Below are 55770 nucleotides of genomic sequence, written 5' to 3'. Positions count from 1 at the left end.
TCGAACACATCAACAGCGCAAGTGTGAAAAGTCCGCGAAGCATCATGGGTCACTCGTGGCGGGAAGGCAAAACACGCACGGAGCCGCCCGCAGGCGGCTCCGGCTACGGTGCTGGGTTACTCGGCGTCGAGGCCGAAGGCGTTCATGCTGGCACGGAACACGTCGGTGTTGTCGACCCAGTAGTGGCTCTCCTCATCTCCTTCGTAGATCGCCAGGCCTTCCTCGTGCTCGGCGATGTCGAGGAAGTAGTCGGCACCCGCGCCTTTGGCGTAGAGCGGGACCAGCTCGCGGGTGTGGGTGTCGGAGTGCCAGCGCACCAGCGGAAGCGCCCCGGCGCCCTGGTTGACGATCGGGCTGTAGGCGCGGGTGTCGGAATCCGGGCCCTGCAGCAGACCGTTGCCGTGGTCGGTGGTGACGATAATCAGGGTGTCGTCCCAGGAGCTTTCGTTTTCCACCCACTCGACGACGGCCTCGACGGCTTCGTTGAAGTCGATCTGCTCCTCGATGATCCGCGGCAGGTTGTTGGCGTGGGCGGCCCAGTCGACGGCGCCGCCTTCGACCATCAGGAAGAAGCCGTTGTCGCGGCCATCATTACTGGCACTCAGCACGTTGAGCGCGGCGCCGGTCAGGGTGGCCAGGCTCGGCGAAGTGTCGAGGAAGTTACCCGCGCCGACGCCCGGGCGGCTGTACTGTAAGGTCTGAATGTTCTGCACCAGACCCAGCACCTTCTCCTTGGGCAGGTCGAGTTCGCCGGCCGCCAGGGCCTCGAAGTCTTCCTTGCTCTCGATGAAGGCGTAGTCCGTCTCGCCGTCTACCAGGCGCTGGTAGGTCTCTTCTCCTCCGATGAAGCGGAAGTCGCTCTCGCGAGGCTCGTCGACGCGCTCGCCGGCGGCGTCGTAATAGGGGTGGCCCGTGCCGATGGCGATGGTGGCAAGCCCTGACTCGACGATTTCGCGACCGATGGCGCTGTAGTCGTTGCGGCTGACGTTGTGGGCCAGAAAGCCCGCCGGCGTCGCGTGGGAGATCTGCACCGAGGAGACCACGCCGAGCGCCCGGCCGCTCTCGACGGTGTACTCGCCGATGTGCTTGAGCGGCTGATCGTCGTTGGACCAGTTGATGGCGTTGTTGTAGCTCTTCTGACCGGAGGCCAGAGCCGTGGCGGCGGCGGCGCTGTCGGTGTAGTCGGCGCGCGCGTAATCGTAGCCGGCGAAGTAGCCTTTGTAGTTGCCAAGGCTTCCTTCGAAGACGCTCTCCACGCTTTCGTCATTCCAGAGCTCTACGGGGTCGAAAGTGACCTGATCGGCATCGCTGCGGGTCGGCGTGTTGGAGGTGTTGAGCGGATGGGTCGCCATGAACAGCTGCGTGTCGAAGTCATCGTAAACTTCGTGGCCCAGTGCCCCGTGGCGGTAGTAGCTCGCCGCGCGGAAGGTTTCGATACCCGTCCCGTCGGTGATCAGCAGAATGACGTTCTTGGCCGGCCCCTGCTGTGCCGCAGCGCTGCCCATAGTGATGCCGGTGACGGCGGCGGTGACGGAAAGTGCCACCATGGAGCGTTTGAATAGTCCCTTCATCGTATCCCCCTCTTGGTTAAACCAGGCTTGGTTGGCGCAAGGAAGCGTAGCGATGAAAAATGACAATATGGTGATTTACTTGATTAAAAGTCTCTAAACAAAAAACGGCGAGGCGCCAGGCGCCTCGCCGCAGGATCACGCGCTTACAGCATGCGCGGAATCTGGGAAGAGTGGTGGTGCAGGATGGGCGCATCCTTGGAGAGGTCGACGAGGTAGCTGAAACGCGCCTCGAAGTTGAGAAGCTCGCCGTCGACCTCGAAGCGCCAGTTGTAGAGGCCGGTGAGCGCGGCGATGGTCTCGGACACCTCTTGAACGATCACGGTCTTCTCGTGGAGAGTGATGCTCAGCCCCGGACGCGCGCCGAGGCGCTCGAAGTAATCGCGATGCTTTTCGCGGGTATCGGAAATACGGTTGGAAAAGGTGGGAATCAGTACGGCGTTCTCATCGTAAAGCGAAAGCAGTGCTTCGACGTCGGCACTGTTGATCGCCTGCATCCACTCGTTGAGTACGTCTTGGGGGGTTCTCATCGTAATGACCTCTTCGAACAGGGGTGACTTTAATGGGCCGCGGGCTCCGGCGGCACTGACGATAGCCTTTGTAACGCTTAGCTTTTCTAAATCAAGCCCGGCATTCTCATAAGCAAAGACTATCTTACCCAAATAGACCCGACCTCGCATGTCAAGTTCACTTTGGTCGATGACCTCCCCGTGGCGTGGCGTCCTGACCGCTCTTTTCTTGCATTGGTTCACTGCGCCAACTACTGTATATAAAAACATGCCATGGAGTGCAAAAGTGACATCGATCCGCCCATCACAGAGCCCCGTCATGAAGGGCAGAGGCGCCACCTTCGATCCGCCCAACCGCTTCGCCCCCACCTGTAGCGTTGCCGAACCCGACGGCTGGTGGCAGGCCGAAACGCCCTCGTCGCTTGCCACCGAAGTGCGCGAGGAGCCGACCAAAAGCGCGCTCTCCTGGAACGCATCGCCGGATCTCTCTTTTGATCGCTCATTGAACCCCTACCGTGGCTGCGAGCACGGCTGCATCTACTGTTTCGCCCGCCCGTCCCACGCCTATTGGGACTTGTCGCCGGGGCTGGATTTCGAGACACGGCTCATCGCTCGCACCGGCATGGTCGAGCGTCTGGAAGAGGAACTCGCCCACCCGCGCTACGTCTGCCGGCCTATCAACCTCTCGGGCAATACCGACTGCTACCAGCCGATCGAGGCGCATTACCGGACCACCCGGCGCCTGCTGGAGCTGCTGCACGCGTGCCGCCACCCGGTCACGCTGGTAACCAAGGGCACGCTGGTGCTGCGCGACATCGAGCTTCTGGCCAGCATGGCCGAACACCGCCTGGTCCGGGTATTCGTCAGCCTCACGAGCCTGGATGCGAACCTGAAACGCACGCTGGAGCCGCGCGCAGCGTCGCCCCAGGCGCGCTTGAAGGTGATTCGCGAGCTGAATACCGCGGGCATCCCTGTGGGCGTGCTGTTCTCGCCGGTGATCCCGGGGCTCACGGATCACGAGATCGAACGGCTACTGGAGGCAGCGAGCCGTGCCGGAGCGCGCACCGCCACCTGGATGCTGCTGCGCCTGCCCCGGGAAGTCGCGCCGCTGTTCGAGGCGTGGCTTCACACCCATCATCCCGCACGCGCCGCCAAGGTGATGAGCCTCCTTCGCCAGTGCCGGGGCGGCAAGACCAACGAGCCCGCCTTCGGTCGGCGCTTTCGCGGTGAAGGCGTGTTCGCCGACCTGATCGACCAGCGCTTTCGTCGCGCCAGCCGCCAGTGGGGTTTGCAGCCGCGTGCCGAACAGGGGCTCGATACCCGCTATTTCCGGCCGCCTCGTGCCCAGCAGGACCTGTTCGATTGAACAGGGCTCAGCGATGGCGCTTTTTCAGCTCATCGAGCACCAGAAACACGACCAGTTCTCAGCTGGTCGCCAGGGCGACGATCACCGAGATGACGGTGGAGGAGGACTGGATCAGGGCGGTGGCAACGATGCCCACCATCAGCGCGACGAAGGGGTTGGTGGCGAACTCGAACAGCCGCTCGGAGTGATCGCCGATGGCGAGCTTGAAGCCGTCGCCGACGATGGCTACCGCGCATATCAGAAAGTAGACTAGCAGCAGAAGTGTCACCCACTGGCGCAGCCGGCTCTGCCTGGCCTGCTGGCCCTGGTCGAGGTAGCTCTCTTGCGTGGCGTGGCTGGTCGTGTCGATCATGGCGCTACCCTCCCGTGGTGTGCAACGCCCAAGGTGCCTGCCGCCTCAGGGTGAACGCGGGAGGTGACACCCTGGTGACACTTCGACGACACCCGCGAATCGCGCGGCTTTCCCCTCACCACGCTGCCGGAGACCACCATGACCGACGCCCTGAGTAAGACCCGTTCGAGTTTTTACCGCCGCCTCTACGTCGCCTATCTCATCGACCAAGGCATCCAAAGCGTGCCCGCCTTGATGGAGGCGACCGGCATGCCCCGGCGCACCGCCCAGGACACCATCACGTCCTTGGGCGAGCTCGATATCGAGTGCGCCTTCGAACCCATCCAGGGCGAGCGTCACAACAGCGGCCGCTACGTTATCAAGGCGTGGGGCGCGATCGACCCCGCCTGGGTGGCGGCTCACGCCGAGCGTCTGGGCGCGGCCCTGGGCTATCGCTAACGCCTGACCAACAAGCGCGCCGCCAAAGGCGAGGTGATCATCTGGATGACCGCGAAGAACGCCGCGGGAATGGCGACCTCCGCCGGAAGGCCTGACGCGGCCACGAATGCCGCGGCGATGCTGAACTCCTTCTTGCTGGTGGTGAACAGGAAAGCGATCACCTCCTGGCGGTCGCGGGTGACGAATCGCGACACCAGGCCGACGGCGTAGCCGGCCAGGTTCAGGCACAGGGCCGCGGCGGCGATCACCAGCGCGTAGGCGCCGTACCCCAGGATGGTCGCCGCATTCGGCCCCACCACGGCGAGCAGGATCAGCAGGTACACCAAGGAGCCCAGGCCCGCGTACAAGTCGTCGAAGCGAGCGAAGAAGCCGCCAAACCCGGTGCGCAGCGTCACGCCCAGAAGCGTCGGCAGCAGCACGATCATCACCAGTTGCCCCACGATCGCCCCCAGCGGGCTCGCGAGCTCGATCCCGGTCAGCCAGACGAACAGAAACGGCACGATGAGCGGTGAAAGCGCCGTGCTGAACGCATTGAACACCGCCGCCATGGCCACGTTGCCGCGCGCCATCAGCACCAGAAGCGGCGATGACACGTCGGTGGGCAGTGCCCCCACGAGGGTCTGGCCGGCGGCCAGCGCCCCGCCGGCGAAGAATGCCCGGCCGGTCAGCCAACCCAGAAGCGACATGGGAACGTAGACCAGTACCGCCGCCAGCAGCGGCTTTTCAGGACGCGCGAGCACCCGCCGGATGGCGTGGACATCGAAGGTCAGGCTGATCAGCAGCATCAACAGCGCCAGCAGCGGGCCAATGGCCGGCGCCATCATCTGGCCGGTGGCGGGCAGTCCAAGCCCCAGCAGGGTCGCGCCGATCACCCACCACAGCAGGTGAGCTTCGACGAACAGGATACATCGGCGCATGGCGCAAGCTCGCTTGCATGGAGATGAAGACATGGGCAGCGGGACGCTAGCTTTCCGGAGGCTCGGCCCAGGCCAGGCGGGCGGCGTTCAAGGTGACGCTCAAGGAGCTGGCGGCCATGGCCAGCACCGCCGCCAGCGGCGGAATCGCCATGGCCACCACCAGCCCTAGTGCCAGCGTGTTGTAGAGCGCCGAGAACGCCAGATTCTGGATCATTACCCGCCGGGTGCGCCGGGCAATGCCCAGTAGCCGCACCACGCCGCCGATGCCCGGCGCGAGCAGCTGGGCGGCGGCGCCTTCGCGTGCGGCCTCGCTGGCGTTCATGGGTGCCACGCCGACTCCCGCCGCTGCGAGACAAAGCGTATCGTTGACACCGTCGCCCACGTAGAGCGTGGGCGCGGGGAGCCCCGCCAGCAGCCTCGCCTTGGCCTCCGGCGTGCGCTGGGCGTAGCAGGCGCTGGCTGCCAGGCCCACTTCGCCGCCGAGCCAGCTCACCGCCCCCTGGCGGTCGCCGCTGATCAGGGCCGTCACGTAGCCAAGGCGCGCGAGCTCGGCGAGGCTCGCCCGGGCATCTGCCACGGGTGGGTCGGCGAGGTGGAAGGTGGCAAGCCAGCCGTCGTCGTCGGCCAGTACCACCTGGGAGGCGAAGGCGTAGTCAGCGTCCTCGACACTCTCGGGCAGCGCCACGCCCTGCTCTTCGAGCCAGGCGGCCCTGCCCAGGCGCCAGCACTGGCCATCCGCGAAGCTCACGCGGTGGCCTGCGCCGGCCACCTCTTCCCGCTGGGCGACGGCCGGCTTTTCACCCGGATGCGCGGTTTCGCTCGCCCAGCGCAGCAGACCCAGGGTCAGGGGGTGCTCGCTTTCGCCGGCGGCGGCGGCGGCGGCAAGCCGCGCGGCGAACCCTTCGGGCAGCGCCTCGCGGTGGACGAGATGCACCACGCGGTGTCTGCCGGCGGTGAGGGTGTTGGTCTTGTCGAAGGCCACGGCGCGCACTCCGGCGAGCAGTTCGAAGGCGGCCGGGTCGCGGATCGCCACGCCAGCCTGCATTGCCTGGCCGCTACCGGCCAGGGCGGCCAGCGGCACCGCCAGCCCCACCGCGCAAGGGCAGGCCACTACCAGCACCGAGAGCGCTCGCACCACTGCCTCCTCCGTGCCTGCGCCGAGAATCCAGACGGCGGGCAGCGTGATCAGCGCCAGCAGCAGCGCCGCCGGGCTCAGCCAGGCGGCGAAGCGGTCGGCGAGCTTGGTAAGCTCCCCCTTGCGGGTTTGCAGCAGGCGCATCTGTTCGCACAATCGGTCCACGCGGCGCTCACCCGGCGTTGCATCGATGGTGAGCCGCACCGGCCCTTGGCCGCTACCCAGGTAGCGATAGCCGGCGAAGACCTTCTGCCCTGCCGCCAGGTAGCGCGGAACGCTTTCGCCGGAGAGCGTGGCGGTATCGAACCAGCCTGGGGTGGCAAGCGTGGCATCGAGCAGCAGGGTTTCGTCATGCGAGAGCAGCAGCGTGTCGCCTCGTACGGCCTCCTCGGGCGGCCGCGTCTGACGCTTGCCGCCGCGCTCCAGGGTAACGTCGGCCTGGGGCAGGGCCAGCGCGTCGAACGCCTTCAGCCCGCGCTGGCGGCAAAGCGTTTCGGCCAGCCGGCCGACCAGCAATAGTGTGACCAGCATCACGGCGGTATCGAAGTAGACCTCCGCCGAGCCGCGCGCCAGCAGCCAGACCGATACCGCGACCGCCCCCAGTACGCCAAGGCTCACCAGCACGTCCATGCCCGGGCGGCCTGCGCGCAGCGTGCGCCACCCCGCGCGGTAGAACGGCACGCCGGCGTAGAGCACCACGGGCAGTGCAAAGCCGCCGGAGAGCCAGGCCATGACCAGCTCGATGCGCCCGGCGGGCACGGCACCAGCATAGATGAGCAGCGAAGCGAGCATCGTCCACATGCCGAACACCGCGGCGACCATCAGGCGCAGGCTCAGGTAGCGGCTCTCCTTCTCGAGCCGCGCGGCGGCATCAACGACGGCCTCGAGTGGGCCGAGCCGGTAGCCGATGCGCGCCACGCGCGCGGCCAGCGCCTCGAACCCGATCGCATCGGACTCGCCCTGCACCCAGACGGTGGCCGTCGGGTAGTGGACGCTCGCCGATTCGATGCCGGCGGCGCGCTGGAGCACGCCTTCGACGGCAAGCGCGCAGCTGGTGCACCACATGCCGTGCAGGCTGTAGAGCGCGGTGTGCCCGGCGGCCGGCTCACCTTCGGCCTGGGCGAGCGTCACCGCCACGAACTCACAGGCAGGGCGGCACGCCGATGATCGGCATGCCGGTAAAGACGACCCCGAGCGCGGAGAAGAGATAGAGCCCGGCGGACACCAGCGCGTTGAAGCGCGGCCGACCGGTGAGCTCGCGCCCCGCCTTCCAGCCGGCCCAGGTCAGCCAGGCCAGCAAGGCGGTGATCAGCAGGCTGAAAAGCCCGAGCCCCAGGTTGAGGCCGGTCCAGGCCCCCTGCGCCGGCGCCGGGGGCGCCACGGCGCAGGCCACCGATAGCCCCCCGTACACCGCCACGAACCAGATGCTCCAGAGCGTGAGCCCCACGACCAGATGCGCCGGATGTCCCAGGTACAGTCGCTTGAATGCGGTTTCCATCGTCTAGCCTCCAATGACCCGAGGCAGCACGCCGAGCGCGCCGACCAGCACCCAGAACGTCACCACGTTGTAGCGCCACAGGATGACCACGACCGCCGGCTCGAACGGCGCGTGCAGTCCCACGTAGCCGTGACGCACGCGAAGCCCCTGCATGGCGGAGAGAATCATGGCAAGCGCCCCATGGAACAGCGCATAGACGAGCCCTACCAGCAGCACCGCGTCGTGGCTTGTGCGGGTCGGTTCGAGCCCTGCCGTCAACAGCGACCAGAGCACCAGCCCCACCTGAGCCGCCCCCAGCAGCGCGCTCATGTAGAAGCCGCGGGCCAGGCCGCGATCCTGGTTGACGCGTAGTCCACGCACCAGGCGCTCCATCACCCCGGCGCCCAGGGTCATCGCCACGCCGGCCGCGACGAGCACGACCAGCGACAGCGGCGAGACCTCCGGCATGCGCCACTGCGGTGATACTGTCCACAGGTAGAACCAGCCGAACAGGTACGAGAGGAAGAATGAGCCATTGGCGATCGAGAACGTGGCCATCGCCCAGACGCCGGGACCGCTCATGGTGCGTGAGTGCAGGGGCGGGTCGCCTTTGCGCACCTCGGCGTCCGGCGCCGCCTTCGGATGTGCGCCGTTCTCCCAGGACCAGCGCAGCAAGAACACCCCGGCGATGATCACGAACACGCCGGCCAGCGCGTAAACCCGGGTGAGCAGGCTCACGCACACCACGGCCAGGGCGAGGGCTGCGAAGAACGGCCACCAGGAGTTGCCCGGCAGGTGGATGATTTCGCGCACCTTGCCAGTGATCGAATCGGTGCCCCACATTTCGCGACGCCCGTGGGAGGTGACGGCCAGCCCGTGCTTGCCTTCGGCCATAGTGCGCGGCAGGTCCGGATTGTCCCACAGCGGGTGGCGGGTATCGATCTTCGGCAGGCTGACGAAGTTGTAGGCGCTCGGCGGCATGGCGTTGGCCCACTCGAGGGTGTCCGCCTTCCACGGATTGTGCTGGGCGGGCTTGCCGAACTTGAAGTGCAACGCGATGTCGATCAGCACCATGGCGATGCCTGCCGACATCACGAAGCCGCTGATCGACGAGAGCAGGTTGAAGATCTCCCAGCCGTTGCCCGCTTCGTAGGTGTAGATACGCCGCGGCATGCCCAGAAGCCCCGTCCAATGCATGATCAGGAAGGTGCCGTTGAAGCCCAGGAAAGTCAGCCAGAAGCCCCAGCGGCCGATGGTTTCCGACGGCATGCGCCCGGAGAACAGCGGCAGCCAGTAGTAGAGCCCAGCCATCAGCGGGAAGAACATGCCGCCCACCAGCACGTAGTGCATGTGCGCCACCACGAAGTGGGTGTCGTGGACCTGCCAGTTGAACGGCACCAGCGCCAGCATCACCCCGGTCAAGCCGCCGCAGACGAAGATGATCAGAAAGCCCAGGATCCACAGCATCGGCAGCTTGAAGCGCGGCTTGCCGAGCCACAGCGTTGCCAGCCACACGAACACCTGGATGGCGGTGGGGATCGCCACCAGCATGCTCGCCGCCGAGAAGAACGCCTGGGCGAGCTGGGGAATGCCCACGGTGAACATGTGGTGCACCCAGAGCCCGAAGCTGATGAAGCCGGTGACGACGATGGCGAACACCACCCAGCCGTAGCCGACCAGGGGCCGCCCGGCGAACACAGGAATCAGGGTCGAGACGATGCCCGCGGCGGGCAGGAAGATGATGTACACCTCCGGGTGGCCGAACAGCCAGAAGAGGTGCTGCCACAACAGCGGATCGCCGCCGCCGGCCACTTCGAAGAACGGCATGCCCACGGCGCGCTCGAGCTCGAGCAGCACGCTGCCGAGGATCAGCGGGGGAAAACCGACCACGATCATCAGCGCCATGGCGAGGATGTACCAGGCGAAGATCGGCATCTTGTGCAGCGCCATGCCCTGGGTGCGGGTACGCAGGATCGAGACGACGATCTCCACCCCGGCGGAGAGCGCCGAGATCTCGACGAAGGTGATGCCCAGAAGCCAGAAGTCCGACCCCAGCCCCGGCGAGTATTCGCTGCTCGAAAGCGGCGTGTACATGAACCAGCCGGCGTCGGGCGCCATCTCGAGCACCATGCTGAAGCTCAGGATGATGCCGCCGAACAGATAGCAGAAGTAGCCAAGCGACGTCAGCCGCGGACACACCAGATCGCGGGCGCCGATCATCTTGGGAATCAGGTAGATCGCCAGCCCCTCGAGGATCGGGATGGCGAACAGGAACATCATCACCGTGCCGTGCATGGTGGTGACCTGACTGTAGATGTCCGGCGTCATGAAGTTCTGGTCGGGCGTGGCGAGCTGCGTGCGGATCAGCATCGACAGCACGCCGCCGATCACGAAGAAGACCATCCCCGTGACCATGAAGCGCAGGCCAAGTGTGGTGTGGTTGACGATGGTCAGCGCCTTGATGCCCCGGGGATTGCCCCAGATTTCGTGCAGGTCGTCGTGCAGCGTCTGTGCGCCCTCGGGCTGCTGAGGATCCTGTGGAGTCGCTTCGCGATTGATGCTCGTCATGGGGTCAGGGTCTCCAGCCAGTCACCCAGACCACTCAGGGTGTCGGTATCCAAATCATCGTGTTGCGGCATTCTGTTCCCGGGTTTCAACGTTTGATGGTGTCTCAGCCACTGGTAGACGGCGCCCTCCTCCATGGCCAGCGTGCCGGCCCCCAGCATCGTGCGCCCGCCCAGGTCGGAAAGATCGGGACCGATCGTGCCGGCGCTCACACCGGCGACCCGGTGGCAGCTGGCGCAGAAGGTGGTGAAGTTCTCGCGCGCCGACGCGAAGGCGGGGTCGCTCGTGGCGAGTTCCGCCAGCGCTTCTTCGCTTCGCGCCGCAAGCCAGGCATCGAACTCTTCGCGCGGCAGCGCCTCCACGTAGAGGTGCATGTGGGCGTGGCCCACGCCGCAAAGCTCGGCGCACTGGGCGCCGAACACGCCAGGCTCGTCCGCTTCCAGGCGAATGCGGTTGATGCGCCCGGGCAGCATGTCGATCTTGCCCCCCAGGCGCGGAATCCAGAAGCCGTGGATGACGTCGGCGGCGGTAACGTGAAAGTCTACCGGCTCGCCGGCGGGCATGATCAGCTGGTTGGAGGTGACCACGACGCCGTTCGGGGCGCCGGGGTAGCGTACCTCCCACCACCACTGGTGGCCGGTCACCTCGATCACCTCCGGCGGCTCGTCCAGCGGCAGGGTCAGCATGCGCTTGCCCGTCGGCACGCCGAAGGCCAGCAGCGCGATGACCGTTACCACCGGGAGCACGATGCCGCCGCCGACGATCCAGCGCCGCGCGACCCGCCGCTCCTGGGCCGGGGTCCGGCTGACGTCGCGCGTCTTGAAGGTGTAGAGCCACAGCGCCGTGACCGCCACGAGCACTACCGTGGCGAAGCTCAGCATCACCCACCAGATCATCCGGACGTCCCGCGCAGCGGGGCCGGCAGGGTCGAGAATGGAGTGATCGCCGCTGCATCCCGAAAGCGCGAGCAGCACGCCCGAGCAAAGCGTTAACGCCCCCCGGTTGACCCATGGTCGCGTTACGCGTTGAATACGGGCTGGGGGCGGTGCGCCGTTACGTTCCCTCATATACTCTTTCCCTTATTGTCTGCCCACAGGAAGTGATCATGGCAACCTCTCCGCAACGCTCCATCAAGAGCCGGGCCTCCCTGGCCGGTCATCCGCTCCACCCGGTCATGATTCACTTTCCCGTCGCGGCGCTGATGGCGCTGGTGGCAAGCGATCTGGCCTACTGGTACACCGGCGACCCGTTCTGGGTACGAAGCGGCCTGTGGCTTGCCGGCGTGGGCGCCTTCGGCGGCTGGTTCGCCTCGATCGCCGGTATCATCGACCTGGTGACGGTATCGCGCATTCGCCGCTTGATCACCGGCTGGAGCCACGCCATCGTCGCGGTGGTGATGCTCTCCTTGGCCTCGCTCAACTGGCTGTTGCGCCTCAATTCGCCCGAAGCGATCCTGCCCTGGGGCCTGGCGGTGTCGCTGGTGACCGGTGCCTTGATTGCCCTGGCCGGGTGGCTCGGCGGCCAGCTCGTCTATGAGCACGCCGTCGGGGTCGACGTCGACGACTGATCGAGAATCATCAAACGAATCATCAAGAAGCGCCCGCATGGCTAGCCCCATTCCAGGGGCTTGGCCAGCACGACGCCCAGCACACCGAGAATTCCCAGCAGCGCGACGATCAGCCCCGCCAGCGTCGCCAGCTTCACGCCGCTGAAGATGCCCATTTCCAGGCGCAGGATCAGCCAGCCGAACAGGCCGTGAGCGGCCACCATCGCCACGACCGCGCCGAGCTTGAGAATCAGCCAACCGCCCATCAGGCCATGCAGCAGAAACAGCAAGGTACCCGAGCCGATCGCAAGCAACGCAGCGGGCGTGGCAACGGTGTTGTAGAAGTAGCGCGGCATGGGCGGGGTGCCCTGGGCGAAGCCGGCGTCCTTGCGCAGGACCAGCGCATGGTTCAGCAGTGCAGGAAGGTAGAGAAGCGAGCCGCACCAGACGACCAGTGCGGCGATATGCAGAAGTTTCAACCAGGGCATCACGGCGTCCTTGCAATGCAAAAAGGGTAATGGGCAGCTCGAAAGCAGGAATCGGCCAGCCGAACAGGCCATCCAGTCGATGAACGTTTTGCCAAGGAGTGTACCGATGCCCGCCCCTTGTACCTGAGCGTGGCGACATGCGTCCGAGCACCCCTCTACCTTAGCCAACTCCTCCCGAGCTTGCTAGGCCGCTCAGTCAACGCTGACCTGGTAGCCGGTGAATTTACGCAGATTGATCACGCCGGTATCGAGCATCAGGTACTGCCCCTTCACGCCCTGCAGCACGCCTTCGACCACCGGGCTCTTGTCGAGATTGTGCGAGACGATCTTGGCGGGAAAGGTCTCGACCGGATAGCGGATATCCAGCGGCGTTTCGTCCAGGATGCGAAGGGCTTCGTCGCCATGCGCCTGGCGCAGCTCGTCGAGCCCGGGCTCGACCAGCGCCAGGAGCCGGTCACGCTCGTGACGCAGGTCGAGCGGCGCGACCTCGCCCTTGAGCATGGCGCGCCAGTTGGTGCGATCCGCAACGTGCTGCTTGAACAACGTCTCGACGAGCCCCGACTGCTGACGGGTGGCCACCTCGAGAATCGGCAGCGCCTGGATCGCGCCCTGGTCGATCCAGCGCGTGGGCATGTTGGTCTTGCGGGTGATGCCGACCTTGAGCCCGGAGGAGTTGGCAAGATAGACGATGTGCGGCGTGAAGCAGTGCGCCTCGCCCCACGCGGGTTCCCGGCAGGTGCCTTGAAAATAGTGACAAAGCTCCGGCTTGACGATGCAGGTGTCGCACTGGGCCAGGCGCTTGAAGCACGGGTAGCAGTAGCCCTGGGCGAAGCTCTTGTTGGTCTTGCGCGCGCAGTGGATGCAGTTGATCTGCCCCTCCCAGGTCAGGCGCAGCGGCTGGCCCAGGCGCTCGTTGAGCGCCACCCGGGCAGTGCCGGCACGCAGCTGGTAGTCGACCGGTGCGCTCCCCGCGCCGAGCTCGACCGCCATCCTTGAAAGCTGACCGCGAACGGCGGATTCCCGAGCGAGCAGATCAGTCACTCGACGCGTCCCGGCCAAGCCCGGCCATTTCCGGCGAGACGCCGGCGCCGGTGGCGCCGGCCCCGCAGGTACGCCGCTCGAGATAACCCACGCGGTTCTCCTCGGGGACGTTGTTCTCGATCTCGAAGCGAATCACCGCCTCGAGGCACAGCTCGGTCTGCTCGGCGCTCAGAAAGCGTCCGTCCGGCCACTTGCGCAGCGCCACTGCCTGCTTGAGGCTTTCGTAGATGCTCGGGGTCATCTGGCTGATCATGCGCTCGAAGCTCATATCACTCATGTAACACTCCACTCTGGTTCAGGTCGGCGGTTGAAGGTCAGCGCGCCGGATCGCGGTGTCTGGCGCAATGATACCAGCCCGTCGCCAGTCCCACGAGCAGACCGCCGAGGTGCGCCTCGTTGGCCACGTTGCCAAAGCCCACGCTGTCGGCCAGTCCGGTCATGGTGAACACCATCCAGCCGAGCATGAACACCACCAGCATCGGCGGCACGAAGAAGCCGCTTTGCGGGCGCCGGCGGGAAACGAGCCAGACGTGGCCGAGCAGCGCGTACACCACGCCGGACATGCCGCCGAACAGCACCGTACCGGTCGCGTACTGGGCGAGGTTGGCACCAATACCCGCCACCAGGAGCAGCAAAAGCATCGCCTTGCTGCCCTGCAGCGCCTCGACCTGACGGCCGAAGTACCATACCCACATCAGGTTGAAGATCAGGTGCATCAGGCCGAAGTGCAGAAAGGCCGGGCTCAGGAGTCGCCACACCTGGCCGGAGGCGAGGGTCTCGCCAAGACCCGTGGCCACCAACTGGTTATCGGCGATCCACACCGGCACGATGGTGAGCGAAAGCAGCACGCCGTCGCCCAGAGTGTTCATCAGCGCGAACACCACAAGGCACAGGCCGATGGTCACGACGGTCACCGGCAGGCGGCGCACCAGGCGCGCCCCCTGCCCTGCCTGACGCCCCTTGGGCCGGGGACCGTCGACCAGCACCTCGCCGCGCTGCCAGCGCTCCACCAGCGCCTCGAGCTCACCCTGCTGACGAGGGTCGGCGACCCACAGCAGCAGGCCATCGCGCTCTTCGGTGAATCGGTGGCCGATACGGTAGTGCCAGAGTGCCTGGCGCAGCTCGCCGGTGTCGGTCTCGGCGGGCAGGAGCATCACAGGATGCATAACACCTCCCTTGGGCGTCTTGGGCGTCGAGGCCTGGCCTCGAAACGGAGTCTGTGCACGGCACGCCTTTCGGGCATAAAAAAACCGGCGGAGGGGGCCGCCGGTTTAAAGCAAGGGATCATTCAAGGGAACACTTACTCTGATAGCCGACGACAGGGTTAGTTCAGCGATTTTCAAAAAAAGATGTTTCTCTGTGTATCCCCTTATAACGTGGATCAATAATCGTATTCTAACCAACGGAAGTGCGGCGATTTTCCTCGCGGGGAACGTCGACCCAGACGAAACGGTCGGCGTCGAGCCTGCGCTCCCCGTCATGGCGATAGGCCACCAGCCGGCCATACTTGACTGCGCTGTAGTCGAGACAGGCGATGTTGTCCGTCGGCAGCGCCGGAATGCCTTCGCACCAGTAGTGGCCGATGAACAGCACCGGCTCCTCGGGGCCGTAGTGGCCCAGTCGAGCGCGCTCGTCCTCGCTCAGCGCCCGGCTGTCCAGATGTCCGGGCAGGTTGTCCGGCTGGAACACCACGTCGCCCCACTGGCGTGGATTCGTTGCCCAGAAATGGGCGCGAAAGCTCTGCCGGGTAAAGCCGTCGCCGGAGTGAATGGCCACCCCGTCCGGCAGCGCGATGCTGGGCCCGCGGGTGAGGCGGTCGATGATCCGATACGCTTCGCTGCCGGGCTCGGTGGACTCGACCAGAAAGCGGTCGTCGATGCACCCGTTGGCGGTACGCGCCTTGAGGGCCGCGATCAGCGCTGCATCCCAACATGCGTGGACCACGCGAAAATCGTCGATCTCGAGATACAGCGGCAGAGTCTTGAACCAGGCCAGGGTATCCTCCCACTCGCCGGGGTGGTCGCGATACTGATGGAGGGTGTCGGCGATGATGCGGTTGTGGCGCGGGGTGTGCTCCCTGAGCCAGCGCTTGTCGCTGCCCGCGGGGGCCGGATGGGTGTAGGCCAGCGCGTGGTGCTCGTGATTGCCCATCACGATGTACGCCTCCCCCTCCTCCACCATTCGCCTTGCGATCTGCACCGCCAGGCGAATGCGCGGGCCGCGGTCGATCAGGTCGCCCAGATAGATCGCCTTACGCGTGGGGTGACGATAGACGCCGCCGCGCGGGCGGTAGTCCATCTTCTCGAGCAGCGCGGCCAGGGTCGCCCCGCAGCCGTGAACGTCACCGATCAGATCGAACCCTTGACTCATCAATCCCCCAGCCGATGGCTCCAGCCCAGCTTGCTGCGCAGGACGTCGAAGAAGTTGTGCCCCAGCGGATGCACCAGCTGGACGCGCGCGGGCTTGCGGGTGATGACCAGCACGTCGTCGGGCTTGGCGACCGCACGGGTCTGGCCGTCGCAGCTGATGTGCGGGTACGCGTGGTTGGTGTCGCCGATATGGATGCGGATCTCGCTCGCCGCATCGATCACGATCGGCCGGCTCGACAGCGTATGCGGGAACATCGGCACCAGCGTGATCACGTCGAGCTTGGGATGCATGATCGGCCCGCCGCCGGAGAGCGCGTAGGCGGTCGATCCGGTGGGAGTCGCCACGATCAGTCCGTCGCTGCGCTGGCTGTAGACGAACCGGCCATCGACGAACAGCTCGAACTCGATCATGCGCACCGCCTTGCCCGGGTGCACCACCACCTCGTTGAGCGCGTCGCCGCTGCCCACCGCCACGCCGTTGCGGTAGAGCACGGCGTCGAGCAGAAAGCGCTCCTCCACCTCGAAATCGCCGGCCAGCACCTCTCCGACCCGGGTTTCGAGCTCGTCCGGCGAGATATCGGTCAGAAAGCCGAGCCGGCCGCGATTGACGCCGAGAATCAGGGTGCCGCTGCGACACAGTGCCCGCGCCGCGCCCAGAAGACTGCCGTCGCCGCCTACCACGATGACCAGGTCACACAGCTCGCCGAGCACGCGTCGGGTGGTCTCGGGCTGGCCGTGATCGGGAATCATGGTGGCGGTGCGATCCTCGACCAGGACCTTGTAGTCGTGGTGGCGCAGGTACGTCACCAGTCGCCTGAGCGAATCGGCCACCTTGTCGCTGCCCAGCCGGCCGATCAGGCCGATCGTCTTGAACGGTCTCGCGCTTTCGGCGGCAATCATGTCTGGCGCTTGCGTGGTGGGCATGGGCGGCTCTCACTGTCGTTAGCCTCCATTATGAAGACCCCGCCGCGTGCGGGCAAATCCGCCCGCGACAAAGCACGCTCGATCAAGGCCTTGGAGCACTGTCTCAGGCCGGAGCGATTCGCCTGCGGCCAAGCCACCAATGATTGAGCGCAAGTGACGCGAGCATGATCGCGCCCCCCAGGGAGAGCCGGGCGAGATCCACGTCGCGATTCCAGATCAAGAGGTTGACCAGCAGTCCCGCCGGCACCAGCAGGTTGTTCATCACCGCGAGCGTGCCGGCATCGACCTTGGCCGCTCCCTGGTTCCAGGCGAAGTAGCCCACCCCCGAGGCGATCAGCCCGAGCCAGGCGAGCACACCCCACTGCACGGGCGTGGAAGGCAGCGCCTGGGGATCGCCGAATAGCAGAAACGCGGGGAGCGCAACCGCCAGCGCCCCGAGAAAGAACCAGCCGAACACGTTGTGCCAGGGCAGCGCCGCCGCGCGCACGGTGACCAGGCGACGATAGCCGACCTGCCCGAGGGCGAAGCACAGGTTCGCCCCCTGCACCACCAGAAAACCCAGCCAGAAGCCGCTATCCACCCCGTCAAAGCGGATCACCCCCGCGCCGATCACCGCCAGAAGTGCCGTGATCAGGTAGATCGGCGTGAAGCGCTTGAACAGCAGATCGTCGAGCAGAGCGATGTAGACCGGCGTGAAGATGGTGAACAGCAGTACCTCCGGTACCGAGAGCAGCAGAAAGGAGTGGTAGAAGAAGGTATACATCAAACCGAGCTGGAGCGCGCCAAGGCCCATCAGCGCCAGACGCTCGCGGCCACTAAGAAGCGATGGGCGCAGAAAGGGCAGAAATATCAGCAGTGCCAGCGCCACGCGCAGGAGCACAGCGAAATGGTTGTCTACCTGGCCGGAGAGATAGACCCCGATCAACGAAAACGAAAACGCCCACAGGGCGGTGACCCCGACCAGATAGCTCATAGTCAACCTTCATATAAAAAAGAGTTGACGGAGATTATCAGCGAAGCAGGTCAAGGTAAACACAAAACCAGCACTTGGTTAACGGCGCATTATCCACACCAGTGCATAGAGCGCCCCGGGCAGCCAGCCGAGCAGCGTCAACACCAGCGCGATGGCAATGCGCCTTGAACCTGCGCCGGCGAGCCCTACACCGAGCGGCGGCAGCAATACCGCAAGCGCGGCATAGGCGGCTTTCAGCCCGGCCGAGTCCTGCCCCACAGGTGAAGCCGCCGGCGTTTCCACCTGGGGCGCGGCGGATCTGGCCGGCGGTGTAAAGTGGCCGACCGCCCCCTGCTTGGAAGTGGCGGGCGCGGCGGGTGCAGCGCGCTCGCCACGCTCGCGCGCCTTGCGGTGGGCCTGCTTGTCGATCTTCTGCTCGAGGGTGTCGGCCGCATCGGCAAGCTCGCCGTGATAACGCTCCCAGTCCTCCCAGTCGTGGGGAGTGCCGGACTTCGGCCGATCGCCGCCGGCGCCACGGGCACGGGCCCAGGCTTTCTCTTCGAGGGTATTGGGCCGGTCGGGGTCACGCTCGACGCCAACGCCCTTGCGGGTCATGTATTCGCGGGCATCCATATATTGCTCCTTGGTGAAGGCGTTGCTCGTACCATTGGGGTCTGCCGCAGGCAGCGCTGATCATCACCGCGTACTATAGCGCTTACCGAGCGACGCGGCAGAACGCCCCGGTCGTGCAGCGCGCAGGAAATGGACGTACTATATACGAACCAAAAAAAACCGCTGCCGGGAGGCAGCGGAAGCAAGGGATCGAAAAAGAAGCCAGTGCAACACTTCTAGCGACTGCTATCGCGCGTTGCCTGTACACTATCTGACAGTGAATTGGAAAAAAGTTCTCGACGGGGCCAAGTTTTCGTCTTTTTTTGTTTGTGATGCCCCCGAACCGGGCCTGCAAAACGGTTGAGGAGCCTTCCATGGCGCTGTATCTACTGGTGCTGGGCGTCTGCGTCGTGGTGATCGGCTCGGTGCTGGTCATCCTGATGACGGCCAGCACGCCACGCTATCGAACCGAGCCGAAGGATCTGCTCGCCCTTTTCGACAAGGCGTTGGAGAGCCGGGTCGGCGAGACGGAGTGGAACGCCTTGATCGGCTACCCGATCCGCCACGACGAATACCTCGACGGCGTTCGCCGCCGCGCAGCGCACCTGATGGACCAGCACGGGCGCCGCTGGCAGATCGCCCGGGGCAAGCCACTTCTGAACACCACCGGCCAGCAAGAGCTAAAGGCATTGCGCGATCATCTCGCCGCCCACACCGCGCTGCGCCGCTCGTAAGGCGTTGCGCTTTCGTAGAGGGAGCCGTCCATGTTCAGCACCATTCGCCAGATTCCTCTGGAAAGTGCGGTCAAGCACCACGCCCACGACTTCCACCAGATCGTGATCACCCTGTGCGGCTCCTCGGAGTTCGAGATCGAGGGGCTCGGCGGGCGGGTCAACGCCTTCTCCGGCTGCATCGTGCCGGCGAACCACGAGCACTACTACTCGGGTCAGGGCTACAATCGCCAGTTGATATTCGATCTTCCGGAGCTCGCCCCGGCGCTGACCGGCGAGCACCGCGAGCTGATCGCGCTGTTCGACGCCCCGCGCTTCTTCGCCCTCGATGGCTCGCTTCGCCACTATCTGGCGTTCGTCGAAAGCGAACTGCTCCAAGGGCGCGACGGCAATGACACGCACCAGCCCGACCGGCTGGCCGCCACGCTGCTCGGCGCCCTGAAGGCGCGCCTCACCGCGCCGCTCGCCGACAGCCGGCGCCGGCTGGATCTCGCTCCCATCGACCGCTTCATCGCCACCCACCTGGCCGACGAGCTGCGGGTGGCGGATCTTGCCCGCATCGCCTGCCTCTCCGAGGCCCATTTTTCCGAACGTTTTCGCAGCCAGACGGGGCTTTCACCCTGGCAGTACGTGCGTCGCAAGCGCTTGAACGCCGCGCGCGAGCTGATCACCCGAAGCCGGATGCCGCTGACCGACATCGCCATCCAGACGGGCTTCGCCAACCAGAGTGCGCTTTCCCACGCGTTTCGACGCAGCTACGGGCTTTCGCCGCGCTCGCTGCGTCAGGAAGACGCGACCGCGCTCGATGTCGAAGGCGCCGCCCGGACGTCTCGCCGGGCGCTGGGCAAGCGCCGCTCTACCGGTTCGGCGCATGATCCCTGATCGGGAGAGAATGTGACGATACGCCGCGCTTGCCGTGAAATTGACACGTTTTGCCATGAAACAGACATACAACCGTGCGCCTGGCGCTCTACATTCGTTCGTCATCGGGTAGACCACCAGTTTTTTCCTCTCTCAGATACCGGGGGCCACAATGCTCAACGCCAAGAAAATGCGTGATCCTGCCGTCTGGCAAACCGACCTCGACACGCTGCTCGCCACCGTCAGCGACCACTACATCGTCGACGAGGACAGCTACGTCCATGAGCTGATCAAGGTGCTCGACGTGGGTCGCGAGGACTTCGAGCGCATCGGCAGCAGTACCGCCGAACTCGTGCGCGACGTGCGCAAGATGGATACCGCCGTGGATACCATCGACGAGCTCCTGCAGCAGTACAGCCTCGATACCCACGAGGGATTGATGCTGATGTGCCTGGCCGAGGCGATGCTGCGCATCCCCGACAAGGTCACGGCGGACGCGCTGATCGAGGACAAGCTCGGTCCGGCGGACTGGCAGTCCCACGTCGGCAAGAGCGATTCGTGGATGGTCAACGCCTCGACCTGGGGACTTCTGATGACCGGTCGGGTACTCAAGCTCGACCATCCGCGGGAAGGCCAGCCCGCCACCTTCATCAACCGCATGGTCAACCGCCTGGGCGAGCCGGTGATTCGCCGCGCCACGGTCGAGGCGATGAAGATAATGGGCAAGCAGTTCGTGCTCGGGCGCAACATCGACGAGGCGCTCAAGCGCTCGAAGCCGTTGTTCAACAAGGGCTACACCTACTCCTACGACATGCTCGGCGAAGCCGCGCGCACCCGTGATGATGCCAAGCGCTACTTCGACGACTACGCTCGGGCCATCGAGGCCGTCGGCAAGACCTCTCAGCGGCTGAGCGACAAGACGCCCAAGCCCTCGGTCTCGATCAAGCTCTCGGCGCTGCACCCGCGCTACGAATTCGGCCGCCGCGAGCAGGTGCTCGCCGAACTCGTCGACACCGTGGTGAAACTGGTGCGCCGCGCCCGCGAGCTCGACGTGGCGCTGACCGTCGACGCCGAGGAGGTCGATCGCCTGGAGCTTTCGCTCGAGGTGTTCCGCGCCATCTACGAAAGTGACGCGGCCCGCGGCTGGGGGCATTTCGGTCTGGTGGTGCAGGCTTACTCCAAGCGCGCCCTGCCGGTGCTGCACTACCTGAATCGCTTGGCGGACCTCCAGGGCGACGAGATTCCGCTGCGCCTGGTGAAAGGCGCCTACTGGGACAGCGAGATCAAGGAGTCCCAGCAGCTCGGCGTCGACGGCTACCCGGTCTACACCCGCAAGGCGTGCACCGACGTGGCGTATCTCGCCTGCGCCCAGTTCCTGCTCTCGGAAGACACCCGCGGGCGCATCTTTCCGCAGTTCGCCACCCACAACGCGCATACCGTCACCGCCATCGTCGAGCTCGCCAATCGCCATCGTCGGCCATTCGAGTTCCAGCGTCTGCACGGCATGGGCGAAGCGCTCTACGACGCCGCCCTGACGCGCGCACCGGACGGTACCTACTGCCGTATCTACGCCCCGGTCGGCGCCCACAAGGACCTGCTCCCCTACCTGGTACGAAGACTGCTCGAAAACGGCGCCAACTCCTCCTTCGTCCACCAGCTGGTCGACCCGGACGTGCCGGTCGAGTGGCTCTGTCAACACCCGGTCGAGACGCTCAAGCAGTACAAGACCTTCGCCAATGCGCGCATTCCGCAGCCCCGAGACATCTACGGGCCCAAGCGCAAGAACTCGCGCGGGGTGAACCTGAACATCCGAAGCCACTATGAGCCGCTGATGGAGAAGATGGCCTCATTCATGGACAAGCAGTACCCGGTCAAGCCGCTGCTCGCCGTCGAGGTCAAGGAAGATGCCGCCAACACCCACCGGGTGACGTCGCCGTTTGACCGTGGCCAGAGCGTGGGCACGGTACAGTGGACGAACCAGGAGCAGGCAAGGCAAGCCGTCGATGCCGCCTGGGAAGCCTTCCCGCGCTGGGACGCCACGCCGGTTGCCGAGCGCGCCGCGATTCTGCGCCGCATGGCAGATCTGATGGAAGAGCACATGGCGGAGCTGATGACGCTGTGCTGCCGCGAAGGTGGCAAGCTTCTGACCGACGGCGTCGACGAGATAAAGGAAGCGGTGGATTTCTGCCGCTACTACGCCATGCGTGCCGAGGAGTCGTTCGGTGAGGTGATCGAGCTGCCCGGCCCGACCGGCGAGTCCAACCGCCTGACCATGGGCGGCAAGGGCGTGTTCGCCGCCATCAGCCCGTGGAACTTCCCTGTCGCGATCTTCTGCGGCCAGATCGTCGCCGCGGCGGTGGCCGGCAACACCGTGCTCGCCAAGCCCGCGGAGCAGACCTCGATCATCGCTCACCGGGTCATCGAGCTTCTCCATGAAGCCGGCATGCCGCGCGACGTGGTGCAGCTTCTGCCCGGCGACGGCCCGACCGTGGGCAGCGTGCTGAGTTCGGATCCGCGCATCACCGGCGTGGTATTCACCGGCGGCACCGATACCGCGCAGATCATCAACCGCGCGCTCGCCGCCCGCGAGAACGCGCCACTGCCGACCCTGATCGCCGAGACCGGCGGCATGAACGCGATGATCGTGGACTCCACCGCCCTGCCGGAGCAGGTGGTGGTCGACGTGATCCAGTCGGCGTTCCAGAGCGCCGGCCAGCGCTGCTCGGCGCTCAGAGTACTCTACCTTCAGGACGACGTGGCGGATCGGGTGATCGAGATCCTCAAGGGGGCGATGAACGAGCTGCACATCGGCGACCCGCGCGATCTGGGCACCGACGTTGGCCCGGTGATCGACGAGGACGCGCGCAAGGGGCTTCTGGCGCACATCCAGACGCTCAAGGACGAAGGCCGGCTGGTCGCCGAGGCCTCGATGGCCGCCGAGCATACGCAAAACGGCACCTTCGTGGCGCCGGTGGCGTTCGTCATCGACGGCATCGAGGCGCTGGAGCGCGAGCAGTTCGGACCAATACTGCACATCGTGCGCTACAAATCCCGCGACATCGATCGGGTGATCGATGCCATCAACGGGCGCGGCTACGGACTGACCTTCGGCGTGCATAGCCGCAACGAATCCTTGGCCGCCGAGATCGCCCGGCGCATTCGGGTGGGCAACGTCTACATCAACCGTAATATCATCGGTGCCGTGGTGGGCGTGCAGCCCTTCGGCGGCCAGGGCCTTTCCGGCACCGGGCCCAAGGCGGGCGGGCCGCACTACCTGCAGCGCTTCGTCACCGAGAAGACCGTCACCAACAACACGGCAGCGCTGGGCGGCAATGCGTCGCTGCTGGCACTGGGCGACGAATAGCCGCGCCGAACGCGCTACCTTGACACTCACCCCCTGCGGGGGTGAAGTAAATCGGTGCCAGGCAGCGACCTGCGTGCCAACAACAACATGTCGTGTCGAACTTTGAATTCGATCAACAGGGGAAATTCTATGGATATCGGCGTCTGGATCAGTCTTTTCGCATACTTCGCGCTCATGATCGGCATTGGCGTCTATGCCATGCGCACCTCCACTTCGACCTCGGAAGACTACGTGCTGGGCGGACGCACCTTGAGTCCCAAGGTGGCCGCGCTCTCCGCCGGTGCTTCGGACATGAGCGGCTGGCTGCTGCTGGGGCTTCCCGGGACGATGTTCGTCTCCGGGCTCGGTTCGGCCTGGATCGGCATCGGGCTGTTCATCGGGGCGTTCTTCAACTGGCTTCTCGTGGCGCCGCGCCTGCGCGAGCAGACGGTGCACTACGGCAACGCCATCACCATCCCGGCGTTTCTGGCCAATCGCTTCCCGACCCGGGCACTGTCGCTGCGCACGGTGTCGGCAATCGTCATCGTGGTCTTCTTCGCCGTCTACACCGCCTCGGGCCTGGTCGCCGGCGGGCGGCTGTTCGAGAGCGCCTTTGCCGGGGTGATCGACATCGGCGGGCTGAGTGACTACGCCACCGGCATTATCATCACCCTCGGCGTGGTCTTGATCTACACCGTGGTGGGCGGTTTCCTGGCGGTCAGCCTGACCGACTTCGTGCAGGGCTGCATCATGATGCTGGCGCTGATCATCATGCCAGCGGTGGTGCTGTTCGGCGAAGGCGGCGGCGGCTTCACCCAGGCGTCTGAAACCTTGAACAGCGTCGATCCCACGCTGCTTTCCTGGACGGCGGGGCTGACCTTCATCGGCTGGCTCTCGGCGGTGACCTGGGGGCTTGGCTACTTCGGCCAGCCGCACATCATCGTGCGCTTCATGGCGATCAGAAGCCTCAAGGACGTGCCGACGGCGCGCAACATCGGCATGAGCTGGATGGCGATCTCGCTGATCGGCGCGGTGTCACTGGGCCTTTTCGGGCGCGCCTACGCCGTGCGTAACGGCATGACCGTGGACAACCCCGAGACGATCTTCATCATCCTGGCGGACCTGCTGTTCCACCCCTTGATCACCGGTTTCCTCTACGCGGCACTGCTCGCGGCGGTGATGAGCACCATCTCGAGCCAGCTGCTGGTCGCCTCCTCCTCGCTCACCGAGGACTTCTACCGGCTCTTCTTGAACAAGAACGCTTCCGAGAAGCAGACCGTGACCGTGGGCCGAATCAGCGTGGCGCTGGTGGGCATCGTCGCAGCGATCATCGCCTCGGACCCGGAGTCTCAGGTACTGGGGCTGGTCAGCAACGCCTGGGCCGGCTTCGGCGCGGCCTTCGGTCCGCTGATTCTGCTGTCATTGATGTGGAAGCGCACCAACGGCTCCGGCGCCATCGCCGGGATGGTGGTAGGCGCGGCGACCGTCATGATTTGGATCGCGCTGGGCTACAACGCCGAGTTCCTGGGGGGGGCCGGCGTCTACGAGATCATTCCCGGCTTCATCGCCTCGTTGATCGCCATCGTGGTGGTCAGCCGCGCCACCGCCGATGCCAAAGAGTATCGCCACATCGAGCGCTGAGCGCTCTCGCAGCTCCAAGGCCGCCTTCGGGCGGCCTTTTTGATGCCCAGTTGGCACGCGACTAGTTCTCGGTGACCAGCGTGTCGACGCGCTCGACGGCCTGGACGACCAGCAGTTGGTCGCTGGCGCGTTTTTTCTCCTGCTGGAGATAGGCCGCCATGGCGGGGGCCACCTCGCACTTGGCGGGCATCGGCGCGCCAGCATCGACCAGGGCGTTGAGCCTTGCGATGAACACGAAGCGTATCCACTGGGGCAGCGACATGGTATCGACGCAGAACGGCTCGCGGCTTTCGAAGGCCTGAGGCTCGGGGGTGGGCATGCGCCAGAGGTCGGCAGCCTTCATGGCGGCCTCGAGCTCGAGCAGCGCCTTGGCAAGCGATTGATGAACGCTCATAAGCTCCTTGGGAAAGTAAGTGCATGAAGCGCTCATTATCGCCTTTCTGGCTCTGGGTTGCCATGCGTGCAGGTCCTCCTTCGGTTACTCACAGATTCACAGAAAACCTGCAAGAGGCTGTGGATAAACTCTGGAAAGGTGGCGTAGCGCCAGCCGAGACGGGCGCTCTCGCGACTTGTTCATTTTTTGATCGCCCAACGAGGCTGACAGTATGCGCCGCTCAAGGTAGAGTGCAGGCCTGCGAAAGGGAAGGTAGCTATGCAAGCACTCAACACGCTCGGTGAATTCTTCGAGCGAAGCGGCGCCGAAGTGGCGCTTTATCACATGGGCCGGCGCGTGGCGCCCTGCCCCCCCGAGACGCTGGCGGGCTTCGAGCGCGGCGAGCAGCCGTGGCCGGAGCCCTGGCAGGGCCAGGCGCGCATCGCCGCGCTGTTTCGTATCGGCGACATGGCGGAGCCGGCGGTCTGGTTTCTGGCCCTGCCGCTGGACGAGCTGGGCCTGCTCTCCCCCGCTTCGCGCGACGGCTTCTTGAATCGCCTGGTGGAGACGCTGGGGCGCAACGTCGCGACGCTGGGCCAGGACGAGACCGCCCAGGTCGAGCATTTCATGCAGGACAACCCGCTGGCCTTCACGCCGAGCCTGTCCTTCCAGGCGATGCTCAACGCTCGCGCCACCGCCGACCAGAGTCTTCCCGCCAGCCAGCACTTCGAGCCGGTAGAGGCCTACCTGAGCGGCCAGCAGAGCATCGACTGGCAAGCGCTGGGGCTTCAGGGCGTGGCGGACTTCGCCGTGCGCAGCGACGCCGCCGCGCAAGACGCCCTGGCGCGCCTGATAGATGAAGAGCGCTTCGACGCCGAAGTGATTCGCGCGCTCTGTCTGTGTTTCGAGCACTGCGCGCCGAGCGACGCCCTGGTCACTGCGCTGATCGACCGGGGCGAGCGCGCCGCGCGCACCGGCGACGTCGAAACCCTGTGCGCCTGCGTGCGCGGCGTGGGTGCAAGCCTGCAGGACGCCGTCGGCGCCTGGTACCAGAGTCTGCTCGAGGATACCGCCGCCTGCGGGCCGGATCTGCTGGCTGCCATTGCCGGGCGCGGCTGGACGCTTCTGGAAGATGCCACGCGCCTGCCGCTCTTCTTGATGCGACTCGCCGAGCGCCCCGAGGCCAATTTCGCCGACGTGGTCCGCGATATCGCGCTGATTCCCCGCCTCAGGCTGCTGGTACTGATGACCTTGCGCGATGCCCCCGAGGGCGGATCGGTCCATGCGCGGCTGGCGAATATCGCCCCGCGCCACTAACGTTGATACAGCGGATTTCGTTTTCATCGCCAGGCGTGATGCCGACCATCGCGCCGCGCGGATGACCTGCACGTAAGGAGCAACCGTGAAGGAACTACCCTACCAGGCGAAAGCCGTCATCGGGCGGCGCGAGATGGTCACGCTGCCCGAGCTCGGGCTTCATCTTTGCTGCAAGGCCGATACCGGCGCGCGCACCTCTGCCCTTCACGCCGAGGAGATCACCACCGAAGAGGACGCCAGCGGCCAGCTCTGGATCAGTTTCATCACCCACAGCGGCGGCCCGGATACCCCGGGACACCGCTATACCCTGCATCTGCACGACCGCCGGCGCGTCACCAGCTCCAACGGTCACAGCGAGTGGCGCTACGTGATTCGAACGCCCATGCAGCTTGGCGACCTCCACTTTCCCGTGGAGCTGACGCTGACTGACCGCAGCAACATGCGCCACCCCATGCTTCTCGGGCGTCGCGCCATGCGCCGCTTGCTGGTCGCCCCGGGTGCCGCCTTCCTGCACGGCGAACCCTGACTATTTCCAAGACGCGTCACCCTTTTAGCCCGGAGTTTTGAATGCACATTGCCCTGCTATCGCGTAACCGCAACCTCTACTCGACTCGTCGGCTGATCGAGGCCGCGGAAGCGCGCGGTCATACGGCACGGGTGGTCGATACGCTGCGCTGCTACATGAGTATCGCCGCCCACCACCCGTCGATCCACTACAAGGGCGCCGAGATCGAACGCTTTGACGCGGTGATCCCGCGTATCGGCGCCTCGATCACCTTCTACGGCTGCGCAGTACTGCGCCAGTTCGAGATGATGGGCACCTACGTGGTCAACGACTCGGTGGCCATCACCCGTTCGCGCGACAAGCTGCGCTCGCTGCAGCTTCTGTCCCGCAAGGGGCTCGGGCTTCCGATCACGGGTTTCGCCCACTCGCCGGACGATATCCCCGACCTGATCACCATGGTCAAGGGCGCGCCGCTGGTCATCAAGCTTCTGGAGGGCACCCAGGGCATCGGCGTGGTGCTCGCCGAGACCAACCAGGCCGCCGAGTCCGTGGTCCAGGCGTTCATGGGCATGAAGGCCAACATCATGGTGCAGGAGTACATCAAGGAGGCGCGCGGGGCGGATATTCGCTGCTTCGTGATCGGTGACAAGGTGGTCGCCACCATGAAGCGCCAGGCCGCCGAAGGCGAGTTTCGCTCCAACCTGCACCGCGGCGGCACCGCCAGCGTCATCCGCATCACCCCGGAGGAGCGCTCGACGGCGATCCGCGCCGCCAAGGCGATGGGGCTGCAGGTCGCAGGCGTCGACCTGCTGCGCGCCAACCACGGCCCGGTGATCATGGAGGTCAACTCATCGCCAGGGCTTCAGGGCATCGAGACCGCAACCGGCAAGGACATCGCCGGGATGATCATCGAGCATATCGAGAAGAACGCTACCGCCACGCGAAAGGTACCGCCCAAGCCTAAAGGCTAAGGCTGAACGTCGAAAATAATCCGCGTAAGGGGTGGCAAAAGAGCGCCACCCCCGCCACAATTTGCGTCACCGAAGGAGGTAGACGCTCATGTTTCTTGATAATCGCCAAGTGGCGATGGACAGCGTGCTGGAAGCGCTGGCCGACAGTATTGACTATTTCCAGGACAACCTCGAACGCCTGCGCCCTTCGCTGCGCGACGCGCTGAAACCCTACTATGCCGAACGCCTGAAGCAGATGCGCACCCTGCAGGCGCTGGCGCGTACCCACCTCAAGATGCTGCCTCGCGATGCCGACGTCGAGCGCGACGACTTCCTGTGGCTCTGGAGCCGCCTGAAAAGCTTCGTGGGCAACGATAGCCAGGTGTTGATCGGCGAGCTGCTGGAGCAGGAACGCGTACTAATGCAGGCGCTCTCCACCCTGTTCACCCACCCGCTGCCCGAGCCCATCGAGCCCGTCATCGACGAGTGCATGAAGGCGTGTCGCCAGCTGATTCGCGAGCTCTACAACCTGCAGAAGCAGCGCACCAAGCGCTAGTCGCGCCCCGGCCCCGGCGTGTCGATGCCTTCTTCGGTGGCATGCTCGCCGTCGGGCTCTCGGGGCAGCGCGGTCTCGAACAGCGGCACGCGGTAGACCAGCGGCACCGGCGCGAGCTGATCGACGCGTTCGTCGATCAGCTCGATGGGCTCGACCGGCCCGAGAAAGTAGGGCTTGCGGCCCCACAGGTAGAGATCGCCCAGCGTCGCGACCCGGGCGGCCACCTCGCGCAGACGCAGCCGCCACTCCCCCGCCACATGGCGCTGCTCCGCCACGCAGCCAGTGACCTCCATGCCGAGTGAACGCGCGATATAGACCGCCCGCGGCAGATGCCAACTCTGGGTCACCAGCACCGCCTGTTCGAGCTGAAAGACGTCACGCGCGCGCGCCAGCGTGTCGTAGGTGCTGAAGCCGGCGAAATCGAGCGTCATCTGATGGGAAGGCACGCCGCGCCGGTGCAGCTCTCGCCACATGGCGCGCGGCTCGTTGTAGGCCTGGGTTCGGTTGTCGCCGGAAAGCAGCAGGTGATTGACGCTGAGGCGATGGATCAGATTCGCCGAGGTACGCATGCGAGCATTGAAATGCGGATTCTTGAGCCCGCTGCGCGTCCAGTTGGAGGTGCCGAACACCACCGCCACGTCGCCCGGGCGGCACTGCTCGACCCGGCTGTCGATATAGCGGGCGGTGCTCGCCAGTACCCAGAGGTTGCAGGCCACGAACACGAAGGCCGCCAGCAACCCCAAGGCCGCCAGCGCCATCAATACCCACTTGATCGCGCGTATCACCTGGCTAGGCATCGCGCGATTTACACGGCTTAGAACATCCCGAGCTCAAGCTTGGCCTCATCACTCATCATGTCCCGGCTCCAGGGCGGGCTGAAGACGATTTCGGTATGCACCTTCGAAATCTGCGGTGCACCGAGAATCTTGCTGCGCGCGTCGGCGGCGATCACCTCGCCCATGCCGCAGCCGGGTGCGGTCAGCGTCATGCGAACGGTCACCATGCGCTCACCCGAGATCAAGCGATCGATCCGACAGCCGTAGACCAGCCCCAGATCGACGATGTTGACAGGGATCTCCGGGTCGAAGCAGGTTCTGAGCTGATCCCAGACGAACGCCTCGATTTCCGCCTCGGAGGCCGACTCGTCGAGGGTCGGCGTCGGCAACGGCTCGAGCCCCAGCGCATCCAGATGGCGCCCCTCGATCAGATAGAGGCGTCCTTCGAAGCCCACGCTGACCGAGCTGCCCTTGGCCTGCATCACGCTGATCTCGCTGTCCTCGGCCAGAGTCTGGACGGTGCCGAAGGGAATGGCGATCGCCTCGACGTCGCGCTGCAGCGGCAATTTCTGGCCGCGCGTGAGGCTCGCGACTTGCTCGATATCCATACGCTTATCTCACCATGCCGATGACACGCTCGAGGGCGGACACGAAGACGTCGACCTCCTCGAGCGTATTATACGCCGCGAACGAGGCCCGGCACGTCGCTTCCACGCCGAAATGGTGCAGAAGCGGCTGGGCACAGTGGTGGCCGGTGCGAATCGCCACCCCGAGCTGGTCGATCAGAAGCCCGATGTCCTGGGAGTGGGCTCCGTCCACCACGAACGAGAGCACCCCGGCCTTGTGCGGTGCGGTGCCGATGATCTTGAGCCCGTCGATGCGACTCACGGCGCGCGTGGCGTGGTCGAGCAGAACCGACTCCCACTCGCCAATGGCATCAACGCCGACCTCCTCGACCCACGCAAGCGCCCGCCCCAGCGCGATCACCTCGGCGATCGCAGGCGTTCCCGCCTCGAACTTGTGGGGCGTTTCGGCGAAGGTGGTGCCAGAGGGCTCGAAGGAGACGGTCTTGATCATCTCGCCCCCGCCCTGCCAGGGTGGCATGGCGTCCAGCAGCGCTTTCTTGCCGTAGAGCACGCCGACCCCGGTAGGACCGTACACCTTGTGGCCGGAAAACGCGTAGAAATCAGCGTCGATGTCCTGCACGTCGATCGTCTGGTGGGGGGCGGCCTGAGCGCCGTCGATCAGGATGACTGCGCCCTGCTCGTGGGCGAGGCGCGCCATCTCCTTGACCGGGTTGATGGTACCCAGAGCGTTGGAGACGTGGTTGACCGCAACAAGCTTCGTGCGCTCGCAAAGCAGTGCCTGGTAGGCCTGCATGTCGAGCGATCCGCGCTCGTCCACCGGAATCACCTTCAGCGTGAAACCGAGATCTAAGGCCAGTAGCTGCCAGGGCACGATGTTGGAGTGGTGCTCCAGCATCGAGATCAGCACTTCGTCACCGGGGCCCAGGTGCTGGCGGCCGAAGCTCTGGGCCACCAGGTTGATCGCCTCGGTGGTACCGCGAGTGAAGACCACCTGGCGGGCATCCTCGGCGTTCAGGAACGCCTTGACCCGGGCGCGGGTGGCCTCGAAGGCCGCCGTCGCCTCGTCGGCCAGCGTATGCAGGCCGCGGTGGATGTTGGCATTGAGCCGCGCGTAGTAGTCGCCGAACACGTCGATGACCACCTGAGGTGTCTGGCTGGTCGCGGCGTTGTCCAGGTAGACCAGCGGCTTGCCGTGCACTTCGCGGCGCAGTATCGGGAACTGCGCGCGCAGCGCCTCGACGTCGAACCTGGCGCCGGCGCGGAGTGTGTCAATCGCGGTATCGGACATGTGGGCTCCTGGTTACTCGTTGAGCGCGGCGGCGGCTTCGACCAGTCCTGCCAGGTTGAAACGCTCCGGCAGCTTGCCCGCCACGGCGAGTTCGACCCGCTCGGCGATGGCGTCCAGCGCCACCTGCTCGAGCACTTCACCGGCAAACGCCAGGGTCAGCAGGCCGCGGGCGGTGGCCTCGTCGATGCCGCGGGTACGCAGCGCGTAGACCGCATCCTCGTCGAGCTGGCCGGTAGTGGTGCCGTGGGAGCACTTGACGTCGTCGGCGTAGATCTCGAGCTCGGGCTTGGCGTCGATCTGGGCGCGATCCGAAAGCAGCAGGTTCTGGTTGCTCTGGAAGCCCTCGATCTTCTGGCTGTCGCGTTTCACAAAAACACGGCCATTGAACACGCCGTGGGCGCGGTCGCCGAGGATACCCTTGTAGTTCTCGTTGGAGAAGGTCAGCGGCGCGTTGTGGTTCACCTTGGTGTGGTTGTCCACGTGTTGGCGACCCTGACCGAAGAACAGCCCGTACAGGTTGGTATAGGCGTTTTCGCCATTGAGATCAGCGATGATGTCGTTGCGTGCCAGCGCCCCGCCCAGGTTCAGGTTGTAGGAGGTGTAGACGCTGTCGCGGCTCTGCTCCACGTGAATGCTCGCCACGTGGAAGTCCCCGACCGGCGCTTCCTGAAGCTTGTAGTGATGCAGGATCGCCCCGCGATCGAGCATCAGCTCCGCCACCACGTTGGTAAAGTTGGCGGCGTTCTCTTCGCCAGCGTAGTGCTCGATCACGGTGGCTTCACTGCGACCGCCAGCCTCGATCAGAATGCGCGGGTGGCACATCACCGCCTCACCCTCGCGGGAAAGAAACTGCAGCACGATCGGCTTCTCGACCACGGTGTTCGGGGCGATGCGCACCACCGCGCCCTCTTCCATAAACGCAGTGTTGAGCGCGGCGAAGGCCGAGAAGTCGACGCCGGTCAGCCGACCCAGCGGCCCGCCCACGGCTTCGTGATTCTCGGCAAGCGCCTTGGAAAGCGGCATCACCTGCACGCCCTGGGGCAGCGCATCGATATCGGAAAGCCCGGGAGCGAACACGCCGTCGACGAAAGAGAGCCTGTGCGCCTCGACGGGCAGCGAAAGCGTCGCCGCCTGGGCCTGCGAGAAATCAACATCATCGGCGAGTTTGAAGTGGCCTTGGGCAATGCCGCGCACGTCGGTGTACTTCCACTCCTCGTCGCGGCGGGTGGGAAAGCCCATCGCCTCGAAGCGGGCCGCACCCGCCTGACGGCGTGCGGCGATCCAGCTCGGCTCGCCGGCGTACTCTGCGCTGCGCGTTTTCAACGTGTCCAGAAAGGTCTGGGTGTCGCTCATGCCGCGGACTCCTCGATGCCTTCGTAACCGTTCGCCTCGAGCGCCTTGGCAAGCTCGGCGTCGCCGGTCTTGACGATGCGGCCATCGACCAGCACGTGCACCTTGTCCGGTACGATGTAGTCTAGAAGGCGCTGATAGTGGGTGACCAGTAGAATCGCCCGCTCCTCGGCGCGCAGGCTGTTGACGCCGTCGGCCACGACCTTCATGGCGTCGATGTCGAGGCCCGAGTCGATCTCGTCGAGCATCGCGAGCTTCGGCTGAAGCACGAGCATCTGCAGGATCTCGTTGCGCTTCTTCTCGCCGCCGGAGAAGCCCTCGTTGACCGCACGCTGCAGAAAGCTTGCGTCCATCTTCATGAACTGGAGCTTCTCTTTCACCAGTTTCATGAACTCGGGGGCGGGCATCTCACCCTCACCACGCGCGGCGCGCTGGGCGTTGAGCGCGGACTTCAAGAGATAGATGTTCTTCACCCCCGGAATCTCGACCGGGTACTGGAAACCCAGCAGCAGACCGGCCTGGGCGCGCTCCTCGATCTCCATCTCCAGCACGTCCTGGCCTTCGAAGGTGATGCTGCCCTGGGTGACCTCGTAGCCGTCCTTGCCGGCGATCACGGCGGATAGGGTCGACTTGCCGGCACCGTTGGGACCCATGATGGCGTGGACTTCGCCGGCGTTGATGGTCAGCGTCAAGCCCTTGAGGATTTCGTTGCCGTCCACGGTAACGTGCAAATCGTTTACTTCCAACATAGTCTTAGCCCTTCAAAATCTATCGGGTCGCAGGTGCGACGCTCATCGAATAAGTGGTGGCGCGGGCGCTTAGCCCACCGCGCCTTCCAAGGTCACGTTCAAAAGCGCTTCGGCTTCGACGGCGAACTCCATGGGGAGCTCCTGGAAGACGTCCTTGCAGAAGCCGTTGACGATCATGCTCACCGCATCCTCCTCGGAAATGCCCCGGCTCTGGCAGTAGAAGAGCTGGTCCTCGCCGATCTTGGAGGTAGTCGCCTCGTGCTCGATCTTGGCGGTGGAGTTGCCAATCTCCTGGTACGGGAAGGTGTGGGCTCCGCAGGTATCGCCGATGAGCAGCGAATCGCACTGGGTGAAGTTGCGCGCCCCCTTGGCCCGAGGATTGATCTTGACCAGGCCCCGGTAGGACTGATCGCTCTTGCCGGCAGAAATGCCTTTGGCGACGATGTAGGAGCGTGTGCCCTCGCCGATATGGATCATCTTAGTGCCGGTATCCGCCTGCTGGCGACCGTTGGTCACCGCCACGGAGTAGAACTCGCCAATACTGTCCTTGCCGCGCAGTACGCAGGAGGGGTACTTCCAGGTGATCGCCGAGCCGGTTTCGACCTGGGTCCAACTGATGCGCGCGCGATCACCGCGGCACTCACCACGCTTGGTGACGAAGTTGTAGATACCGCCGACACCGTTCTCGTCGCCCGGGTACCAGTTCTGCACCGTGGAGTACTTGATGTAGGCGTCATCGAGCGCCACCAGCTCGACCACCGCAGCGTGAAGCTGGTTCTCGTCACGCATCGGCGCGGTGCAACCTTCGAGATACGACACCGTCGCGCGGCTTTCGCAGACGATCAGCGTGCGCTCGAACTGGCCGGTGTTGGCGGCGTTGATGCGGAAATAGGTGGAGAGCTCCATCGGGCAGGTCACGCCTTCCGGCACGAACACGAAGGAGCCGTCGGTGAACACCGCCGAGTTGAGCGCGGCGAAGTAGTTGTCCGTCTTGGGCACCACGGTGCCCAGGTACTGCTTGACCAGTTCCGGGTAGTCGCGGATCGCTTCCGAAATCGAGCAGAAGATCACGCCGGCCTCGGCGAGCTGCTTCTTGAAGGTGGTGGCGACCGACACCGAGTCGAACACCGCATCGACCGCCACTCCGGCCAGTGCCGCGCGTTCATGCAGCGGAATGCCGAGCTTCTCGTAGGTTTCCAGAAGCTTCGGGTCGACCTCGTCGAGGCTCTGAGGACGATCTTCCGGGCGCTTCGGGGCGCTGAAGTACGAGATCGCCTGGTAGTCGATCGGCGGGTAGTCCAGATGCGCCCAGGAGGGCTCCTTCATCTTCAGCCACTGGCGGTAGGCGTCGAGGCGCCACTCGAGCATCCACTCAGGCTCGCCTTTCTTGTTGGAGATGAAGGCGATGGTGTTTTCATCCAGGCCAGGTGGCAGCGTATCGCTTTCGATGTCGGTCACGAAGCCGTCTTTATATTCGCGACGGACCAACTGTTCCATTTCTTCGCTTGCCATGGTTGTACCCTCCAGGCAGTTGGGTGGCGAGGTTGCTCGCCGTCCATAGAGTTTGTGCCCTTGCGTGTCCTAAGCAGACGCCGCCGACAGGCTGATCGTTTGAATGGGAAGCGCGATCGGTAGCTTGATCGGCGCGCTGTCCGCCAGATGCGAGAGCGTGACGCTCTCGAGCAGCGTGCGCAGTGCCACCGACACCCGCTGCCAGTTGTCCGACACCCTGCAGGTCGCCGAAAGCTCGCACTCGCCCTCAGCGTGGCTGCACTCGGTCATGGCTACCGGCCCTTCGATGGCGGCGATGATGTCCGCCGCAGTGATGCGTGACGCGGGCCGGGCAAGCTGGTAGCCGCCCTGAGAGCCCCGCTGGGAGGTCAGAAGCCCCGCCTTGACCAGCATCTTGAGCGTCTTGCTGACCGTCGGATGCGGCAGCGACACGGCTTGGGCCAGGTCCGCCGCCGCATGAGGCGCCTGCGGATGGCGCGCGATCTGCGCCATCACCACCGCCGCGTAGTCCGTCAGTCGAGAAAGCTTGAGCATGAAGGCTCCCGATGAGTGTCGCTTTCGATTGAGGACCATTTTAGTCCTGTATGAAAACGATGTGAAGCCTCGTGACCGCCTACTGGCAGGAAAGCGCGTTTTTATCGACCGTTCGCCGCCGTTACCATCAAAAAAGCCAATCATTCTCATTTGTAAATACAATCGATTTGTACAGTGGCTGTACGGTTACCTACCAGCCCGCTATGCAAAAGCCCCGCGCGGGCGGGGCTTGAAACTATTCTTTAAAACTATTCTTAAAAACTATGCTTTAAAACTACGCTTTCTTGACGAACTGGGACTTGAGCTTCATGGGGCCGATCCCCTCGACTTTGCAGTCAATATCGTGATCGCCCTCCTCCAGGCGAATGTGCTTCACCTTGGTACCCACCTTGATCACCGATGAGCTGCCCTTGACCTTGAGATCCTTGATGACGGTAACGCTATCGCCATCCACCAGCACGTTGCCGTTGGCGTCGCGAATCCCCGGCTCGTCACTGCTTTCGCCGCCCGCCTCTTTCGACCACTCGTTGCCACACTCCGGGCATACCAGTTGAATGCCGTCATCGTAGGTATAGCTCGATTGGCAGGCGGGGCAGTTAGGCAGATCGCTCATGATAGGCTCCATCGCAGGCAAGCAAAGCGAGGGAGCCTACACGGATCGAGGGATTTTCACCAGTATCGCCCGGTCGCCCTCAGCGCTGGTAAGTACCCACCAGACGGTTCATGCCGAGCAGGTGCGGCTCAATCTCTTTCAGCAACTCCTGCATGGTCAACCCTTCCGGCAGCGATGTCTTTTGATCCAGCGCCAGCACCCAGAAATAGTAAAGGTGCTTGCCGTGGCTTTCCGGCGGCATGGGGCCGGCGTAGCCAGGCCTGTCAAAATCGTTGAGCCCGTGGGTGCCTGCGGTGCTTTTCTCGGTAAGCTCGACCACATCACCGGGAAGGTTATAGACCAGCCAGTGAATGAAGCCGTAACCGCCGTTCTTGACCAGCGGCGCATCCGGGTCGTGGCAGATCACCGCGTACCCCTGGGTACCGTCGGGCGCGCCCTGCCAGGCAAGCGGCGGGGAAACGTCGTCACCAACGCCGGTGTACTGGTCGGGGATCGACTGGTGGTCGGCAAAGGCGGAACTCGTTACCTTGAGTTTGGAGAGTGCAAACGCCATCGTCGGCTCCTTCTGAATGGCACGTAAAGATGGCGACGACGCGAACCGCCGCCTCGAAAGATCATAGCTCGAGCGCCCCGGGGTGGCGCACCTGCCATTCCCTCACCGCCGCCACGTTCCGGGCATTGGCCTCGGGGTTCAGAGGCTCGGTGAGCTCGATGCTGTCGCTTCGGGTTCGCGCCAGCAGCTGCGGGTCGCGGGTGGCGAGCTCGAGCGCGTAGAGCGCCAGCATCACCTCGTACTCGTCGCGGCTATCCAGGCGCGACAGCAACAGCGCGACGGCGGGCAACCCGATGCGCCCAAGCTCCTCGGCGGCCACGTAGCGCGGCCCGCTCGGCCCTGGTGCGATGAAGCGACGATCGGAAAGGCGGCTGACGTAGTAGGCCGCCTGCTCCTCGGGACTGGTGATCAGCGGCGGCACCCAGTAGATATCCGTCTTGCCGTAGGCGGGTACCGCCGCCGGGGTCGGCGCGGCCTGGGGCGCCGGGGCCGTCTCGCCCGCCGGGGGCGGCGGCGAAGGGCGCCCCGCGCAGCCGGTGATCAACAGCACCAGCGCGACGGCACCCAAGGTGCTGGAACGATTTCCCTTGTTCATCATGACTCCCTGCTATTTTTTTCAGACCCTCGTTCCCGTAAGCGGCCAAGGCAACGACCTACCCTCCGCGCGGCGCCAGGGTCCATCACGACAGTCGGCCCTGGCGCTTCAGGCGCTTGTCCACCCAGTGATCGTAGTAGCGGCGAAGCGCCTGCTTGAGGCCGGGCAAGCCGATAATATACGCGCCCGGCGCGAGCCAGGGAATACGCTTCAAGAGCAGACGATAGGCATCGATGCCTTCGATGATGCGCCCGTCCTTCAGCTCGACATGCAGCGAGCGCAGCGCGGTCTCGCAATCGATGCCGTGCTCGCCGAGCACGCGCTGGTGCTCGGTGACATCGCACCAGGCGATGTCCGCGCCGTGCTTGCCAGAAAGGCGCTCGAAGCGGCGCCGCTCGCGGCGACACAGCGGGCACTGGCCATCGTAGTAGACACGGATCTTGCGGTCGGCAGGCATATAGGCTCCCGGTGGCGACTGCTCTTCAGTGTGGCACGTCCACCGCCACACGCAATGTCGAAGGAGCGTGTGATATAGCGTTTTCGCATCACGCAAGCCTGGCTTAAAAGCGACCGCTGGCTCGGCAGCGGCATTGACTCGCCCCCATCAAAAACGGCACCCGAAGGTGCCGTCTTTCGAACGCGTCGGACTACCTCAAGCGCTCGAACACCGTGGCCACGCCCTGCCCCATGCCGATACACATGGTGGCAAGGCCCAGCGTCGTGTCCTGCTGGCGCATCACGTTCAAGAGCGTGGTGCAGATACGTGAGCCGGAGCAGCCAAGCGGATGGCCCAGCGCAATGGCGCCGCCGTGGAGGTTGACCTTCTGGTCGAGATCGTCGAGAAAGCCTAAATCCTTCAATACCGGGATGCCCTGGGCGGCGAAGGCCTCGTTGAGCTCGACGGTCTCGATTTCCTTGGCGGTCAGGCCCGCAGCCTTGAGCGCTTTTTTCGAGGCCGGCACCGGGCCATAGCCCATGATCGAGGCATCACAGCCGGCAACGCCTGTCGAGAGCACCCGGGCGATCGGCTCGAGGCCCAAGGCCTGGGCGCGCTCAAAACTCATGATCGCCATCGCCGAGGCGCCCACGGAGAGCGCCGAAGAGGTGCCGGCGGTGACGGTACCGTTGCGCGGGTCGAACACCGGCTTGAGATCCGCCATGGACTCGAGGCTCGCGTCCGCTCGCACCACTTCGTCGTGCTTGACGTTGACCCGGAAGCCCTGACTGTCGTGGCCTTCGACGCCGATGATCTCGTTATCGAAGTAGCCCTTCTCGTTGGCGGCCTGGGCGCGTTGATGGGAGCGCACGCCGAACTTGTCCTGCTCCTCACGGGTAACGCCGTGCATCTTGCCCAGAAGCTCGGCAGTCAGGCCCATCATCATGGCGGCCTTGGCGGCGTACTTGCTTGCCGCCGGGTTGACGTCGACACCGTGGGCCATGGGTACGTGCTCCATGTGCTCGACGCCGCCGATGACGTACATGTCGCCCATGCCCGCCTTGATGTTGGCAGCAGCGATGTGCAGCGCAGTCATCGAGGAGCCACATAGCCGGTTGACCGTTTGCGCCGGCACGGTGCGCGGAATGCCGGTCATGATCGCCGCGTTGCGGGCGATGTTCATCGACTGCTCCAGAGTCTGATTGACGCAGCCCCAGATCACATCGTCGACCTCCGACGGGTCCATGTTCGGGTTGCGATCAAACAGCGCCTGCATCACCGCAGCGGACAGATTTTCGGCGCGCACGTTGCGAAAGGCGCCGTTCTTGGCCTTGGCCATGGCGGTACGAACGCCGTCGACCACCACGATATCTCTCGGATTCAAACTCATCTCATCTCTCTCCTGTACGCGGTGACTCAGGCCTTAGCCTGGTAGAAGCGTTCGCCGTTTTGCGCCATCTGCTTGAGCTTCTCGGTGGGCGCGTAGAGCGGGCCGAGCTCCTCGCCAAGCTTCTCGGCCTGGGCGACGAAGGTGTCGAGCCCCATGGCATCGATGTAGCGCAGCGCCCCGCCGCGGAAGGGAGGAAAGCCGATGCCGTAGATCAGCGCCATGTCCGCCTCGGCGGGGGTATCGACGATACCGTCCTCCAGGCAGCGCACGGTCTCCAGACACAGCGGCGTCATCATCCGCGCGATGATCTCCTCATCGGAAAACTCCTTGCGCTCACCGGCGACCTGCTTGATCAGCGCGTAGGCCTGATCGTCGGTCACCTTCTTCGGCTTGCCCTTCTTGTCCTCCTCGTAGGCGTAGAAACCCTTGGCGTTCTTCTGGCCCAGGCGGTCGTTTTCATACATCACTTGGATCGCGGTCTTGCCCTCGCGCGCCATGCGCTCCGGGAAGCCTTCTGCCATCACCTCGTTGGCGTGTACCGCGGTATCCATGCCGACCACATCCAACAGATACGCCGGGCCCATCGGCCAGCCGAACTTCTCCATCACCTTGTCGACGCGCTGGAAGTCGGCGCCCTGCTCGACCAGGAAACTGAAGCCGCCGAAGTAGGGAAACAGCACGCGGTTGACCAGAAAGCCGGGGCAGTCGTTGACCACGATCGGCGTCTTGCCCATGGCGCGGGCGTAGGCGACGGTCGCGGCCACGGCTTCGTCCGAGGTCTTCTCGCCGCGAATGACCTCTACCAGCGGCATGCGGTGCACAGGATTGAAGAAGTGCATGCCGCAGAAGTTCTGCGGGCGCTCAAGGCTCTGGGCCAGCCGGTTGATCGAGATCGTCGAGGTGTTGGAGGTGAGAATGGTGTTCTCACCGACGCTCTTCTCGACCTCGGCGAGCACGCCCGCTTTCACCTTCGGGTTTTCGACCACCGCCTCGACCACCAGATCGACGTTCTCGAAGTCGCCATAGGAGAGTGTCGGGCGAATGTTGGTGAGCTTCTGGGCCATCTCCTCGACCGTGAACTTCTTGCGCTCGACCTGCTTACCGAAGAGCTTGCGCGCCTCTTTCAGGCCAAGCTCGATGGCATCACTCTTGATGTCCTTCATCAAGATCGGCGTGCCCTTGGAGGCGCTCTGGTAGGCGATACCGCCACCCATGATGCCGGCGCCCAGCACGGCGGTCTGCTCGACCGGGCGGGCAAGCTTCTCGTACTTGCCGGCCTTTTTCTTGACGACCTGGTCGTTCATGAACAGGCCGACCAGGTTGAACGCCACCGGGCTCATGGCGAGCTTGGCGAACGCCTTGGCTTCGATCGCCTGGGCGCGACCGCGCTCTTCGCCGGCGCCCTTCTGGATCACCTTGATCGCTTCGATGGGGGCGGGATAGTGCGGGCCCGCCTTGCCGGCCACATACCCCTTGGCGGTCTCGAAGGCCATCATCTGCTCGATGGCGTTGAGCTTCAAAGGGCCCTTCTTCTCGTCGCGGCGACGCTGGTAGTCGAGCTCGTCGGCGTTGGCACGGTCGAGCATATCGAGGGCGGCGGCCTCGAGCTGGTCGTGGACGACCACGGCGTCCACCGCGCCCATCTTCAGTGCCGCGTCCGGGCGATTCTCTGTGCCGCCGGCGATCCACTCGATGGCGTTGTCCGCGCCGATCAGCCGCGGCAGGCGCACGCAACCGCCCCAGCCTGGAAGAATCCCCAGCTTGGTCTCCGGCAGGCCCATCTTGCCCTTCTCGCTCATCACGCGGAAATCACAGGTCAGAAGCACTTCGCAGCCGCCGCCGAGCGCCAGCCCGTTGATCGCGGCCACGGTGGGGAACGGCAGGTCTTCGATGGCGTTGAAGATCTCATGCACCTTGAGGTTCATCTGCTCGAGATACGCTTCGCCCTTGTCGAACAGGGAGTGGAACTCGGTGATGTCGGCGCCGACGATGAAGACGTCCTTGCCGCTTCGAATCAGAAGACCCTTCAAGTCGCGCTCACTTTCGATCGCGCTGACCGCCTCACCCAGCTCCTGAATCACGGCGCTGGAGAGCTTGTTGATGGACTCGTCCTTCAAGTCGAAGGTGAGCGTTGCGATGCTGTTGCCACCTTGGGTGTCACGACGCTCCACCGTGATGGCATTGCCTTGATAGATCATCCGCGCTATCTCCACAGGTTCGGGCGCACCTCGCGAGGTGCCTGCCGCGCATTTCATACGGTCGTTTGATCGCCTTAGCTTGGTCGAGTCATTCGGCATCGTCAAGCCTGCTCCGCGCTTGTCGAGCACTTCCAAGACCTTCACCGCCGATGTTCACAGCATGGGCCCTTACGGCGCAAGGCGCGAGGGCCGTCTATCGACTTTCGTTGCAAAGCCGACGATCATGGAGGTTTACCCGCTGAGTTCACCGTCATGGGCGCTTTCCTGACTCCCGCCCGGGCTGCCGCGCTGCGCACCCGGGCCGAGCGCATCGTCGCGTTCGTCAAACCCTGGACCTTTCTCTGGCCGCCCGTGGCCTTCGCGGCAGGCCTGGGAAGCTTCTTTCTGGTCGACCGTCAGCAGTGGCTGGGAGCGGCGCTCGCACTCGGGCTGCTGCTGGCCTGGGCCTTGATGCTGTGCGAAGGGCTGCTGTCACGTCTGCTGCGAAGGCGCGGGCAGGAAGGCTTGCCGCGTGCGGTGACCACCTTCATCGCCCAGATGATCCACCAGGAAACGCTGTTCTTCACCCTGCCGTTCATCCTCATCACCACGGTGTGGAACAGCGGCCAGTTGGTGTTCGCGGCGCTGGTGGTGTTCATGGCGGTCTTTTCGATCATCGACCCGCTCTACTACAAGCTGGCCGGGCGATCGCGCAGCCTTTACTTCCTGTTTCACGCCCAGTGCGTGTTTCTGGTGCTGCTGGTCATCCTGCCGATCATGGTGCATCTCGATACCGGCCATACCCTGCTGCTTGCGCTCGGTTTGACGGTGCTGATCGCGCTGCCGAGCTTCTGGAACCTGGTCAAGAAGCGCTCGCTTTCGCGCTGGTGCCTGTTTCTGGCGCTGCTGCTCGGCGTTGCCTTCGCTGGCTGGGTCGGGCGCGTCTGGGTACCGCCGGCCACCCTCTGGATGACCGGAAGCGCCCTGTCGCCAGGGTTCGACACGACGCAGCGTACGCCGCAAGGCGAAATGGCCTTGACGCCAGCAACACTCGAGGCGAACGGGGTCTACGTCTATACCGCCATCCGCGCCCCGCGAGGCTTGAGTGAAACCATCTACCACGCATGGCATCACAACGGCCAGGAGATGGACACGGTAACGCTCGATATCAGCGGCGGTCGGGAACAGGGCTACCGGGCATGGAGTCACAAGCTCAACTTTCCCGAGGACCCGCGTGGCAACTGGCGCGTCGACATCATGACCGCTGGCGGCCAGCGCCTGGGGTTGATTCGCTTCACGGTGGCCGACGAGGAAGACGAGGCGACGCTGGCCGACGGGCGTATCCGGGCGAGCGGGTTGAGCCGCCTGAATCTCGGACGCTTCATTCCCGGACGCGAACCCGGCGCTGAAAGCGACACTCCCTAGGGTTGGGCCGAGCGCTTGCATTCAGCGCGACAGGTTATGACAATTCGGGTATCACACTTACGAGCAGCGATATTATGGGTTCATCGATTGGATTTCGAATTGCGCGTCTACCGCACCTGTGGCGCTCGATTCTGGATCGACGGCTGGCGCCGCTGGGGCTGACGCAAACGCGCTGGGTCACGCTTTATCATCTGGGGCGGCTGGGCGAAGGGCATCCGCAGTGCGATCTGGCCAAGGCGATCGGCGTCGAGGCGCCGTCGCTGGTGCGCACCCTCGGCCAACTCGAGGCGCAGGGACTGATCGAGCGTCGTGCCTGCGACAACGACCGGCGCAGCAAGCGCATCTACCTCACCCCCGAGGCGACGCCGCTGCTCGAGAAGATCGAGCACGTCGCCCAGCAGGCACGCCGGGAGATCTTCGACGGCCTGAACGACGACGAGCTCGAGAAGCTCAACGAGTGGCTCGCGCTGATCGAATCCAACGGCTTGGCCATCCAGGCGCGTGACCAGGAAAATCCTGGCGCCTAACGCTGCGGCGGCGCCAGGTGATCGGCGTGACCGCCCAGCATCTGGCGCAGCGCGGCGAAGGATTGAGCGTAGTGCTCGAAGCGCTCGGCCCCCTGGGATTCCCACCACCAGAGCGTCAGCGCCCGAGCGCTCGACTCGATCACCAGCGCATCCCGGGGCAGGCGTTCGAGCAGCGCTTTCAGCGCCGTCTCGGCGTCATCTGGAAGCGGTCGCAGCGGAGCGATGCGCCAGCGCCAGCCGGCGTGAAAGCTTGCCAGCGCATCGCTCGCCTCGCTCTCGCGCAGCAGCACGAAGTCCGGCCCCGGCGCGTCTTGCGCATAGTTCCAGCGATAGGCGGGCATCATGCCCTTGAAGTGGTGCAGCGGCGGCTTCTCCATCTGAACGATGACGCCCTGTTTTCTTGCGCACGCTTTGAGCCCCACTTGACGCTTCTGGCGCGGGCTGGGCTTGAGCCACATCACTGGCGCGATCACGAACATCACGACCCCGAAAACGATCAGCCACTGCATGAAGATTCTCCGCTAAAGGACCCGCCACCGCTTTGCAAAAACCATGACATGGATCGTTGTTAAGCGCAGGCGTTGCGCTTAAAGTAAAGATTACCTACAAAGATGTTCTTTGCTGGTAAATACACGCTGGCAAAAGATAAAGACATCGCCGGCAAAAGACACAGGAGACGGACCATGAGCTATCACCATATTCTGGTCGCGGTGGATCTGACCAAGGACTCGCATCGCGTGCTCGAGCGGGCGATCGCCGTGTCCGAGCGCAATGCCAACGCCAAGATCTCGATCATGCATACCCTGGAGCCGCTGGGCTTTGCCTACGGTGGCGATATTCCGATGGACCTGACCAGCATCCAGGACCAGCTCGACGATCACGCCAAGAAGCGCCTGGCCGAGATCGCCACGCCCCATGTCGAGCCGCAGGACCAGCACGTGGTGGTGGGCATGCCGGATACCGAGATCCACCGCTTCGCCAACGATCACGGGGTGGACCTGATCGTGGTGGGCTCTCACGGCCGTCACGGCTTCGCTCTGCTCCTGGGCTCCACGTCCACCGGCGTGCTTCACGGTGCGCCTTGCGATGTGCTCGCGGTGCGCGTCGGCCGTAAAGGCGAACAGACGGACGAATGACCAAGAAGGCGCCCGTGCGGGCGCCTTTCTCTTGCCAATGTCCTACTCGCCGGCCATTGCCTCGAGCTCCATCCAGCGCTCCATTGTCTCTTCCAGCCGCGTTTGAACGCGTTCAAGCTCGCCGAGCTTGGCGGTCACCTCGGTAGCGGGCTTCTGGTAGAAGCTCGGCTCGCCGATCACCGCCTCGAGCGCGGCCACCTCCGTTTCCAGCCGCTCTATTTCGCCGGGCAGGCCGTCGAGCTCACGCTGCAGCTTGTAGGAGAGCTTGGCCGACTTTTTCGGCTCCTCCTTCGGCTTGACGGCCGGTTTTTCCTCGGTCTTGACGGGCTCGCGGTTCTGACGCGCCGCGCCTTCCCAGGGGGCCGGGGGAAGCTTTCCGCCCTGGCGGATCCAGTCGGTGTAGCCGCCCACGTACTCGCGCACCACGCCATCGCCTTCGAAGGCGAACATGCTGGTCACCACGTTATCCATGAAGGTCCGGTCGTGGGACACCAGCAAGAGCGTGCCATCGAAATCGAGCAGCAGCTCTTCCAGAAGCTCCAGGGTTTCCATGTCGAGATCGTTGGTCGGCTCATCGAGCACCAGCACGTTGGCGGGCTGGGTGAAGAGCTTGGCCAACAGTAGCCGGTTGGATTCGCCACCGGAGAGCGCCTTGACCGGCTGGCGTACCCGATCCGGCGTGAACAGGAAGTCCTGCAGGTAGCTCATCACATGGCGGTCGCGGCCGCCGACGCTCACCCGGTCGCTGCCTTGGGCGACGTTGTCGTAGACGGTCTTCTCGAGCTCGAGCCCGGCGCGCAGCTGGTCGAAGTAGGCCACCTTCAAGTTGGTGCCGAGCTGCACGCTGCCCTCGGTGGGTTCGAGCTCGCCGAGCAGAATCTTTAGAAGCGTGGTCTTGCCGGCGCCGTTTCTGCCCAGGAAACCGATGCGGTCGCCGCGCACGATCTCGATATTGAGATCGTCGAGGATCTTGTCGGCGCCGAAGCGCTGGGTGACGCCCTTGAGCTCGACCACCCGCTTGCCGGTACGCTCGCCGCTATCCACCGACAGGTTCGCACTGCCCTGGCGTTCGCGGCGCTGACCGCGCTCGGCGCGCATCGCTTCGAGCGCGCGCACGCGCCCTTCGTTGCGGGTACGCCGCGCCTTGATGCCCTGGCGAATCCACGCCTCTTCCTGGGCTAGCTTCTTGTCGAACTCGGCGTTCTCACGCGCCTCCACCTCGAGTTCGTGCTGCTTGCGCGCCTGGTACTCCTCGTACTTGCCCGGGTAGCGGCCGAGCTTGCCGCGGTCGAGCTCGAGAATACTGGTCGCGAGCTTGGACAGGAACGCGCGGTCGTGGGTAATCAGCAGCACCGCGCCGTTGAAGGCCAGAAGCTGCTCCTCGAGCCAGCCGATAGTGTCGAGATCCAGATGGTTGGTGGGCTCGTCGAGCAGCAGCAGGTCGGGCTCCGAGACCAGGGCGCGGGCCAGCGCCACACGTCGGCGCCAGCCGCCGGAAAGCGCATTCATTTCTGCCTCCGGAGGCAGCCCCAGACGCGTCAGCACCACGTCGATGCGCTGGTGGAACGACCAGCCGTCGATCGCCTCGATGCGTGTCTGGAGCACCGCCATCCGGTTCATGTCCGGGTCGGGGTCGTTGATCAGGTGCTGGTATTCGGACAGAAGCTCGCCGGCTTCCGGCAGGCCCATGGCCACCACGTCGAAGATGGTCATGCCGGAGGATTCGGGCAGCTCCTGGGCCAGCACGCCGATCTTGAGGCCCGGCGCGCGCCACACGGTGCCGTCGTCGGCCTGGATCTCGCCGGCCACCAGCTTCAGAAGCGTCGACTTGCCGGTGCCGTTGCGCCCCACCAGCGCCAGCCGCTCGCCCTTTTCCACCGTAAGTTCGGCGCGATCCAGCAGAACGTGTGTCCCGTAGGCCAGTTGCAGCTGTTCTAGTCGTAGCAGGGTCACGCAGTATCCTCCATCGTCGTCATGCGCCCAGTGTAACGTATGGCCCGGGGTAACGGTGAACCGGAATTGCCCGGGGCCTGCGGCTCAGAGTTCGCGGCGGATACGCTTTTTATCCAGCTTGCCAACGCTGGTTTTCGGGATGGCGTCCACGATGCGAATATCGCGCGGCACGCCCCAGCGGTTGAGTCGACCCTCGTCGACGAAACGCTGCATGAAGGCGGCGAGCTCTTCGGCGGCGGGTGGTTCGTTCAAATTCCCGGGCACGACCCAGGCCACCGGGCGCTCGCCCCACTTCTCATCCGCCACGCCCACCACTGCGACTTCGGCGACCGCCGGGTGCTGGCTCAAGAAGCTTTCGAGCTCGAGCGAGGAGAGCCACTCGCCGCCGGTCTTGATGACATCCTTGATCCGGTCGCTAATGGTCAAGAACCCGGCCTCGTCCAGCGAGCCCACATCGCCGGTGTAGAGCCAGCCCTCGCGCCAGAGCTCTTCGCTGCGCTCGGCCTCCTTGTAGTAGGCCTGAGTGAGCCAGGGAGCGCGAACACGAACCTCGCCCACGCTTTTTCCATCGTGAGCAAGCGGCTGGCCGTTGGTATCGACCACCTGCAGATCGACGAAGGGCGTGGGCAGGCCAGCCTTGCAGCGCCAGGGAAGCTGGGTCTCGACGTCGGCCTCTTCCACGTGGCGCGGCAGAATGTCGATGGTGATCACCGGACACGTCTCGGACATGCCGTAGGCGCTGCGGGTGTCGATGCCGAACGTCCAGGCGCGCCGAGCCAGGCTCTGGGTCAGAGCGCTGCCGCCCAACAGCACCTTCCAGCCGGTAAGATCCACCCGCTTCGAAGAAACGGCGTCGGTACTCAGCACCATGTTGAGCAGCGTCGGTACGCAGTGGGAGAAATCGACCTTCTCCTCGACGAGCAGCTTGACCAGCATCTCGGCGTCATAACGCCCGGGGTACACCTGGGTGGCGCCCAGAAGGGTCGCGGTGTAGGGCACGCCCCAAGCGTGAACGTGAAACATCGGCGTGATCGGCATGTACACCTTGTCGCGGCTCAAAAGCTCCACACCCTTCGCCTGGAAAAGGTTCGCCTCGCTCAGCGTATGCAGCACGAGCTGGCGGTGGGTAAAAAAGACGCCCTTGGGATTGCCGGTGGTGCCAGTGGTGTAGAAAAGCGTGGCAACGGCGTTCTCCTCGAACGTGGGAAATTCGAAGCGCTTTGGCTGCTCGGCGAGCAGCGCCTCGTACTCGCCAACCATCGAAAGCGTGGTCTCGACCTCGCGCGGCGCTTCCTGGCAGAGCACGTAGCCGCGCACCCGGGGTAGCCTTGCGGCGAGCGGCTCGAGCAGGCCGACGAAATCCTCGTGGACCAGTACGAAGGCGTCTTCGGCGTGCTCCATGGTGTAGAGGATTTGCTCCGGCGCCAGGCGGATATTCACGGTATGCAGTACCGCGCCGAGCATGGGAACGGCAAAGAAGCACTCCAGGTAGCGGTGGCTATCCCAGTCGAGTACCGCCACCACGTCGCCGGCCTGGACGCCCTGGGCAGTCAGCAGGTGCGCCAGCTGGTGGACACGCTCCTCGAAGCGCCGGTAATCGTGACGAGAATGGTCGCGATAGACGATCGGGTTGTCCCCGGCAGTGCGTACGCCGGCACTCAGCAGGTCGCCGATCATCAAGGGCGGGTTGGCCGCCGAAGCGGTGGCGGGCAGGATCTTGGGTGTGACGGTAGACATGGGGCGGCTCGCTCTTCATACATTCGTTAAACGATTGTTTGATCCTTCCCAGTGTTCACCGCCGCGCCTTCACGCGCAATCCACCCGCCCCTCTTCTTTGGTATTAGCCGCTCGCACCCGGCTGCCGTTACAATACCCGCCACAGACGACCCAGCAGGAGCCCGGCTTGACGACCCACGACGACGCACTCTTTCTTCCCGAGGCACTGCGGTTTCGCCCGCGCGAGGCGCTGGTGGACATCGGCGCCAACCTGACTCACGAGAGCTTTGCGCGCGACCTGGACGCGGTGCTCACGCGCGCCCACGCGGCCAATGTGACGACGATGATCGTGACCGGCACCGACGTTGCCCACGCCGAGCAGGCCATCGAGCTCGCGGCGCGCTATCCCGGCCTCTACGCTACCGCCGGCGTGCACCCTCACGACGCCAGCGGCTGGAGTACGGACGTCCAGCGGCGCCTGACCGAGCTCTATCGCCGGCCAGGCGTGGTGGCGGTCGGCGAGTGCGGGCTCGATTTCAACCGTAACTTCTCGACCCCTGCCGAGCAGGAGAAGGCGTTCGAAGCGCAGCTGGCGCTTGCCGCCGAAAGCGGCCTGCCGCTGTTCCTGCACGAGCGCGACGCCGGCACGCGCATGCAGGAGATCCTCAAGGCGTGGCGCGACGACATTCCGCCGGCGGTGATCCACTGCTTCACCGGGGAGGCCAGCACGCTCTACGGCTATCTCGATCTCGATTTGCACATCGGCCTGACCGGCTGGATCTGCGACGAGCGCCGCGGCCATCACCTGCGCCCGCTGGTAAAGGAGATTCCGCTCAATCGGATGATGATCGAGACCGACTGCCCCTATCTTCTGCCACGCAACCTGCCGGCAAAGCTCAAGGGGCGGCGCCACGAACCGGCGCTGCTGCCCTGGATCGCCACCGAGATCGCCCGCTGGGGAGAGGTGAGCGAAGAGACGCTGGCGCGCGAGACCACTCGCACCGCCCTGCGCTTTTTCAATATCGACACCGCCGTGAAGGAGACCTGACGTGGCCGATTACCCTGGATTCATCGCCATCGAGACCGGTGACGAGGATGGCCTGCCGCTGGCGATTGCCTGGTCGCTGCCGGACGGTCGCATCAAGCACACCCTGATCCAGCCCGACGACAGCTGGATCGACGAGGACACCAATGTCTTGGGAGCCTACAGCATCGAGGAGCTCGAAAGCCTGGGTGTGAGCCCTCTGGATGTGATCCGCGAGCTCGAGAACGACCACTTCTCGGCCACCCTCTATACCAGCGACAACGGCGAGGACGAGGCGGCGCTCGCCCGGCTCTTCGATACCTACGGGCTCGACCCCTTCGTCGAACTGGCGCCGGCCCAGGTGCTCTACGCTTCGCTCTCGAGCGGCGAGTGGCATCGGCTGCGCAACGAAATCTTCAGCGACCGGGGCCTGGAGCCGATGCGCGCCGAACACGAGATCGAGGTGATGCTGATGATGCATCAGCGCCTGACCGAAGACGCCTGATTGAGCATCGCGCGCCCGGCGGTCACGGCGCGCTCCAGAGACTCGCTGCACTGGTAGAAACGCTCAAGCGTGTGGTAAAACGCCCGGGCGCGCAGGGGCAGGCCCTCGCGCTCGAAACGTTCGCTACGCGCGAGCACCTTGGCTTCGAAGGCGGCGCGGTCGACCTCCACCGCGCCGCCGAGGTTGTCGACGCTGACGTGAAAGGAGCGCTCGCAGGCGCGGGTAAAGAGATGTTCGAGAGCCTGGGGCGCGATCTCGGCCTGCTCGAAGGCCGCCTGCTGGTTGGCGTCGCGGCCATCCGGCAGGTACCAGTAGCCATAGTCCTCGCGTTGGCGGCGCTCGGCACCGGCGATGCACCAGTGGCTGATCTCGTGCAGGGCGCTGGCGAAGTAGCCACGAGCGAAGATCACCCGATGGTAAGGCGTGGCGTCGTCGGCGGGCATGTACAGGGGCTCGTCGTCGCCCTTGATCAGCCGCGTTTGATAGGTGTCGGCGAACAGGCCGTCGAACAGCGCGGCGATGTCGGCAAGCGTCCAGCGCTCGGAGGATAGTGTCACGTGAGTTCGCTTCGATCGAAATAGATGGAAGAGCATGGCGCGAGAGCACCATGATGGTGCAAAGCGCCGGTTTCATGAGCCAAGATGGCCGGAATTTGCTACGCTAGCGCCCTTTCTTGGTCCCGCTTTCTTTACAGGAGCCTTCCCGTGGGCGCCGTTTCTCATCGTATCAAAACCACCTACTGGCCTGAAACGCGAATGCTGCTGACGCTGGCGCTGCCGATCTGCGGCGCGCAGCTCGCGCAGGCGGCAATCGGCGTCGTGGATACCATGATGGCTGGCCGCTTTGGCGCTACGACCCTTGCCGCGGTTTCCGTGGGCAATAGCCTGTGGGCGCCGCTGATGCTGTTCATGACCGGCACCCTGATGGGTCTGACGCCGATCGTGGCGCACCTGCTCGGCGGGCAGCGCAACGGGGATATTGCGCGCGCAGTGCATCAGGCGCTATGGGTGGCGCTGGCGCTGGGGCTGGCCGCGGCGGTGCTGCTGCATACCGTGGTCGCACCGATCTTCGAGCTGATGAACGTGCCGCCCGACACCGCCCGGGAGTCACGCGCCTATCTGGCCGCGGTCGCCTTCGGCATGCCGGGCATTGCGCTGTTTCAGGCCCTGCGCGCGTTTTCCGATGGCATGAATCATACGCGCCCGGCGCTCTGGATCAGTCTCATCGGACTTGCGGTCAACGTTCCCAGCAACTTCGTGCTGATCTACGGCGGTGACGGTCTGATCGATCTCTTCGGCGATGCGCTACCGGCATTTGCCGGCGAATTGCCGGCGCTGGGCGCGCTGGGATGCGGTATCGCCACGGCGATTTCGATGTGGACGATGGCGCTTGCAATGGCCTACTACACCGCACGCGGACGCAGCTACGAAGACGTGGCCCTGTGGCAGCGCCTTCATCGCCCAAGCGGTGCCGGCATTCGCGAACTGGTGGTGGTCGGCATGCCGATCGGCGTTGCCATTTTCGTCGAGGTGACGTTGTTCACGCTGATCGCGCTGTTCGTGGCGAGTCTTGGCGAGGTCACTGTGGGCGCTCACCAGATCGCGCTGAGCTATACGTCGCTGCTGTTCATGCTGCCACTCTCCTTGGGCATGGCGCTCACCGTGCGCGTGGGCAACACGCTCGGCCAGGGACGTTTGGCGCACGCCAGACACGTGGCCTGGAACGGCGTTGCCATCAGCGTCGTCATTGCCGCCATGAACAGCCTGGTACTCTGGACCACCGCCCCGACGGTCATCGCGCTGTATACCGCCAATCCGGACATCCAGGCGCTCACTCTCACCATCATCGCGCTCGCGGTCCTTTTTCAACTGTCGGACTCGCTGCAGGTCAATCTGGCCGGTGCGCTACGCGGCTACAAGGATACCCGCATCGTGATGGTCATCACCGTGCTCTCCTACTGGATAGTCGGCCTCGGTGGCGGCCATTGGCTAGGCACGCGGGGGTTAGGCAGCCTGACCGGCCCGCTCGGCGTCCACGGCTACTGGATAGGGCTGATCGCCGGATTGAGCACCGCTGCGCTGCTGCTCGGCTGGCGACTCAAGCGTATTGGCTGAGGCGCAACGATGATCCGATCAATCAAGCGCTGCTTCTTTCTGGCGACACTGGGACTGCTCGGCGGCTGCGTCGACGGCGCCGACGAGGTCTGGATCGACTATCACGAGACGCTCGCCCAGGCCCTCGACGCCGCGCCGATCGAGCGTCAGGCACCGGAGAACATCGGCGCCTTCGTCGACCGGCGCGAGCGGCTGATCGCCATTCCCGAGGTGCGCGAGAGCATGCTCAATGTCTACGCGCTGCGCGAGTGCAACATCACCTCACTGGTCGCTGCGCGCAACAATCAGCTGGGGCGGGTCGCGCCGCCCAGCCAGCATTGGCTCTACGAGCGCACGCTATGGCAGCGTCTGACTCGCTGCACTGAAGGCGACATCGTCGGCTCGCTCGGCGCGGAAGACCGCGCGCGGCTCGAAGCGTTGACCGCGCTAAAGACCGAACAGCTGCCCGCGGTCGGCTGGAACGCGCTGTTCGATTCCGAGGAGTGGGAAAAGAACTTCTCGCGGGCAAGCGATCCGCTCGACCCTCGCGATCTGCCGGACCCGGCGGCGGCGCTGGCAGCTCTCGATTATCTGACGACCATGGTCGAGCGCACTTACAGCCTTTCCTGGCAGGCGGATTCCGCTACGCTCGAGGGACACTTGAAGGTCTTGCAAAGGCGCCCGCTCGTGGCCGAAGTGCTACGCTCTCTTCAGCTCGGCTACACCCGCCTGAACGAGGCCAACCGGCTACTTGCGCGGCACCTCGAAAGCAACCAGTGCCTGCCCGCCTGGGAAACCGCAGCGCTGGATGAACTGACGGCGCTGAGTCGTCGAGTGCTGAGCGCGGTCAATGCGCTGATCGCGGCGCATGAGGTCACGCCACCCAGCGCCGTGGTGGCTTACCAGCGCCGCTGGCTGTCGCTCGAGGAAGCGGCCGCCCCATGGGAGCGTTTTCAGGCCGCCCGACTCGAACACACCGTGCTTCGCGCGCATTTCCCGCGCTGCGCTGCCGGCTGAAAAAAAGATTCGCCCCTCTTAACCTAGGCCCTATCCTGTGCTATTGGTTGAATTACGCGGTAGGCGTCGCCTATCAACGTCGTGACCACGCAGCACCAGGAGGGACACTATGGGTAGACCCCTGTCACCCCACTCTGCCCAGGTCATCGACCTGGCCACCGTGCGTCAGCGTCACCAGGCGCGCAAGTGCGTGATCCGCCTGGCACCGGAGCTTGACGGCCTTGAAATGGTCTACCAGCTGGCGGCGAATCCCGACACCCTCTACGGCCTGCCGATTCTTGCCTGGGGGCTTCGCGACGACGGCGATGTCGTCGGGCTGGTTCCCTGGATGGAAGGCCTGAGCGCTTGCAGCGAACTCGACAGTCACGAGAACGGCCACTTCATCGGCTACCGCGACCCGGAAACCGACGAGATCTTCGATACCCCTCCTGAACACAAGTACGCCGAGCTGGTCGCCGCGGCGGAGTATTTCGAGTATGAAGCGTCCAAGGATGTCACGCTCATACAGCAGTTGCCGGATACCCTCGGCACCCACGCGCTGTGCATGAATCACCCGGATTCCCCCTGGTGCATGAAGCCCGTCTTTGGCTGGCGGCTCTACAGCGATGGCAGCGTCGAGGCGCTACTGGCCGATGAGGAGAAGGCGCAGATGACGCCGATCCTTCTTGGCGACGCCTGCCTCTACGATGCCAGGAGTCGCCACCAGACGGTCTACTTCTTCCAACGGCATATCGCCAACCGCATCTTGGAAGAGGATCCGGCAACCCTGGAGGCGCTGGCAATGATGGTAGTGCCGTGCGATGAAGACCAGGAGGACGCCTGATGAATCGTCAGGCCAGGCGAATGAAATAGCGGTATTCGTCGTCCCGGACCTGCTTGTCGAGGAGTTCGTGACCCAGGAACTGGCAGAACTTCGGAACGTCACGGGTGGTGGCGGGGTCCGTCGCGATCACCTGCAGTACCTGACCCGCTGCCATGTCCCGCACCTTGTTATGCATGAGCATGATGGGTTCGGGGCAATAAAGGCCCGTGGTATCCAAGGTATCGTCGAAAGTGGGCAAGGTATCGGTCATTGCGGGTCTCGAAGGAAATAGGCACATGGTTAAAGTTATCATCGAACGACGCATCATGCCCGGCCTGGAGGAGGAGTACGAGCTGGCCGCGCGTGAGGCCATGCGCGCTTCGCTCGGCGCCAGGGGGTTCATCGGCGGCGAGACGCTGGTCAAGCTCGGTCATTCGGATCGTCGCCTGATGATCACCCAGTGGCGGGATCTGCGCGCCTGGAAAGAGTGGCATCGAAGCGAGGCACGGGCAACCGCCATGGAGCGCATTCTACCGCTTCTCACCGAGGAAGAAACTGTGCAGATCTTCGAGTCGGTGCCCTAGTTCGTCAGTCCCTGTCGTCTTGCGGCGTCGTCATGCCATGAGGCGAACGTGCACGGTCACCTCTTCACGATCGTGGTAGAGGTGGCGGCAACGAACTTCGGCACGCACTCCGGCCTCGGCAAGCGATGCCTCCAGCCGGTCCAGGCAGCGCGTGACCTCGTCCCAGCGCTTTTTCATGGGTAGCTTCAGGTTGAAGATCGCCTCGCGGCACCAGCGATTGATCAGCCAGCGCTCCACCATGGTCAGCACGCGAATGGGCTTGTCGACGATGTCGCATACCAGCCAGTCCAGGCGCGTCTCCGGCGCCCATACAAAACCGTCCTCTTTCAGATGATCCACCTGCCCGGTCTTCATCAACGCCGTATCCATCGGGCCGTTGTCGATGGCGTACACGTACATGCCGCGCTGAACCAGTTGCCAGGTCCAGCCCCCGGGCGCCGCCCCCAGGTCAGCGGCCTGCATATGCGCCGCCAGGCGCACTTCCCACTCGTCGCGCGGGATGAACTCGTGCCAGGCCTCCTCGAGCTTGAGGGTCGAACGACTCGGCGCGCGCGACGGAAAGCGCAGCCGGCGAATGCCGTTCTTGAGCTCGCTGCGGTTGCCCGGGAAGCTTATGCCCAACTGCACCCGGTCGCCGCTCGTCCAGAACAGGTGCAGACGCCGACCGCCGGCCTTGCGGCGCAGTGCCCCGCGCTTTTTCAACAGGCTTTCGAGCGGCTTGGTGAGCGCCTTGATCAGCCCGGCCAAAGCCTTGCCATCGTTGGTGTCCGGCGTCTCGTGCCAGATCTCCTCGAAGCTCCAGCGGCTCTGCTTGACCTGCTCGAGGATCGGCGTGAGCCGATCCTCCTTCGAAAGCGACAGCGGAACCAGCGCGGCCAGACTCTGACGCGCAAAGATGAGTTTGTCGAATCGCGCGTCGCGATGCATTGCGTTGATCGGTTCGTCGTCGGTTCGTGTCAGACTCGCCCACCCCTCCCCTAGCGCTGGAACGCAGGGTACGCAAGCCAACGCGGCATGGTGCTGCATCTCCGCCACCGCATCGGGCTCAAAGCCCGGGCGACAGTACACAAGCCAGGTTGCGGGCGCTATTTCACTCACGGTTGACTCCACTTTGTGCCAGTCGTATTGAATTCGAGGCGCATCATACCATCGCAGGTCACGTTATCGGGCTTGCGGACGGCTTATTTACCAGACGATTCCACCGACATCATTTGCTACAGCGCGCTTTTGATAGCCCCGGTAATAGTGCCGGCAATAGCTCAATACAAGAAAGCCGCCCCAAGGGGCGGCTCTCTTTTAGCGAACGGCGAATATCAATTCTCCGCGGCGTCCTCGATATCTTCACCCGCGTCTTCAATGCTTTCGCCGGCGTTTTCAATGCTGTTATCGATATTCTCGCCCGCTTCTTCTGCCGGGCCCTGATCGTTGTCGCAGGCTGCCAAGCCACCAGCCATCATTGCGATCAAAGCGGCCATCAATAGTTTTTTCATCGTGTTTCCTTTCATTTTTTGCGCTCCTTTTGCCGAATTAAACGACCTATCCATCATACGATTTTTGTTCAGTGAATGACAGCCGCCGGCTTTTTCATAGTTCAGCTATCTGGCAATTAAGTTCTCGGGCGAACATTTCCTACACGCATAAAAAAATCCCCCGCCTCGAAGAGACGGGGGATTTTTCGGAGAGGTGCCTGACGATGACCTACTCTCGCATGGGGAGACCCCACACTACCATCGGCGCGTTGCGGTTTCACTTCCGAGTTCGGCATGGGATCGGGTGGTTCACGCAGGCTATGGTCGTCAGGCGTAACTGTCAATGTACATCATGCTGGGCGTGTTCTGTGGCGTCTCTGCCGAGCGTTCTCGGCGCGTATCCGGTTCTTTCATTCGTTGTCA

58 protein-coding genes and 1 rRNA gene (1 of these 59 only partly in view) are annotated in these 55770 nt (G+C 64.4%); 20 read left to right on the top strand and 39 right to left on the bottom strand.

Annotation, left to right across the window (positions count from 1 at the left end):
- The 3 genes from GEV37_RS13815 to GEV37_RS13805 all read right to left on the bottom strand — a co-directional run.
- Positions 1-46: the beginning of a hypothetical protein gene (locus GEV37_RS13815; RefSeq protein WP_227390851.1), read on the bottom strand. It extends 413 nt beyond the left edge of the window; the window shows 46 of its 459 coding nt (coding positions 1-46); it begins with the start codon at positions 44-46; the stop codon falls past the left edge of the window.
- Positions 47-116: 70 nt separating this feature from the next.
- Complete coding sequence (locus tag GEV37_RS13810) at positions 117-1571, bottom strand: alkaline phosphatase (RefSeq protein WP_227390850.1); 1455 nt, start codon at positions 1569-1571, stop codon at positions 117-119.
- A gap of 143 nt (positions 1572-1714) precedes the next feature.
- Positions 1715-2098 (bottom strand): nuclear transport factor 2 family protein, encoded by a 384-nt coding sequence (locus GEV37_RS13805; RefSeq protein WP_227390849.1) that lies wholly within the window; start codon positions 2096-2098, stop codon positions 1715-1717.
- A gap of 298 nt (positions 2099-2396) precedes the next feature.
- Between GEV37_RS13805 and GEV37_RS13800 the strand changes: the two genes are divergently transcribed.
- Positions 2397-3443 (top strand): PA0069 family radical SAM protein, encoded by a 1047-nt coding sequence (locus GEV37_RS13800; protein ID WP_227390848.1) that lies wholly within the window; start codon positions 2397-2399, stop codon positions 3441-3443.
- A gap of 58 nt (positions 3444-3501) precedes the next feature.
- Here the strand turns inward: GEV37_RS13800 and GEV37_RS13795 are convergent, their stop codons facing one another.
- On the bottom strand, positions 3502-3795 hold the full coding sequence (locus GEV37_RS13795) for a Na/Pi cotransporter family protein (protein WP_227390847.1): 294 nt from the start codon (positions 3793-3795) through the stop codon (positions 3502-3504).
- Between the two features lie 138 nt (positions 3796-3933).
- Here GEV37_RS13795 and GEV37_RS13790 point away from each other — a divergent pair, with 138 nt between their 5' ends.
- Entirely contained in the window at positions 3934-4233 is a 300-nt protein-coding gene (locus GEV37_RS13790) for a winged helix-turn-helix domain-containing protein (RefSeq protein WP_227390846.1), read from the top strand.
- Here the strand turns inward: GEV37_RS13790 and GEV37_RS13785 are convergent.
- Genes GEV37_RS13785 through coxB form a run of 5 tightly spaced genes read right to left on the bottom strand, consistent with a single transcriptional unit; the run spans position 4230 to position 11394 of the window.
- The gene (locus GEV37_RS13785; protein WP_227390845.1) at positions 4230-5150 is read right to left on the bottom strand and encodes a bile acid:sodium symporter family protein; all 921 of its coding nucleotides are present in this window, start codon (positions 5148-5150) and stop codon (positions 4230-4232) included. The two genes, GEV37_RS13790 and GEV37_RS13785, sit on opposite strands and share 4 nt — an antisense overlap.
- A gap of 46 nt (positions 5151-5196) precedes the next feature.
- Positions 5197-7422, bottom strand: coding sequence for a heavy metal translocating P-type ATPase (locus GEV37_RS13780; RefSeq protein WP_338035134.1), 2226 nt, complete (start codon positions 7420-7422; stop codon positions 5197-5199).
- A 4-nt stretch (positions 7423-7426) separates the two neighbouring features.
- A complete protein-coding gene (locus GEV37_RS13775; protein ID WP_227390844.1) occupies positions 7427-7783 on the bottom strand; it encodes a hypothetical protein in 357 nt (118 codons plus the stop codon).
- 3 nt (positions 7784-7786) lie between these two features.
- Entirely contained in the window at positions 7787-10330 is a 2544-nt protein-coding gene (gene ctaD / locus GEV37_RS13770; protein ID WP_227390843.1) for a cytochrome c oxidase subunit I, read from the bottom strand.
- A complete protein-coding gene (coxB, locus tag GEV37_RS13765) occupies positions 10327-11394 on the bottom strand; it encodes a cytochrome c oxidase subunit II (RefSeq protein ID WP_227390842.1) in 1068 nt (355 codons plus the stop codon). Before coxB ends, ctaD begins: the two co-directional genes overlap by 4 nt.
- Positions 11395-11432: 38 nt before the next feature.
- On the opposite strand from coxB, the gene GEV37_RS13760 reads away from it, so the two are divergent.
- Complete coding sequence (locus tag GEV37_RS13760) at positions 11433-11894, top strand: DUF2231 domain-containing protein (RefSeq protein WP_227390841.1); 462 nt, start codon at positions 11433-11435, stop codon at positions 11892-11894.
- 41 nt (positions 11895-11935) lie between these two features.
- Here the strand turns inward: GEV37_RS13760 and GEV37_RS13755 are convergent, their stop codons facing one another.
- From GEV37_RS13755 to GEV37_RS13720, 8 genes are all read right to left on the bottom strand, one after another.
- The gene (locus GEV37_RS13755) at positions 11936-12361 is read right to left on the bottom strand and encodes a CopD family protein (RefSeq protein ID WP_227390840.1); all 426 of its coding nucleotides are present in this window, start codon (positions 12359-12361) and stop codon (positions 11936-11938) included.
- Positions 12362-12553: 192 nt separating this feature from the next.
- Positions 12554-13402: a DUF2797 domain-containing protein gene (locus tag GEV37_RS13750; RefSeq protein WP_386111542.1), complete on the bottom strand. Its 849-nt coding sequence runs from the start codon at positions 13400-13402 to the stop codon at positions 12554-12556.
- The gene (locus tag GEV37_RS13745; protein WP_227390839.1) at positions 13395-13679 is read right to left on the bottom strand and encodes a YeaC family protein; all 285 of its coding nucleotides are present in this window, start codon (positions 13677-13679) and stop codon (positions 13395-13397) included. Before GEV37_RS13745 ends, GEV37_RS13750 begins: the two co-directional genes overlap by 8 nt.
- Positions 13680-13716: 37 nt before the next feature.
- Positions 13717-14568: a rhomboid family intramembrane serine protease gene (locus GEV37_RS13740; RefSeq protein WP_227390838.1), complete on the bottom strand. Its 852-nt coding sequence runs from the start codon at positions 14566-14568 to the stop codon at positions 13717-13719.
- A 229-nt stretch (positions 14569-14797) separates the two neighbouring features.
- Positions 14798-15772, bottom strand: a complete 975-nt coding sequence (locus GEV37_RS13735; protein WP_227390837.1) for a metallophosphoesterase — start codon at positions 15770-15772, stop codon at positions 14798-14800.
- A complete protein-coding gene (locus GEV37_RS13730; protein WP_227390836.1) occupies positions 15772-16695 on the bottom strand; it encodes an NAD(+) kinase in 924 nt (307 codons plus the stop codon). The genes GEV37_RS13735 and GEV37_RS13730 overlap by 1 nt, the downstream gene beginning before the upstream one ends.
- Positions 16696-16798: 103 nt before the next feature.
- Complete coding sequence (locus tag GEV37_RS13725; protein WP_227390835.1) at positions 16799-17668, bottom strand: carboxylate/amino acid/amine transporter; 870 nt, start codon at positions 17666-17668, stop codon at positions 16799-16801.
- Positions 17669-17746: 78 nt separating this feature from the next.
- Complete coding sequence (locus GEV37_RS13720) at positions 17747-18280, bottom strand: YqaE/Pmp3 family membrane protein (RefSeq protein WP_227390834.1); 534 nt, start codon at positions 18278-18280, stop codon at positions 17747-17749.
- A 353-nt stretch (positions 18281-18633) separates the two neighbouring features.
- Here GEV37_RS13720 and GEV37_RS13715 point away from each other — a divergent pair, with 353 nt between their 5' ends.
- The 4 genes from GEV37_RS13715 (at position 18634) to putP (ending at position 24835) form a co-directional block, all read left to right on the top strand.
- The gene (locus GEV37_RS13715; RefSeq protein ID WP_227390833.1) at positions 18634-18993 is read left to right on the top strand and encodes a hypothetical protein; all 360 of its coding nucleotides are present in this window, start codon (positions 18634-18636) and stop codon (positions 18991-18993) included.
- Between the two features lie 30 nt (positions 18994-19023).
- Complete coding sequence (locus GEV37_RS13710; protein WP_227390832.1) at positions 19024-19872, top strand: AraC family transcriptional regulator; 849 nt, start codon at positions 19024-19026, stop codon at positions 19870-19872.
- Between the two features lie 151 nt (positions 19873-20023).
- Positions 20024-23215, top strand: coding sequence for a bifunctional proline dehydrogenase/L-glutamate gamma-semialdehyde dehydrogenase PutA (putA, locus tag GEV37_RS13705; protein ID WP_227390831.1), 3192 nt, complete (start codon positions 20024-20026; stop codon positions 23213-23215).
- A gap of 129 nt (positions 23216-23344) precedes the next feature.
- Positions 23345-24835 carry a sodium/proline symporter PutP gene (putP, locus tag GEV37_RS13700; RefSeq protein WP_227390830.1) on the top strand — a complete coding sequence of 497 codons (1491 nt, stop codon included), beginning with the start codon at positions 23345-23347 and terminating at the stop codon, positions 24833-24835.
- Positions 24836-24896: 61 nt separating this feature from the next.
- Here putP and GEV37_RS13695 read toward each other — a convergent pair whose 3' ends face one another.
- Complete coding sequence (locus tag GEV37_RS13695) at positions 24897-25229, bottom strand: YqcC family protein (protein ID WP_227390829.1); 333 nt, start codon at positions 25227-25229, stop codon at positions 24897-24899.
- 258 nt (positions 25230-25487) lie between these two features.
- On the opposite strand from GEV37_RS13695, the gene GEV37_RS13690 reads away from it, so the two are divergent.
- The 4 genes from GEV37_RS13690 (at position 25488) to GEV37_RS13675 (ending at position 28536) form a co-directional block, all read left to right on the top strand.
- The gene (locus GEV37_RS13690; RefSeq protein WP_227390828.1) at positions 25488-26525 is read left to right on the top strand and encodes a DUF3549 family protein; all 1038 of its coding nucleotides are present in this window, start codon (positions 25488-25490) and stop codon (positions 26523-26525) included.
- A gap of 85 nt (positions 26526-26610) precedes the next feature.
- Entirely contained in the window at positions 26611-27051 is a 441-nt protein-coding gene (locus GEV37_RS13685; protein WP_227390827.1) for an ATP-dependent zinc protease family protein, read from the top strand.
- A gap of 41 nt (positions 27052-27092) precedes the next feature.
- A complete protein-coding gene (gene rimK, locus GEV37_RS13680; protein ID WP_227390826.1) occupies positions 27093-28001 on the top strand; it encodes a 30S ribosomal protein S6--L-glutamate ligase in 909 nt (302 codons plus the stop codon).
- Positions 28002-28089: 88 nt separating this feature from the next.
- Positions 28090-28536: a hypothetical protein gene (locus tag GEV37_RS13675; protein ID WP_227390825.1), complete on the top strand. Its 447-nt coding sequence runs from the start codon at positions 28090-28092 to the stop codon at positions 28534-28536.
- Here the strand turns inward: GEV37_RS13675 and GEV37_RS13670 are convergent.
- From GEV37_RS13670 to fadB, 13 genes are all read right to left on the bottom strand, one after another.
- On the bottom strand, positions 28533-29333 hold the full coding sequence (locus GEV37_RS13670; protein WP_227390824.1) for a SanA/YdcF family protein: 801 nt from the start codon (positions 29331-29333) through the stop codon (positions 28533-28535). The two genes, GEV37_RS13675 and GEV37_RS13670, sit on opposite strands and share 4 nt — an antisense overlap.
- A 17-nt stretch (positions 29334-29350) precedes the next feature.
- Entirely contained in the window at positions 29351-29920 is a 570-nt protein-coding gene (gene sufT / locus GEV37_RS13665; protein WP_227390823.1) for a putative Fe-S cluster assembly protein SufT, read from the bottom strand.
- Between the two features lie 4 nt (positions 29921-29924).
- Positions 29925-31187 (bottom strand): cysteine desulfurase, encoded by a 1263-nt coding sequence (locus tag GEV37_RS13660; RefSeq protein WP_227390822.1) that lies wholly within the window; start codon positions 31185-31187, stop codon positions 29925-29927.
- A gap of 12 nt (positions 31188-31199) precedes the next feature.
- Complete coding sequence (gene sufD / locus GEV37_RS13655) at positions 31200-32540, bottom strand: Fe-S cluster assembly protein SufD (protein ID WP_227390821.1); 1341 nt, start codon at positions 32538-32540, stop codon at positions 31200-31202.
- Complete coding sequence (gene sufC / locus GEV37_RS13650; protein ID WP_227390820.1) at positions 32537-33286, bottom strand: Fe-S cluster assembly ATPase SufC; 750 nt, start codon at positions 33284-33286, stop codon at positions 32537-32539. Before sufC ends, sufD begins: the two co-directional genes overlap by 4 nt.
- A 69-nt stretch (positions 33287-33355) precedes the next feature.
- The gene (gene sufB, locus GEV37_RS13645; RefSeq protein WP_227390819.1) at positions 33356-34798 is read right to left on the bottom strand and encodes a Fe-S cluster assembly protein SufB; all 1443 of its coding nucleotides are present in this window, start codon (positions 34796-34798) and stop codon (positions 33356-33358) included.
- A gap of 69 nt (positions 34799-34867) precedes the next feature.
- Positions 34868-35332 (bottom strand): SUF system Fe-S cluster assembly regulator, encoded by a 465-nt coding sequence (locus tag GEV37_RS13640; RefSeq protein ID WP_227390818.1) that lies wholly within the window; start codon positions 35330-35332, stop codon positions 34868-34870.
- Between the two features lie 274 nt (positions 35333-35606).
- Positions 35607-35945 (bottom strand): zinc ribbon domain-containing protein YjdM, encoded by a 339-nt coding sequence (locus tag GEV37_RS13635; protein WP_227390817.1) that lies wholly within the window; start codon positions 35943-35945, stop codon positions 35607-35609.
- A 79-nt stretch (positions 35946-36024) separates the two neighbouring features.
- A complete protein-coding gene (locus tag GEV37_RS13630; RefSeq protein ID WP_227390816.1) occupies positions 36025-36498 on the bottom strand; it encodes a YbhB/YbcL family Raf kinase inhibitor-like protein in 474 nt (157 codons plus the stop codon).
- Between the two features lie 61 nt (positions 36499-36559).
- Complete coding sequence (locus GEV37_RS13625; RefSeq protein WP_227390815.1) at positions 36560-37093, bottom strand: hypothetical protein; 534 nt, start codon at positions 37091-37093, stop codon at positions 36560-36562.
- An 85-nt stretch (positions 37094-37178) separates the two neighbouring features.
- Positions 37179-37550, bottom strand: coding sequence for a thiol-disulfide oxidoreductase DCC family protein (locus GEV37_RS13620; RefSeq protein WP_227390814.1), 372 nt, complete (start codon positions 37548-37550; stop codon positions 37179-37181).
- 190 nt (positions 37551-37740) lie between these two features.
- Entirely contained in the window at positions 37741-38919 is a 1179-nt protein-coding gene (gene fadA, locus GEV37_RS13615; protein ID WP_227390813.1) for an acetyl-CoA C-acyltransferase FadA, read from the bottom strand.
- A gap of 26 nt (positions 38920-38945) precedes the next feature.
- The gene (gene fadB / locus GEV37_RS13610) at positions 38946-41117 is read right to left on the bottom strand and encodes a fatty acid oxidation complex subunit alpha FadB (protein ID WP_227390812.1); all 2172 of its coding nucleotides are present in this window, start codon (positions 41115-41117) and stop codon (positions 38946-38948) included.
- A 252-nt stretch (positions 41118-41369) separates the two neighbouring features.
- Here fadB and GEV37_RS13605 point away from each other — a divergent pair, with 252 nt between their 5' ends.
- Together GEV37_RS13605 and slyA are read left to right on the top strand one after the other, a co-directional pair.
- On the top strand, positions 41370-42521 hold the full coding sequence (locus GEV37_RS13605) for a DUF5924 family protein (RefSeq protein WP_227390811.1): 1152 nt from the start codon (positions 41370-41372) through the stop codon (positions 42519-42521).
- A gap of 74 nt (positions 42522-42595) precedes the next feature.
- On the top strand, positions 42596-43048 hold the full coding sequence (slyA, locus tag GEV37_RS13600; RefSeq protein ID WP_227390810.1) for a transcriptional regulator SlyA: 453 nt from the start codon (positions 42596-42598) through the stop codon (positions 43046-43048).
- Here the strand turns inward: slyA and GEV37_RS13595 are convergent.
- The gene (locus GEV37_RS13595; protein WP_227390809.1) at positions 43045-43557 is read right to left on the bottom strand and encodes a preprotein translocase subunit YajC; all 513 of its coding nucleotides are present in this window, start codon (positions 43555-43557) and stop codon (positions 43045-43047) included. The two genes, slyA and GEV37_RS13595, sit on opposite strands and share 4 nt — an antisense overlap.
- Positions 43558-43731: 174 nt before the next feature.
- Between GEV37_RS13595 and GEV37_RS13590 the strand changes: the two genes are divergently transcribed.
- On the top strand, positions 43732-44184 hold the full coding sequence (locus GEV37_RS13590; protein WP_227390808.1) for a universal stress protein: 453 nt from the start codon (positions 43732-43734) through the stop codon (positions 44182-44184).
- 42 nt (positions 44185-44226) lie between these two features.
- On the opposite strand, the gene GEV37_RS13585 is transcribed toward GEV37_RS13590, so the two are convergent.
- Positions 44227-46137, bottom strand: a complete 1911-nt coding sequence (locus GEV37_RS13585) for an ATP-binding cassette domain-containing protein (RefSeq protein WP_227390807.1) — start codon at positions 46135-46137, stop codon at positions 44227-44229.
- 84 nt (positions 46138-46221) lie between these two features.
- Positions 46222-47874, bottom strand: a complete 1653-nt coding sequence (locus GEV37_RS13580) for a fatty acid--CoA ligase (RefSeq protein ID WP_227390806.1) — start codon at positions 47872-47874, stop codon at positions 46222-46224.
- 166 nt (positions 47875-48040) lie between these two features.
- Between GEV37_RS13580 and GEV37_RS13575 the strand changes: the two genes are divergently transcribed.
- Both GEV37_RS13575 and GEV37_RS13570 read left to right on the top strand, forming a co-directional pair.
- Entirely contained in the window at positions 48041-48901 is an 861-nt protein-coding gene (locus GEV37_RS13575) for a TatD family hydrolase (protein WP_227390805.1), read from the top strand.
- Position 48902: 1 nt separating this feature from the next.
- The gene (locus GEV37_RS13570; RefSeq protein WP_227390804.1) at positions 48903-49382 is read left to right on the top strand and encodes a hypothetical protein; all 480 of its coding nucleotides are present in this window, start codon (positions 48903-48905) and stop codon (positions 49380-49382) included.
- On the opposite strand, the gene GEV37_RS13565 is transcribed toward GEV37_RS13570, so the two are convergent.
- On the bottom strand, positions 49358-49939 hold the full coding sequence (locus GEV37_RS13565) for an elongation factor P hydroxylase (protein ID WP_227390803.1): 582 nt from the start codon (positions 49937-49939) through the stop codon (positions 49358-49360). The two genes, GEV37_RS13570 and GEV37_RS13565, sit on opposite strands and share 25 nt — an antisense overlap.
- A 198-nt stretch (positions 49940-50137) precedes the next feature.
- Here GEV37_RS13565 and GEV37_RS13560 point away from each other — a divergent pair, with 198 nt between their 5' ends.
- The 3 genes from GEV37_RS13560 to GEV37_RS13550 all read left to right on the top strand — a co-directional run bounded on the left by GEV37_RS13560 (position 50138) and on the right by GEV37_RS13550 (position 53315).
- Positions 50138-51496, top strand: coding sequence for an MATE family efflux transporter (locus GEV37_RS13560; protein WP_264477809.1), 1359 nt, complete (start codon positions 50138-50140; stop codon positions 51494-51496).
- Positions 51497-51505: 9 nt separating this feature from the next.
- Positions 51506-52492: a DUF3080 family protein gene (locus GEV37_RS13555; RefSeq protein WP_227390801.1), complete on the top strand. Its 987-nt coding sequence runs from the start codon at positions 51506-51508 to the stop codon at positions 52490-52492.
- Between the two features lie 109 nt (positions 52493-52601).
- The gene (locus GEV37_RS13550; protein ID WP_227390800.1) at positions 52602-53315 is read left to right on the top strand and encodes a hypothetical protein; all 714 of its coding nucleotides are present in this window, start codon (positions 52602-52604) and stop codon (positions 53313-53315) included.
- 7 nt (positions 53316-53322) lie between these two features.
- Here GEV37_RS13550 and tusA read toward each other — a convergent pair whose 3' ends face one another.
- On the bottom strand, positions 53323-53565 hold the full coding sequence (tusA, locus tag GEV37_RS13545; RefSeq protein WP_227390799.1) for a sulfurtransferase TusA: 243 nt from the start codon (positions 53563-53565) through the stop codon (positions 53323-53325).
- 25 nt (positions 53566-53590) lie between these two features.
- Here tusA and GEV37_RS13540 point away from each other — a divergent pair, with 25 nt between their 5' ends.
- Positions 53591-53878 carry an antibiotic biosynthesis monooxygenase family protein gene (locus tag GEV37_RS13540; RefSeq protein WP_227390798.1) on the top strand — a complete coding sequence of 96 codons (288 nt, stop codon included), beginning with the start codon at positions 53591-53593 and terminating at the stop codon, positions 53876-53878.
- Positions 53879-53908: 30 nt separating this feature from the next.
- Here the strand turns inward: GEV37_RS13540 and rlmM are convergent, their stop codons facing one another.
- From rlmM to rrf, 3 genes are all read right to left on the bottom strand, one after another.
- Complete coding sequence (rlmM, locus tag GEV37_RS13535) at positions 53909-54976, bottom strand: 23S rRNA (cytidine(2498)-2'-O)-methyltransferase RlmM (protein ID WP_227390797.1); 1068 nt, start codon at positions 54974-54976, stop codon at positions 53909-53911.
- A gap of 215 nt (positions 54977-55191) precedes the next feature.
- On the bottom strand, positions 55192-55383 hold the full coding sequence (locus GEV37_RS13530; protein WP_227390796.1) for a hypothetical protein: 192 nt from the start codon (positions 55381-55383) through the stop codon (positions 55192-55194).
- A gap of 180 nt (positions 55384-55563) precedes the next feature.
- Positions 55564-55679: ribosomal RNA gene (rrf, locus tag GEV37_RS13525) — 5S ribosomal RNA — on the bottom strand.
- Positions 55680-55770 lie beyond the last annotated feature (91 nt).

The sequence above is a fragment of the Vreelandella malpeensis genome (assembly GCF_020622355.1).
Lineage (GTDB): Bacteria > Pseudomonadota > Gammaproteobacteria > Pseudomonadales > Halomonadaceae > Vreelandella > Vreelandella malpeensis.
This window is presented reverse-complemented; position numbering and strand designations above follow the sequence as displayed.

Excerpts from the sequence above, each read along its gene's own strand:
- GEV37_RS13810 (WP_227390850.1), bottom strand. The coding sequence starts at position 1,571 with ATGAAGGGACTATTCAAACGCTCCATGGTGGCACTTTCCGTCACCGCC.
- GEV37_RS13805 (WP_227390849.1), bottom strand. The coding sequence starts at position 2,098 with ATGAGAACCCCCCAAGACGTACTCAACGAGTGGATGCAGGCGATCAAC.
- GEV37_RS13800 (WP_227390848.1), top strand. The coding sequence starts at position 2,397 with ATGAAGGGCAGAGGCGCCACCTTCGATCCGCCCAACCGCTTCGCCCCC.
- GEV37_RS13795 (WP_227390847.1), bottom strand. The coding sequence starts at position 3,795 with ATGATCGACACGACCAGCCACGCCACGCAAGAGAGCTACCTCGACCAG.
- GEV37_RS13790 (WP_227390846.1), top strand. The coding sequence starts at position 3,934 with ATGACCGACGCCCTGAGTAAGACCCGTTCGAGTTTTTACCGCCGCCTC.
- GEV37_RS13785 (WP_227390845.1), bottom strand. The coding sequence starts at position 5,150 with ATGCGCCGATGTATCCTGTTCGTCGAAGCTCACCTGCTGTGGTGGGTG.
- GEV37_RS13775 (WP_227390844.1), bottom strand. The coding sequence starts at position 7,783 with ATGGAAACCGCATTCAAGCGACTGTACCTGGGACATCCGGCGCATCTG.
- ctaD (WP_227390843.1), bottom strand. The coding sequence starts at position 10,330 with ATGACGAGCATCAATCGCGAAGCGACTCCACAGGATCCTCAGCAGCCC.
- coxB (WP_227390842.1), bottom strand. The coding sequence starts at position 11,394 with ATGAGGGAACGTAACGGCGCACCGCCCCCAGCCCGTATTCAACGCGTA.
- GEV37_RS13760 (WP_227390841.1), top strand. The coding sequence starts at position 11,433 with ATGGCAACCTCTCCGCAACGCTCCATCAAGAGCCGGGCCTCCCTGGCC.
- GEV37_RS13755 (WP_227390840.1), bottom strand. The coding sequence starts at position 12,361 with ATGCCCTGGTTGAAACTTCTGCATATCGCCGCACTGGTCGTCTGGTGC.
- GEV37_RS13745 (WP_227390839.1), bottom strand. The coding sequence starts at position 13,679 with ATGAGTGATATGAGCTTCGAGCGCATGATCAGCCAGATGACCCCGAGC.
- GEV37_RS13740 (WP_227390838.1), bottom strand. The coding sequence starts at position 14,568 with ATGCATCCTGTGATGCTCCTGCCCGCCGAGACCGACACCGGCGAGCTG.
- GEV37_RS13735 (WP_227390837.1), bottom strand. The coding sequence starts at position 15,772 with ATGAGTCAAGGGTTCGATCTGATCGGTGACGTTCACGGCTGCGGGGCG.
- GEV37_RS13730 (WP_227390836.1), bottom strand. The coding sequence starts at position 16,695 with ATGCCCACCACGCAAGCGCCAGACATGATTGCCGCCGAAAGCGCGAGA.
- GEV37_RS13725 (WP_227390835.1), bottom strand. The coding sequence starts at position 17,668 with ATGAGCTATCTGGTCGGGGTCACCGCCCTGTGGGCGTTTTCGTTTTCG.
- GEV37_RS13720 (WP_227390834.1), bottom strand. The coding sequence starts at position 18,280 with ATGGATGCCCGCGAATACATGACCCGCAAGGGCGTTGGCGTCGAGCGT.
- GEV37_RS13715 (WP_227390833.1), top strand. The coding sequence starts at position 18,634 with ATGGCGCTGTATCTACTGGTGCTGGGCGTCTGCGTCGTGGTGATCGGC.
- GEV37_RS13710 (WP_227390832.1), top strand. The coding sequence starts at position 19,024 with ATGTTCAGCACCATTCGCCAGATTCCTCTGGAAAGTGCGGTCAAGCAC.
- putA (WP_227390831.1), top strand. The coding sequence starts at position 20,024 with ATGCTCAACGCCAAGAAAATGCGTGATCCTGCCGTCTGGCAAACCGAC.
- putP (WP_227390830.1), top strand. The coding sequence starts at position 23,345 with ATGGATATCGGCGTCTGGATCAGTCTTTTCGCATACTTCGCGCTCATG.
- GEV37_RS13695 (WP_227390829.1), bottom strand. The coding sequence starts at position 25,229 with ATGAGCGTTCATCAATCGCTTGCCAAGGCGCTGCTCGAGCTCGAGGCC.
- GEV37_RS13690 (WP_227390828.1), top strand. The coding sequence starts at position 25,488 with ATGCAAGCACTCAACACGCTCGGTGAATTCTTCGAGCGAAGCGGCGCC.
- rimK (WP_227390826.1), top strand. The coding sequence starts at position 27,093 with ATGCACATTGCCCTGCTATCGCGTAACCGCAACCTCTACTCGACTCGT.
- GEV37_RS13675 (WP_227390825.1), top strand. The coding sequence starts at position 28,090 with ATGTTTCTTGATAATCGCCAAGTGGCGATGGACAGCGTGCTGGAAGCG.
- GEV37_RS13670 (WP_227390824.1), bottom strand. The coding sequence starts at position 29,333 with ATGCCTAGCCAGGTGATACGCGCGATCAAGTGGGTATTGATGGCGCTG.
- sufT (WP_227390823.1), bottom strand. The coding sequence starts at position 29,920 with ATGGATATCGAGCAAGTCGCGAGCCTCACGCGCGGCCAGAAATTGCCG.
- GEV37_RS13660 (WP_227390822.1), bottom strand. The coding sequence starts at position 31,187 with ATGTCCGATACCGCGATTGACACACTCCGCGCCGGCGCCAGGTTCGAC.
- sufD (WP_227390821.1), bottom strand. The coding sequence starts at position 32,540 with ATGAGCGACACCCAGACCTTTCTGGACACGTTGAAAACGCGCAGCGCA.
- sufC (WP_227390820.1), bottom strand. The coding sequence starts at position 33,286 with ATGTTGGAAGTAAACGATTTGCACGTTACCGTGGACGGCAACGAAATC.
- sufB (WP_227390819.1), bottom strand. The coding sequence starts at position 34,798 with ATGGCAAGCGAAGAAATGGAACAGTTGGTCCGTCGCGAATATAAAGAC.
- GEV37_RS13640 (WP_227390818.1), bottom strand. The coding sequence starts at position 35,332 with ATGCTCAAGCTTTCTCGACTGACGGACTACGCGGCGGTGGTGATGGCG.
- GEV37_RS13635 (WP_227390817.1), bottom strand. The coding sequence starts at position 35,945 with ATGAGCGATCTGCCTAACTGCCCCGCCTGCCAATCGAGCTATACCTAC.
- GEV37_RS13630 (WP_227390816.1), bottom strand. The coding sequence starts at position 36,498 with ATGGCGTTTGCACTCTCCAAACTCAAGGTAACGAGTTCCGCCTTTGCC.
- GEV37_RS13625 (WP_227390815.1), bottom strand. The coding sequence starts at position 37,093 with ATGAACAAGGGAAATCGTTCCAGCACCTTGGGTGCCGTCGCGCTGGTG.
- GEV37_RS13620 (WP_227390814.1), bottom strand. The coding sequence starts at position 37,550 with ATGCCTGCCGACCGCAAGATCCGTGTCTACTACGATGGCCAGTGCCCG.
- fadA (WP_227390813.1), bottom strand. The coding sequence starts at position 38,919 with ATGAGTTTGAATCCGAGAGATATCGTGGTGGTCGACGGCGTTCGTACC.
- fadB (WP_227390812.1), bottom strand. The coding sequence starts at position 41,117 with ATGATCTATCAAGGCAATGCCATCACGGTGGAGCGTCGTGACACCCAA.
- GEV37_RS13605 (WP_227390811.1), top strand. The coding sequence starts at position 41,370 with ATGGGCGCTTTCCTGACTCCCGCCCGGGCTGCCGCGCTGCGCACCCGG.
- slyA (WP_227390810.1), top strand. The coding sequence starts at position 42,596 with ATGGGTTCATCGATTGGATTTCGAATTGCGCGTCTACCGCACCTGTGG.
- GEV37_RS13595 (WP_227390809.1), bottom strand. The coding sequence starts at position 43,557 with ATGCAGTGGCTGATCGTTTTCGGGGTCGTGATGTTCGTGATCGCGCCA.
- GEV37_RS13590 (WP_227390808.1), top strand. The coding sequence starts at position 43,732 with ATGAGCTATCACCATATTCTGGTCGCGGTGGATCTGACCAAGGACTCG.
- GEV37_RS13580 (WP_227390806.1), bottom strand. The coding sequence starts at position 47,874 with ATGTCTACCGTCACACCCAAGATCCTGCCCGCCACCGCTTCGGCGGCC.
- GEV37_RS13560 (WP_264477809.1), top strand. The coding sequence starts at position 50,138 with ATGCTGCTGACGCTGGCGCTGCCGATCTGCGGCGCGCAGCTCGCGCAG.
- GEV37_RS13555 (WP_227390801.1), top strand. The coding sequence starts at position 51,506 with ATGATCCGATCAATCAAGCGCTGCTTCTTTCTGGCGACACTGGGACTG.
- GEV37_RS13550 (WP_227390800.1), top strand. The coding sequence starts at position 52,602 with ATGGGTAGACCCCTGTCACCCCACTCTGCCCAGGTCATCGACCTGGCC.
- tusA (WP_227390799.1), bottom strand. The coding sequence starts at position 53,565 with ATGACCGATACCTTGCCCACTTTCGACGATACCTTGGATACCACGGGC.
- GEV37_RS13540 (WP_227390798.1), top strand. The coding sequence starts at position 53,591 with ATGGTTAAAGTTATCATCGAACGACGCATCATGCCCGGCCTGGAGGAG.
- GEV37_RS13530 (WP_227390796.1), bottom strand. The coding sequence starts at position 55,383 with ATGAAAGGAAACACGATGAAAAAACTATTGATGGCCGCTTTGATCGCA.